Annotated in this window: 53 protein-coding genes (1 of these 53 cut by a window edge); 25 read left to right on the top strand and 28 right to left on the bottom strand. The window is 60.4% G+C overall.

Annotated elements, in window-relative coordinates; genetic code table 11:
* The 4 genes in view from AN476_RS06305 to AN476_RS06290 are tightly spaced (at most 11 nt apart) and all read right to left on the bottom strand, a layout consistent with a single transcriptional unit that may run on beyond the window.
* Positions 1–25, bottom strand: the 5' portion of a protein-coding gene (locus AN476_RS06305; protein ID WP_054460133.1) for a hypothetical protein. The gene continues 2,033 nt to the left of window position 1, outside the view; 25 of the gene's 2,058 nt are visible here — the first part of the coding sequence; it begins with the start codon at positions 23–25; its stop codon lies beyond the left edge, outside the window.
* An 11-nt stretch (positions 26–36) separates the two neighbouring features.
* Positions 37–2,841 (bottom strand): DUF4159 domain-containing protein, encoded by a 2,805-nt coding sequence (locus AN476_RS06300; RefSeq protein ID WP_054460132.1) that lies wholly within the window; start codon positions 2,839–2,841, stop codon positions 37–39.
* Complete coding sequence (locus AN476_RS06295; RefSeq protein ID WP_054460131.1) at positions 2,838–3,764, bottom strand: DUF58 domain-containing protein; 927 nt, start codon at positions 3,762–3,764, stop codon at positions 2,838–2,840. Before AN476_RS06295 ends, AN476_RS06300 begins: the two co-directional genes overlap by 4 nt.
* Positions 3,761–4,768, bottom strand: a complete 1,008-nt coding sequence (locus AN476_RS06290) for a MoxR family ATPase (RefSeq protein ID WP_054460130.1) — start codon at positions 4,766–4,768, stop codon at positions 3,761–3,763. The genes AN476_RS06295 and AN476_RS06290 overlap by 4 nt, the downstream gene beginning before the upstream one ends.
* A gap of 64 nt (positions 4,769–4,832) precedes the next feature.
* On the opposite strand from AN476_RS06290, the gene AN476_RS06285 reads away from it, so the two are divergent.
* The 3 genes from AN476_RS06285 (at position 4,833) to AN476_RS06275 (ending at position 6,682) form a co-directional block, all read left to right on the top strand.
* Positions 4,833–5,420: a DUF1285 domain-containing protein gene (locus tag AN476_RS06285; RefSeq protein ID WP_054460129.1), complete on the top strand. Its 588-nt coding sequence runs from the start codon at positions 4,833–4,835 to the stop codon at positions 5,418–5,420.
* Positions 5,421–5,551: 131 nt separating this feature from the next.
* Positions 5,552–6,301 carry a hydroxypyruvate isomerase family protein gene (locus AN476_RS06280; protein WP_054460128.1) on the top strand — a complete coding sequence of 250 codons (750 nt, stop codon included), beginning with the start codon at positions 5,552–5,554 and terminating at the stop codon, positions 6,299–6,301.
* 144 nt (positions 6,302–6,445) lie between these two features.
* Positions 6,446–6,682 carry a DUF2798 domain-containing protein gene (locus AN476_RS06275; protein WP_054460127.1) on the top strand — a complete coding sequence of 79 codons (237 nt, stop codon included), beginning with the start codon at positions 6,446–6,448 and terminating at the stop codon, positions 6,680–6,682.
* Between the two features lie 412 nt (positions 6,683–7,094).
* Here the strand turns inward: AN476_RS06275 and polA are convergent, their stop codons facing one another.
* From polA to AN476_RS06255, 4 genes are all read right to left on the bottom strand, one after another.
* Positions 7,095–9,902, bottom strand: coding sequence for a DNA polymerase I (gene polA, locus AN476_RS06270; protein ID WP_054460126.1), 2,808 nt, complete (start codon positions 9,900–9,902; stop codon positions 7,095–7,097).
* A gap of 125 nt (positions 9,903–10,027) precedes the next feature.
* A complete protein-coding gene (locus tag AN476_RS06265; protein ID WP_054460125.1) occupies positions 10,028–10,513 on the bottom strand; it encodes a flavodoxin family protein in 486 nt (161 codons plus the stop codon).
* 58 nt (positions 10,514–10,571) lie between these two features.
* A complete protein-coding gene (locus tag AN476_RS06260) occupies positions 10,572–11,222 on the bottom strand; it encodes a TIGR02117 family protein (RefSeq protein WP_253279839.1) in 651 nt (216 codons plus the stop codon).
* A gap of 44 nt (positions 11,223–11,266) precedes the next feature.
* Positions 11,267–11,449, bottom strand: coding sequence for a zinc-finger domain-containing protein (locus AN476_RS06255; RefSeq protein WP_054460123.1), 183 nt, complete (start codon positions 11,447–11,449; stop codon positions 11,267–11,269).
* Between the two features lie 82 nt (positions 11,450–11,531).
* Between AN476_RS06255 and AN476_RS06250 the strand changes: the two genes are divergently transcribed.
* From AN476_RS06250 to AN476_RS06220, 7 genes are all read left to right on the top strand, one after another.
* Positions 11,532–12,461 (top strand): ABC transporter ATP-binding protein, encoded by a 930-nt coding sequence (locus AN476_RS06250; RefSeq protein ID WP_054460200.1) that lies wholly within the window; start codon positions 11,532–11,534, stop codon positions 12,459–12,461.
* A gap of 345 nt (positions 12,462–12,806) precedes the next feature.
* On the top strand, positions 12,807–14,324 hold the full coding sequence (gene gpmI, locus AN476_RS06245) for a 2,3-bisphosphoglycerate-independent phosphoglycerate mutase (protein ID WP_054460122.1): 1,518 nt from the start codon (positions 12,807–12,809) through the stop codon (positions 14,322–14,324).
* Between the two features lie 27 nt (positions 14,325–14,351).
* Positions 14,352–15,500 (top strand): murein hydrolase activator EnvC, encoded by a 1,149-nt coding sequence (locus AN476_RS06240; RefSeq protein ID WP_054460121.1) that lies wholly within the window; start codon positions 14,352–14,354, stop codon positions 15,498–15,500.
* Positions 15,501–15,507: 7 nt separating this feature from the next.
* Positions 15,508–16,848, top strand: coding sequence for a S41 family peptidase (locus tag AN476_RS06235; protein WP_054460120.1), 1,341 nt, complete (start codon positions 15,508–15,510; stop codon positions 16,846–16,848).
* Between the two features lie 202 nt (positions 16,849–17,050).
* Positions 17,051–18,133: a ribosome small subunit-dependent GTPase A gene (rsgA, locus tag AN476_RS06230; RefSeq protein ID WP_054460119.1), complete on the top strand. Its 1,083-nt coding sequence runs from the start codon at positions 17,051–17,053 to the stop codon at positions 18,131–18,133.
* 90 nt (positions 18,134–18,223) lie between these two features.
* Positions 18,224–19,288 (top strand): bifunctional transcriptional activator/DNA repair enzyme AdaA, encoded by a 1,065-nt coding sequence (locus AN476_RS06225; protein ID WP_054460118.1) that lies wholly within the window; start codon positions 18,224–18,226, stop codon positions 19,286–19,288.
* The gene (locus tag AN476_RS06220) at positions 19,285–20,031 is read left to right on the top strand and encodes an isocitrate lyase/phosphoenolpyruvate mutase family protein (protein ID WP_054460117.1); all 747 of its coding nucleotides are present in this window, start codon (positions 19,285–19,287) and stop codon (positions 20,029–20,031) included. The genes AN476_RS06225 and AN476_RS06220 overlap by 4 nt, the downstream gene beginning before the upstream one ends.
* 29 nt (positions 20,032–20,060) lie before the next feature.
* On the opposite strand, the gene AN476_RS06215 is transcribed toward AN476_RS06220, so the two are convergent.
* The 3 genes from AN476_RS06215 to AN476_RS06205 form a co-directional block, all read right to left on the bottom strand.
* On the bottom strand, positions 20,061–20,441 hold the full coding sequence (locus AN476_RS06215; RefSeq protein WP_054460116.1) for a hypothetical protein: 381 nt from the start codon (positions 20,439–20,441) through the stop codon (positions 20,061–20,063).
* Between the two features lie 10 nt (positions 20,442–20,451).
* Positions 20,452–21,213 carry a DUF6478 family protein gene (locus AN476_RS06210; protein WP_054460115.1) on the bottom strand — a complete coding sequence of 254 codons (762 nt, stop codon included), beginning with the start codon at positions 21,211–21,213 and terminating at the stop codon, positions 20,452–20,454.
* A 99-nt stretch (positions 21,214–21,312) separates the two neighbouring features.
* A complete protein-coding gene (locus AN476_RS06205) occupies positions 21,313–22,137 on the bottom strand; it encodes a hypothetical protein (protein ID WP_157063688.1) in 825 nt (274 codons plus the stop codon).
* 391 nt (positions 22,138–22,528) lie between these two features.
* Here AN476_RS06205 and AN476_RS06200 point away from each other — a divergent pair, with 391 nt between their 5' ends.
* From AN476_RS06200 to AN476_RS06185, 4 genes are all read left to right on the top strand, one after another.
* On the top strand, positions 22,529–25,720 hold the full coding sequence (locus tag AN476_RS06200) for an ABC transporter transmembrane domain-containing protein (RefSeq protein ID WP_083464254.1): 3,192 nt from the start codon (positions 22,529–22,531) through the stop codon (positions 25,718–25,720).
* A 32-nt stretch (positions 25,721–25,752) separates the two neighbouring features.
* Entirely contained in the window at positions 25,753–26,643 is an 891-nt protein-coding gene (locus AN476_RS06195) for a CPBP family intramembrane glutamic endopeptidase (protein ID WP_054460113.1), read from the top strand.
* Between the two features lie 74 nt (positions 26,644–26,717).
* Positions 26,718–27,662 (top strand): acetyl-CoA carboxylase, carboxyltransferase subunit beta, encoded by a 945-nt coding sequence (gene accD / locus AN476_RS06190; protein ID WP_054460112.1) that lies wholly within the window; start codon positions 26,718–26,720, stop codon positions 27,660–27,662.
* Positions 27,663–27,753: 91 nt separating this feature from the next.
* Entirely contained in the window at positions 27,754–29,028 is a 1,275-nt protein-coding gene (locus AN476_RS06185) for a folylpolyglutamate synthase/dihydrofolate synthase family protein (RefSeq protein ID WP_054460111.1), read from the top strand.
* Between the two features lie 170 nt (positions 29,029–29,198).
* Here AN476_RS06185 and zapE read toward each other — a convergent pair whose 3' ends face one another.
* Complete coding sequence (zapE, locus tag AN476_RS06180) at positions 29,199–30,272, bottom strand: cell division protein ZapE (protein WP_054460110.1); 1,074 nt, start codon at positions 30,270–30,272, stop codon at positions 29,199–29,201.
* A 169-nt stretch (positions 30,273–30,441) separates the two neighbouring features.
* On the opposite strand from zapE, the gene AN476_RS06175 reads away from it, so the two are divergent.
* On the top strand, positions 30,442–31,335 hold the full coding sequence (locus tag AN476_RS06175) for a DUF6161 domain-containing protein (protein WP_054460109.1): 894 nt from the start codon (positions 30,442–30,444) through the stop codon (positions 31,333–31,335).
* A gap of 102 nt (positions 31,336–31,437) precedes the next feature.
* A complete protein-coding gene (locus AN476_RS06170) occupies positions 31,438–32,679 on the top strand; it encodes an MFS transporter (RefSeq protein WP_054460108.1) in 1,242 nt (413 codons plus the stop codon).
* 76 nt (positions 32,680–32,755) lie between these two features.
* Here AN476_RS06170 and AN476_RS06165 read toward each other — a convergent pair whose 3' ends face one another.
* The 7 genes from AN476_RS06165 to AN476_RS06135 form a co-directional block, all read right to left on the bottom strand.
* Complete coding sequence (locus tag AN476_RS06165; protein WP_054460107.1) at positions 32,756–33,673, bottom strand: ornithine cyclodeaminase family protein; 918 nt, start codon at positions 33,671–33,673, stop codon at positions 32,756–32,758.
* On the bottom strand, positions 33,670–34,290 hold the full coding sequence (locus AN476_RS06160) for an HAD family phosphatase (protein ID WP_054460106.1): 621 nt from the start codon (positions 34,288–34,290) through the stop codon (positions 33,670–33,672). Before AN476_RS06160 ends, AN476_RS06165 begins: the two co-directional genes overlap by 4 nt.
* A 14-nt stretch (positions 34,291–34,304) precedes the next feature.
* Complete coding sequence (locus AN476_RS06155) at positions 34,305–35,267, bottom strand: DMT family transporter (RefSeq protein WP_054460105.1); 963 nt, start codon at positions 35,265–35,267, stop codon at positions 34,305–34,307.
* A 235-nt stretch (positions 35,268–35,502) separates the two neighbouring features.
* Positions 35,503–35,961: a YaiI/YqxD family protein gene (locus AN476_RS06150; RefSeq protein ID WP_054460104.1), complete on the bottom strand. Its 459-nt coding sequence runs from the start codon at positions 35,959–35,961 to the stop codon at positions 35,503–35,505.
* A complete protein-coding gene (gene sthA, locus AN476_RS06145) occupies positions 35,958–37,472 on the bottom strand; it encodes a Si-specific NAD(P)(+) transhydrogenase (RefSeq protein WP_371257307.1) in 1,515 nt (504 codons plus the stop codon). The genes AN476_RS06150 and sthA overlap by 4 nt, the downstream gene beginning before the upstream one ends.
* Positions 37,473–37,475: 3 nt before the next feature.
* Positions 37,476–38,309, bottom strand: a complete 834-nt coding sequence (fghA, locus tag AN476_RS06140; protein WP_054460102.1) for an S-formylglutathione hydrolase — start codon at positions 38,307–38,309, stop codon at positions 37,476–37,478.
* A 134-nt stretch (positions 38,310–38,443) separates the two neighbouring features.
* Positions 38,444–39,373: an AEC family transporter gene (locus AN476_RS06135; protein WP_054460101.1), complete on the bottom strand. Its 930-nt coding sequence runs from the start codon at positions 39,371–39,373 to the stop codon at positions 38,444–38,446.
* A gap of 478 nt (positions 39,374–39,851) precedes the next feature.
* Here AN476_RS06135 and AN476_RS06130 point away from each other — a divergent pair, with 478 nt between their 5' ends.
* Positions 39,852–40,481, top strand: coding sequence for a TetR/AcrR family transcriptional regulator (locus AN476_RS06130; RefSeq protein ID WP_054460100.1), 630 nt, complete (start codon positions 39,852–39,854; stop codon positions 40,479–40,481).
* A gap of 9 nt (positions 40,482–40,490) precedes the next feature.
* Here the strand turns inward: AN476_RS06130 and AN476_RS06125 are convergent, their stop codons facing one another.
* Complete coding sequence (locus AN476_RS06125) at positions 40,491–41,027, bottom strand: cytochrome c (protein WP_054460099.1); 537 nt, start codon at positions 41,025–41,027, stop codon at positions 40,491–40,493.
* Positions 41,028–41,467: 440 nt separating this feature from the next.
* Between AN476_RS06125 and AN476_RS06120 the strand changes: the two genes are divergently transcribed.
* The 3 genes from AN476_RS06120 (at position 41,468) to AN476_RS06110 (ending at position 43,022) form a co-directional block, all read left to right on the top strand.
* Positions 41,468–42,169, top strand: a complete 702-nt coding sequence (locus AN476_RS06120; protein WP_054460098.1) for a helix-turn-helix transcriptional regulator — start codon at positions 41,468–41,470, stop codon at positions 42,167–42,169.
* Complete coding sequence (locus AN476_RS06115) at positions 42,162–42,611, top strand: hypothetical protein (RefSeq protein WP_054460097.1); 450 nt, start codon at positions 42,162–42,164, stop codon at positions 42,609–42,611. The genes AN476_RS06120 and AN476_RS06115 overlap by 8 nt, the downstream gene beginning before the upstream one ends.
* Positions 42,612–42,674: 63 nt before the next feature.
* Complete coding sequence (locus AN476_RS06110; RefSeq protein WP_083464252.1) at positions 42,675–43,022, top strand: DUF2794 domain-containing protein; 348 nt, start codon at positions 42,675–42,677, stop codon at positions 43,020–43,022.
* A gap of 26 nt (positions 43,023–43,048) precedes the next feature.
* On the opposite strand, the gene AN476_RS06105 is transcribed toward AN476_RS06110, so the two are convergent.
* The 3 genes from AN476_RS06105 to AN476_RS06095 all read right to left on the bottom strand — a co-directional run bounded on the left by AN476_RS06105 (position 43,049) and on the right by AN476_RS06095 (position 45,842).
* Positions 43,049–43,807 carry an NlpC/P60 family protein gene (locus tag AN476_RS06105; RefSeq protein WP_054460095.1) on the bottom strand — a complete coding sequence of 253 codons (759 nt, stop codon included), beginning with the start codon at positions 43,805–43,807 and terminating at the stop codon, positions 43,049–43,051.
* On the bottom strand, positions 43,804–45,210 hold the full coding sequence (locus AN476_RS06100) for a M17 family metallopeptidase (protein ID WP_054460094.1): 1,407 nt from the start codon (positions 45,208–45,210) through the stop codon (positions 43,804–43,806). The genes AN476_RS06105 and AN476_RS06100 overlap by 4 nt, the downstream gene beginning before the upstream one ends.
* Before the next feature lie 272 nt (positions 45,211–45,482).
* Positions 45,483–45,842: a hypothetical protein gene (locus AN476_RS06095; RefSeq protein WP_054460199.1), complete on the bottom strand. Its 360-nt coding sequence runs from the start codon at positions 45,840–45,842 to the stop codon at positions 45,483–45,485.
* 178 nt (positions 45,843–46,020) lie between these two features.
* On the opposite strand from AN476_RS06095, the gene AN476_RS06090 reads away from it, so the two are divergent.
* Positions 46,021–46,671: a carbonic anhydrase gene (locus tag AN476_RS06090; protein WP_054460093.1), complete on the top strand. Its 651-nt coding sequence runs from the start codon at positions 46,021–46,023 to the stop codon at positions 46,669–46,671.
* 4 nt (positions 46,672–46,675) lie between these two features.
* On the opposite strand, the gene AN476_RS06085 is transcribed toward AN476_RS06090, so the two are convergent.
* The gene (locus AN476_RS06085; protein WP_054460198.1) at positions 46,676–47,824 is read right to left on the bottom strand and encodes a DUF3095 domain-containing protein; all 1,149 of its coding nucleotides are present in this window, start codon (positions 47,822–47,824) and stop codon (positions 46,676–46,678) included.
* A gap of 162 nt (positions 47,825–47,986) precedes the next feature.
* Between AN476_RS06085 and AN476_RS06080 the strand changes: the two genes are divergently transcribed.
* The 4 genes from AN476_RS06080 (at position 47,987) to AN476_RS06065 (ending at position 52,716) form a co-directional block, all read left to right on the top strand.
* Positions 47,987–49,159: an MFS transporter gene (locus tag AN476_RS06080; protein WP_054460092.1), complete on the top strand. Its 1,173-nt coding sequence runs from the start codon at positions 47,987–47,989 to the stop codon at positions 49,157–49,159.
* A gap of 79 nt (positions 49,160–49,238) precedes the next feature.
* Entirely contained in the window at positions 49,239–50,261 is a 1,023-nt protein-coding gene (locus AN476_RS06075) for an aspartate-semialdehyde dehydrogenase (protein ID WP_054460091.1), read from the top strand.
* A gap of 127 nt (positions 50,262–50,388) precedes the next feature.
* Positions 50,389–50,754: a hypothetical protein gene (locus AN476_RS06070; protein WP_054460090.1), complete on the top strand. Its 366-nt coding sequence runs from the start codon at positions 50,389–50,391 to the stop codon at positions 50,752–50,754.
* A gap of 312 nt (positions 50,755–51,066) precedes the next feature.
* Positions 51,067–52,716 carry a DUF4139 domain-containing protein gene (locus AN476_RS06065; RefSeq protein ID WP_054460197.1) on the top strand — a complete coding sequence of 550 codons (1,650 nt, stop codon included), beginning with the start codon at positions 51,067–51,069 and terminating at the stop codon, positions 52,714–52,716.
* Between the two features lie 278 nt (positions 52,717–52,994).
* Here AN476_RS06065 and AN476_RS06060 read toward each other — a convergent pair whose 3' ends face one another.
* From AN476_RS06060 to AN476_RS06045, 4 genes are all read right to left on the bottom strand, one after another.
* Complete coding sequence (locus tag AN476_RS06060; RefSeq protein ID WP_054460089.1) at positions 52,995–54,065, bottom strand: branched-chain amino acid ABC transporter permease; 1,071 nt, start codon at positions 54,063–54,065, stop codon at positions 52,995–52,997.
* Positions 54,062–55,093, bottom strand: coding sequence for a branched-chain amino acid ABC transporter permease (locus AN476_RS06055; RefSeq protein ID WP_054460088.1), 1,032 nt, complete (start codon positions 55,091–55,093; stop codon positions 54,062–54,064). The genes AN476_RS06060 and AN476_RS06055 overlap by 4 nt, the downstream gene beginning before the upstream one ends.
* 64 nt (positions 55,094–55,157) lie before the next feature.
* Complete coding sequence (locus tag AN476_RS06050; RefSeq protein ID WP_054460087.1) at positions 55,158–55,907, bottom strand: ABC transporter ATP-binding protein; 750 nt, start codon at positions 55,905–55,907, stop codon at positions 55,158–55,160.
* Positions 55,900–56,676 (bottom strand): ABC transporter ATP-binding protein, encoded by a 777-nt coding sequence (locus AN476_RS06045; protein ID WP_054460086.1) that lies wholly within the window; start codon positions 56,674–56,676, stop codon positions 55,900–55,902. The genes AN476_RS06050 and AN476_RS06045 overlap by 8 nt, the downstream gene beginning before the upstream one ends.
* Positions 56,677–56,772 lie beyond the last annotated feature (96 nt).

Genomic DNA, 56,772 nt, shown 5'->3' with positions numbered 1-56,772 from the left:
GATCAAAGAGAATACTCTGTGTCATTGCATCCGCCCCTATTGTCCCAATCGTTCCAGCAGGGCCGGCACATGGACCTGATCGGATTTATAGTTTCCGGTGAGCACATGCATCACCAGGTTGACGCCGAAGCGATAGGAAAGCTCCCGCTGACGCTCCCCTGCATAGCCGCGCCCGACCGGCAGCATCGGCCGACCATTGGCATCCACGGCCCAGGCGGAGGCCCAGTCATTGCCGCCGATCACCACGGGTGTCACCCCGTCATTGAGGTCTCGGAAGGGGATGCCCTCCACCTGTTCGGCGTCGGCCGGGGCGGCTTCAACCCAGAGCGCGCCACGCGGGTGTCGGCCTGGAAAATCCTGCAACAGATAAAAGGAACGGGTGAGCACATGATCGCTGGGCAGGGGCTCCAGCGGCGGGATGTCCAACGGCAGCGCCAGTTGCTGCAAACGCCGGGCTGCCGGGCTGGCACTGCCGCTGGCGGCGTGCCCGGCATCGCGGGTGTCAAAGAGGATCATGCCCCCGGAGCCAAGATAGGCGTTCAGCCGTTCATAGGCCTGGGGAGAGGGCAGCTGTTGCCCTGCGGTGACTGGCCAGTAAAGCAGGGGGTAGAGCGCCAGATCATCACGTTCCAGATCAATGCTGGCCGGGGTTGAGGGCTCGACAGAGGTGCGAAAATACAGCGTATCCGACAGCCCCTGCAACCCGGCCAGGGCAATCCGGTCAGTCTTGGCGTCGCCCGTGAGAACATGCGCCAGGGTCAACTCGCCCGCCCGCAGCACATGTTCCGCACTGGCCTCTGCTGGCGCGGATGATTGCGCCTGCAGGGCCCCAGGCAATGTCGCCAGCCCAAGCGCCGATCCCAGGCCAAGGGCCAGCAGGGCCAGGCCGGGGCCGCGTCGCAGCAGGCCAGAGATCAGCAAGGTTGCCAGCACATCCAGGCTCAGCAGGACCAGCGCAACGCCGAGCAAAAGCCCGGCCAGCGCCTGTTCGGAGCTCTTGTTATAGCCGATCAGGGTAATATCCGCCCCCCAGGTGGCAGCTGTCAGCTGATCGCCCGACTTCAGCGTATTGCGCGACAGGCTGCGGTTGTCGCTTTGATAGAGGCCAGGGCGCAGCATCGGGCCGGCGGGCTGGTCAACCAGATCGGGTCCGGAGACACCTGGCAGGGCCGAGGCCTCAGTGCTGCGGCCAAAGCCGTCCAGCACCGTGATTGGCCGCCAAGTGGTGCCTTCGAGGCTTTTGGCCTGCGGTGGTTTTGTGGTGGTGGATACGGCGAGCCGCTCCAACATACGCACAAACAGCCCGGAAAGCGGCAGGCTGCTCCATTCCGCATTGGCGGTGACATGAAATAGCACAACCTGCCCCTGTCCCAATGCCTTGCGGGTGACCAAAGGCGTGCCATCTTCCAGTGCAGCAATAACACGAGAGGCCAAGCTGGGGTCGGGCTGGGCCACCACCTGCGACGAGACCGAGACCTCCTCCGGGATCGGCAGACCAAAGAAGGGCGAGCCTGCGGCAAAGGGGGCGAGGGTTTTGGGCTCTCCCCAGCTCATGGCGCCGCCGATGCTGCGGCCACCAATGCGCAGGCGGACGGGCATCAGCACTTCTTCGCTGTCCCGTGCGGTATCGCTGGCGGCCAGACGCGGCCCGGCAAAGCGCAAGAGCAGGCCCCCTTCTTCGACCCAAGCCGCAAGCGCGGTTTGCAGATCCGGGGCCAGCCTGGCGACATCGGCCAGAACAATGACATCCGGATTGGCGGGCAGAATATCGCCCAGGCTGCCTTCGATCAGTGCAGCCGTGGGTTTCAGCGCCTGGCGCAGGTAATGCAGCGGTGACAGCAGCGCCAGCCCCTCATCCGGGGCGCCTGATGAAATCAACGCCACCTCGCGCTGGCGCAGGCTGTCATCACCCAGGGCGACGGCCCCGGCCGAACGCTGATCGGGCAGTTCAAACCGCTCGATCCTGGCTCGAAGTTCGGCAGGCAGGGAGAGCTGCAGGCTGGTCTCGGTCGCGTTGGTTCCGAATTGCGCCGTGACCTGCGCCAGAGTGCGGTGGGTGCCGCCGGGGTCCCGCCCGCGGGCCAGTACCTGGACGGATCGCGGCCCCAAAGCCGCGCCCTCGGGATGGCTGCGCAACAGGGTGAGTTCCAGCGCGCCGTCCTTGTTCACCGGTGGCAGGAGCCCCAGAACCGGCAGACCAGGTGAGATGACCGTGACATCCCCCCGGGTCTGGAGCGCTTGGGTGAGGTCGTGTTGGCCGTCATAGGCCAGCCCATCGCTAAACCAGAGCGTCTCAAAACTGTCGCTGCTGGCGGCAATATGGGTCAGAGCCGTGTCTAACTGTTTGGCAGCGGGCTGCCAGGGGTGCGGCTGCAGGCCAGGCAACTGTTGTTGCCAAGTGCTGGCGGCCTGAAACTGCAGCGCTTGCGGTGCGGTGAGTTGCAGCAGCGCCACCGGACGGTTGGCCCGACCGGCTTCGTCCAGACGGCTGCCGATCTGCTGAACTGTTTCCTGCCATCCATTGGCGCCGGCCCAGCTGCCATCCAGCACCAGAACCAGCGGACCGGAGCCGCCTTCCTTTTGATTGGGGTTCAGCACCGGCCCGGCAAAGCCCAGGATAGCCGCCGCCACCGCCAAGAGCCGCAACAGCAAGAGCCACCAGGGGGTGCGGTCGGATTGGCTGTCTTTATCCGAAAGGCCCAGCAACAGGGTGACGGCGGGAAAGACCTGTTTGCGCGGCGCCGGGGGCACAGCGCGCAGCAAAATCCACAAAAGTGGCAGTACCAATAACCCCAGCAAGAGCCAGGGCGCGGTGAAACCAAGGCCACCAATGATTGTCATATCTGACCCCGATCCATCGCGTGATAGAGCCACATTAAGGCCGACAGCGCGGTCTCATCGCTGTGATGCTGACCGATGCGCCATCCCGCCGCGCGGCACAGGCGATCCAGCGCGTCCCGCCGTTCCGCCAGCCGCTCCAGATATTGGTCGCGCAGGGCTGCCGCTTTTAGCGTCTCATGCGAGAGCCCGCCACCAACGCTTTCAAAACGGGTGCGACCGGCAAAGGGAAAACGCTCCTCGGCCGGGTCCAGAACCTGCAGCAAAACACCATGGACGCCGCGATCAGCGGCTTTCGACAGGGCGCGTTCCAGCGGCGCAAAAGGGCCGAGGAAATCGGAAATGAACAGGGCGCGGGCATGGGGCGCCATGGCGCGGTCCTCTGGAGGGGCATAGTCCAGGGTGTTATCTGCGCGTAGCGCGTCGGCAAGATGCAGGATCTGCAGATTGCCCCGGCGCGGTGGCAGGCTGCCCCCCGTCAGGCCGACACGTTCGCCGCCGCGCAGCATCAGGATCGACAGGGCCAAACCTATCAGGCGGGCGCGATCAATTTTGCGCGGCAATTCGGCGGTCGAGGCAAAGCGCATGGAGGCGCCCTGATCGACCCAGAGATGCACAGTCTGGGCAATCTGCAGCTCGCGTTCGCGAACAAACTGCTGATCGCCCCGGGCCGAGCGGCGGTGATCTATCATCCGGCGGCTGTCGCCCTGTTGCAGGGGGCGGTATTGCCAGAAATCATCGCCAAGACCCGCCCGTCGCCGCCCGTGATCGCCGCTCAGCATGGAGCCGGCCAGTTGTTGCGCCTGCACCAGAAGTGGCGGCAACGCACCTGCGGCGGCTTCGGCATCGGCGCGCAGATGCACCGCTTTGCCGGAGGGAGCGACAGGCTGCTGAGCGGAAGATCTGCGCGCGGCGGGCGGGCTCATGCGGCGACCCGGGCCTGGGCCAGTTCATCGGCGGTCTGGGTGATCAGATCACTGAGGCTATCGCCGCGGGCCCGCGCGGCAAAGCTCAGTTGCATGCGGTGGCTCAGCACCGGCAGCGCCATATCCAGCACGTCTTCGGCATTGGGAGCCAGGCGGCTTTGCAACAGGGCGCGGGCGCGCACCGCCAACATCAGAGCCTGCGCTGCACGGGGACCGGGACCCCAGGCAACGGTCTGCGCCACCCGTTCAGATACACCGGGTTCGTCCGGGCGGAAGGCGCGCACCAGATCGAGGATCATCTCTACCACTGATTCGCCCACTGGCATGCGCCGCAGCAAGTCCTGCGCGGCAATAAGCTCCTCCGGCGCAAAGACCTGATGAGCCGCACCCTCTTCGATGCCGGTGGTCGTCAGCAGGATTTCACGCTCGGTCTCGCGGGTGGGATAGGGCACATCAATCTGGAACAGGAAGCGGTCTAACTGTGCTTCGGGCAGGGGGTAGGTGCCCTCTTGTTCGATGGGGTTTTGGGTCGCCAGCACGTGAAAGGGCGGACCCAATGGGCGGTTGTCACCTGCAACCGTGACCTGACGTTCCTGCATCGCTTGCAAAAGGGCGGACTGGGTGCGCGGGCTGGCGCGGTTGATCTCATCCGCCATCAAAAGCTGGCAGAACACCGGCCCGGGCACAAAGCGAAAGGCGCGGCTGCCGTCCGTCTTGGTATCCAGCACCTCAGAGCCGAGGATATCAGCCGGCATCAGATCCGGGGTGAATTGCACCCGTTTGCCGTCCAGCCCCATGACGGTCGACAGGGTTTCCACCAGGCGGGTTTTGCCCAGCCCTGGTAGCCCGACCAGAAGACCATGGCCGCCACAGAGCAGGGTGGCCAGCGTCAGGTCCACGACCCTCTCCTGGCCGATGAAACGGCGGGTGATCGAATCCCGTGCCAGTTGCAGCTTGTGTTCCAGCAGCTCAATACTGACCAGCAGATCGTCGGGTTCGGACATGACATTCCTTTCGCGGCGGATATATGGTCTTACTGTATCGCGGTTGAGGGAAATGGCAAAAGCAATGAGTGGACAAAAAGCTGTGACACCATCGGCAGATGGGCTGGCGGCCTCGATCCAGGCAGCGGCTAAGGCTGGAGCGCGGGGCGGATTGCCGCCGGTGCATCTGTGGAACCCGCCCTTTTGCGGTGACCTGGACATGCGGATTGCCCGGGACGGCACCTGGTTTTACCTCGGAACGCCGATCGGGCGCTTTGAACTGGTTAAGTTGTTTTCTTCGATCCTGAAGCGGGAAGAGGGCAAATACTTCCTGGTCACCCCGGTCGAAAAAGTTGGCATCACCGTAGACGATGCTCCCTTTGTAGCGGTGGATTTTGAAGCCAATGGCGCCGGCGAAGCACAGCAGCTGCAGTTTACCACCCATGTGGGCGATCAGATGCTGGCGGGGCCGGAGCATCCGATTCGGGTCGAACGCGACGCCGAGACCGGCGAACCTTCCCCCTATGTGCTGGTGCGCAGTGATCTGGAGGCGTTGATTGATCGCAAGAGCTTCTACCGCCTGGTGGAGCTGGGCTGTCATCATGAGGATTGGTTTGGGCTCTGGTCCGGGGGGGCGTTCTTTCCGGTGATCCCTTCTGATGAACTGCCCTAGAGGGCGCAGTTGTTTTGACGTGCGTTTGCCGGCTTTGCCTGGGGTTAGGCAAAATGCTTTGCTTTCTCTGCTTGGCGGCGTGGCCGCGATAGCGTTAGACCATTGGCGACCACGGACAGGAGATCTCTGACATGCCTCGATTTGCGGCAAATATCTCAATGCTCTTTGCCGAGCTGCCCTATCTGGACCGATTTGCGGCGGCAGCCAATGCGGGCTTCACAGCGGTGGAAATCCTGTCCCCCTATGATTTTGCGGCCAAGGAGACCCAGCGGGCCTTGCTGGCCAATGGGCTCGAGCTTTTGCTGATCAACGCGCCGCCACCGAATTATACCGGCGGAGAGCCGGGCTATGCGGCGCTACCAGGTGGGGTGGATCGGTTCCAACGCGATATCCGTCGGGTGCTGCGCTATGGCGAGATGCTCAATGTTGGGCTGATCCACGTCATGGCGGGCTATGCCAAGGGCGATGAAGCCCGCGATACCTTTATTACCAACCTGCGCTGGGCTGCGGATTTTGCGCCTCAGCAACGCTTTACCATCGAGCCGTTGAATGCCGGTGATCAGCCGGGCTATTTTCTGGATGACTACAATCTGGCGGCCGAAGTTCTGGAGGCGGTGAACCGGCCCAATGTGGGGCTGCAGTATGATGCCTATCATGCGCAGATGATCCACGGCGATGCCGCCAAGGTCTGGGAGAGTTTTGGCAAACAGGCCGTGCATGTGCAGATCGGCGCGGCACCCAGTCGCTGCGAACCCGGTACCGGGCCGGTGGATTTTGACTCGCTGTTTCGTGCTATTGATGACAGTGGGTATGAGGGCTGGGTGAGCGCCGAATATACGCCCTCTACCCTGTGCACCGAGGATAGCCTCGGCTGGATGTAGACCTCGCTGCCGGAGCTTATGGGGCAGCGGTGGGCGGATGTCGATTTGAACCCTTTACATCTTTTTACTGGAATGTATTTTGCGCAAAGACACAGGCCTGATGCCTAGCCCAACACTCCCTGCACCAGCCAAAGGGCGCCTGCCATGATCCCTGCTCGTTTTGCCCCCGCCCTTGTTGGATTGATCCTGTCGGGGCTGATGTCCTGTATCGTGACCTTGGTTGCGTCGATCAAAACGGTTGGGTTCAGTGGGCAGGTGGTTTCGACCTGGCTGAACGCCTGGTTTTTTGGTTGGCCGATTGCCTTTGTTGTCGTGTTGATTGCTGGACCGGTTGTCCGAGGTCTGGTGGCCTCTTGGGTGAAACCTCCGCATCAGGACTGAGGCAGGAGCACCGGCCAGGGCGCCCTCCTTTTATGCAGTGTTTTTTTGCGGGGGGGGCTAGCGCTCCCGCCAATTCCGGAACATCCCAAAGGATGTCCCTTCGTTGTTGGGGGTGGCGCCGCGCTGACGCGCGGCGCAAAAAGGGCTGCTGAGAAGCGCTTCAGGGGCAGGTCTGCCCTGAAGCACCAATGCGAGCGTAACAAGGGACCGATTCGCCTCAAGGGCAAGCCGCGCAGGGCGCGGCGGCTTTGCCGCCCTTGACCCGAATCGGCCCCACAGGGCCGCCCCAATAGGAAATGGGTTGCATATTGGCGCTGCCGCGTCGCGCGTCGGCGCGGCGCTAGGCCCAACGGGGGAGGATCAATCTTTGATTGTTCCGAGACGGGCGGGAGCCCCCCTCTGCAACAGGAATTTAATGCGCTTGGGCCCAGTTTTTGCCCCTGCCGGCATCAACGCTGAGCTTCACATCCAGATGCAGGGCGGGATCGGCGGCGTTTTCCATGACCCGGCGCGCGGTCTCAATGGTCTCTTCCACTGCGGCTTCCGGCACTTCAAACAGCAGTTCATCATGGACCTGCAGCAGCATTCGCGCGGGCAGATGGGCGATGGCGGGCGGCATTTGTACCATGGCGCGGCGGATCACATCGGCGGCCGTGCCCTGGATCGGCGCATTGATGGCAGCGCGTTTGGCAAAGCCCGCGCGTGGGCCTTTGGCGGCGATCTCTGGCGTGTGGATCTTGCGGCCAAATAGGGTCTGCACGTAGCCGTGTTCCTTGGCAAATTCCACGGTCCGGTCCATATAGCTGCGAATGCCGGGGAAGCGCTCAAAGTAGCGGTCGATAAACCCCTGGGCCTCGGCCCGGGGGATGCGCAGATTGCGGGCCAGACCAAAGCCAGAGATACCATAGATGACGCCAAAGTTGATCGCCTTGGCCTGGCGCCGGATATCTGCTGTCATCTCTTCCATCGGAACATCGAACATTTCCGAAGCTGTCATGGCGTGAATGTCCTGGCCGGCGGCAAAGGCGGCTTTCAGCGCGTCGATCCCGGCCACATGGGCAAGGATCCGTAGCTCGATCTGGCTGTAGTCGAGCGACAGCAGCACATTGCCCTCTTCCGCCACAAAGGCCTCACGGATACGGCGACCTTCCTCGGAGCGCACGGGAATGTTCTGCAGGTTGGGATCAGAGGAGGCCATGCGGCCGGTATTGGCCCCGGTCTGAATATAGGAGGTATGTACCCGACCGGTGTCTGGATTGATATGGTCCTGCAGCGCATCCGTGTAGGTGGATTTCAGTTTGCTCAGTTGCCGCCAGTCCAGCACCAGGGCGGGCAGGGCGTGTTCGGTGGCCAGATCCTCGAGGATATCTGCACCGGTTGCATAGGCGCCGGTCTTGCCCTTTTTGCCGCCGGGCAGCTCAAGCTTATCAAACAGGATTTCGCCAAGCTGTTTCGGCGAGCCGACATTGAAGGGCTGACCGGCCAGCTCGTGGATTTCATCCTCCAGTCCGGCCATCTTCTGGGCAAAGGCATTGGACATGCGGCTCAGGGTGTCGCGATCCACCTTGATGCCATTGCGTTCCATCTCAGCCAGCACGGGGACCAGCGGGCGCTCTAGGGTTTCATAGACCACTGTTACCTGCCGCTGATGCAGTTCGGGCTTGAAGTGTTGCCAAAGGCGCAGGGTGATATCGGCATCCTCTGCGGCATAGGGCACCGCGTCGGCAATGGGCACCCGGTCAAAGGTGATGGCGGATTTGCCGGTGCCGAGCAGAGGTTTGATTGGGATCGGTTTATGATCGAGATAGCGCTCCGACAGGATATCCATGCCGTGGTTATGCTCGCCCGCGTGCAGCGCATAAGACATCAGCATTGTGTCGTCGATCGGCGCAACGGTGATGCCGTAACGATGCAGGATCTTGGCGTCATATTTCATGTTCTGGCCGATTTTGAGCACGGCCGGATCTTCCAGCATTGGCTTCAGCATCGTCAGGGCCTGCTCCAGTGGCATCTGCCCCTCGGCGAGGCCCTCGCCACCAAAGAGATCATCACCGCCTTGCTTGTGGGTCAGCGGAATATAGCAGGCCTCGCCTGCATCAACGCAGAGCGAAACCCCAACCAGATCCACCACCATGGCATCCAGCCCGGTGGTTTCCGTATCCACGGCAACATAGCCACGGTCATAAATTCGGTCGATCCAGACCTGCAGTGCAGCCGCATCGCTGACGCATTCATATTTTTCGGCGTCAAAGGCCACAGCCGCAGCTGGTTCGGCCGATGTGGCAGAGCCCGAGGCACTGGTTTCGGGGATGGCGGGGGCGTCCAGCCCCATCTGGTCCGCCATTCGCTTGGTCAGGGTGCGGAACTCCATCTGTGACAAAAAGCCAAGCAGGGTTTCTGGATCCGGGTCCTGCACCTCGAGATCCTCGATGGTGAAATCCAACTCCATTGTGCAGTCCAGCTGCACCAATGTCTTGGACATCTCGATCTGGTCGCGTTTTTCGATCAGCGTCTGGCGACGTTTGGGCTGTTTGATCTCTTCGGCGCGATCCAACAGCTCTTCGAGGGAGCCATATTCATTGATCAGCAAAGCAGCGGTTTTGATGCCGATACCAGGCGCGCCTGGCACATTGTCGACGCTGTCGCCGGCCAGGGCCTGCACATCGACCACCCGGTCGGGGCCCACGCCGAATTTATCGTGCACCCCATCGCTGTCGATGCGCTTGTTCTTCATCGCGTCCAGCATTTCAACGCCGCCGCCAACCAGCTGCATCAGATCCTTATCGGACGAGATAATCGTGCAGCGTCCGCCGGCATCTCGGGCCTGATGGGCGAGGGTGGCGATGATGTCATCGGCCTCAAAGCCTTCGACCTCTTTGCAGGCGATGTTAAAAGCGCGGGTGGCGTCACGGGTCAGTGGGAACTGCGGCCGCAGATCTTCGGGGGCAGGGGGGCGATTGGCCTTGTAGAGGTCGTACAGATCATTGCGAAAGCTCTTGCCGGAATGGTCAAAGATCACCGCCACATGGGTCGGCGCATCGGGACCCTTGTTGTCTTCGATCTGTTTAAACAACATGTTGCAGAACCCGGCAACAGCGCCAATGGGAAGCCCGTCGGATTTCCGCGTTAGCGGTGGCAGCGCATGATAGGCGCGAAAGATGAAGGCGGAGCCATCAATCAAATGCAGGTGGCAGCCCTTACCGAATTTTGTTTCGCTCATGGCCTGTCGCGCTCCCTTAGGATTTCGTTCGTGTTCTGTTTTCCGGTTATCGGTGATCTGGCGGGCAAGGGCAATTGCCCTTTGGCCAGTTTCACAGATAGGGACTGGGGCTCTGGGTGTCCTTGTTAGAACATTCCCATGGACAGGCCTGCCTGCATGGCTTGGCCCAAATCGGTGCAAGGCTCTAGCTGCTTTGCTGAGAGATGCTTCTCTGTCAGGATGGCTTCGGGTGTCTGGGCATGAGTGCATAGGATCAATGGCGGCTGCACCTCTTTCAGGCGCCAGCCGGTGGCAATGCGGGCCAGTTGCCGGGCGGCATTTGACCCATCTGACCCCGCACAGATCATCTGCGCATAGGCGCGCCCTTCGATCTGCCCCAGAACTGGATAGTAGCAGCGGTCAAAGAACTCTTTCATCTGACCCGAGAGGGCGGCGAGATTCTCCGGCGCACAGAAGATAAAGCCGCCTGCCTCCAGCAGATCCTGTGGCTGGGCCTCTGAGGCCTGAAGCAAGCGCGTCGGGCCTTCTGGCTGTGCCGCCTGATAGGCGGCCTCGGCCATCTGGCGCGCGCCACCGGTGCGGGAATGATAGATGATCAGCAATTGGCTCATGCGGGTAGCATAGCCGGATTGGGGCAGGGGGCCAGAGTGGAGGCAAAGCAGAACAAGGTTAGTCGCTCAGATAAAGGCGCTGCGCCAGGCGCACAGAATAGGGCAGCGGCGTCCAGGCGCCAAACCGACGCCCCGAGGCCCGGACCATCTGCGCGACCCAGGTGTTGCAGGTGCGAAACAGGTGAAAGCGCCCTTTGGCAGCAAAGAAAGCATCGCTGTGGGTAAAACCGCTGTGCGGCAGCCGTTGGACCTGTTGCGCCGGGCCTGCTTCGAAACTACTGGCTATGGCGCTCAGCAGGGCGTCAAACTCGGTATCCGTAAACCCTACCCTTGGCATATCTGGCAGCGGCGGCAGTGCCCCCAGCACATCGACGCGCAGCACGGAACGATCACCGAGCGCACCTTTGACGATGGCTGACAGCTCAATGTCCCTGTAGTCGCCAATCGTGGTATAGAACTCGCGCGCACCCCAGCCGATCACCAGCCATTCAGAACCTGGATCTGTGATTGCCAGCCCCGAAGCGGCAAGAAAGCCAAACTGCCTGCGCACTTGCGGATCCAGGGGGATCAGAAAATCATAGTGGATCGGGCCGGCGACCAAGAGCACCTGATGGCTGCGCGGGCCCGTGGCAGACTTGGCAGCGCCCGAAGGGGTCATCGCGCCCAGCAGGGCAGCAAGGCCATAGGCCAGAAGCAGAAAAGCTGGCACAGACTGGATCTGTGCCAGGCTGCGGGTCCAGATCTATCGGCGCGTCAGGCGGCGGCCTCTACGTGATCTTTGTGGATGTATTTGCAGTCGCAATAGGGGCATTCGACAAAGCCGTCTGCTTCGGGGATCTGCAGGTAAACCCGGGGGTGACCCAGCGCGCCTTCGCCGCCGTCGCAGGCAACACGGTAGGTTTCAACGATCTTGGTTTCGGGCGCTTCAATGGTCATCGCTGGCGGTCCTTATGAATTTCGGCTAGGCGCATGGGTGAACCATGTATGTCTGATGCAAAAACCGGGGGCAAGTACTGCTGTGAGAGATGATGCAATCCGTATCGAAAGCTTGCGCAAAACCTACAAAGGCGCCAAGGGGCAGCCCGAAAAACACGCGCTGAAGGGCATTGACCTCACCATCCCGCGGGGCTCGGTATTTGGGCTTCTGGGGCCAAATGGCGCTGGCAAATCCACCATGATCAACATCATGGCGGGTTTGGTGCGCAAGACATCTGGTCGGGTAACGATCTGGGGCTTTGATCAGGACGCCAACCCGCGCCAAAGCCGCGCCGCCATCGGCGTGATGCCGCAGGAGCTGAATCTGGATCCGTTTTTTACTCCGCGCGGCGCGCTGGAGGTGCAGGCGGGCCTATATGGTGTGCCAAAGGCAGATCGTCGCAGTGATGAGATCCTGGGAATGGTCGGGCTAACGGATAAGGCCCATGCCTATGCTCGTACCCTGTCGGGGGGCATGCGGCGACGGCTCTTGCTGGGCAAGGCGCTGGTGCATCACCCTCATATTCTGGTGCTGGACGAACCCACCGCCGGGGTCGATATCGAGCTGCGGCAGATGCTCTGGGCCAATATTCGCAAGCTGAACCGGCAGGGCATGACCATCATCCTGACCACTCATTATCTGGAAGAGGCCGAGGAGATGTGTGATGAGATCGCCATCATCGACCAGGGAGAGGTGGTGGCGCGCGACAGCACTGCCAATCTGCTGGGACGGCTGGATGCCAAATCCATGGTGGTCCATCCCGCCAGCCCGGTTGCGAGGCTGCCACAGGGGGCTGGCATCTCAGCCGAGATGCGCGACGATGGCGCGGTCTTATTGCGGTATCACGGCAATAAGACCAGTGCCGAAGAGGTGCTGGCCGCTGTACATAGTGCTGGGATTTCCATCCGCGATGTTAAAACCGCCGAGGCTGATCTGGAGGATGTCTTTTTATCGCTGACAAAATCAGGGTGAGGTCTTTTGGGGAGGCATGCCCTTTGTAGGGGCTGCGCACCTGGGGTTCCTGGCCCGCAGCTTGCTCCGGCTGCGAGCTTGCTCAGAGGGGAAGTTTCGCGCTCGCTGCGCCCCCTGACAGGGGGGCGACATTTGCTGACGTCGCAGAACCCAGAGGGTGAAGCGCGGGGCCTGTCCAAGCTGCTGGGATCAGATCCGGCGCGTCGCGCGCCGCTGTTGCCGCGTCAGGCAGGGCGGCAACAACTGATAACGCCATCTGTGACAGGTTGCCGGTTCACCCCGGCGGGGCAAGCGGCTAAAAGGCAGAGAAATCTTTTTCATCCGCCCTTGCCTTGGAGCTTTGACATGTCCACGCCGAAACCCGTCGTACTTTGCATTCTTGATGGTTGGGGCAGTGCGGCACCCGGGGCGGCCAATGCGCCCTATTTGGCGCAGACCCCGACTTTTGATGCGCTGATGGCGGCGGGTCCGCAGGCGCGGTTGATCACCCATGGGCCGGATGTCGGGCTGCCCAGCGGTCAGATGGGCAATTCCGAAGTGGGTCATACCAATATTGGTGCCGGCCGTGTGGTGGCAATGGATCTGGGCCAGATTGATCTGGCGATCGAGGAAGGCTCTTTCGCCCAGAATGCTGCGCTTCTGGATTTTATTGCCAAACTGAAAGCGACCGGCGGTGCGGCGCATCTGATGGGGCTGGTGTCGGATGGGGGCGTGCATGGCCATGTTAACCATATCCTGGCCGCGATCCGGGCCATCACCGAGGCCGGCGTGCCGGTCTGGCTGCATGCCATCACCGATGGGCGCGATGTGGCACCAAAATCCGCCTATGGCTATTTTGAACAGCTGAAAGAAGGCCTGCCCCGAGGCGCCAGGATCGCAACCGTCACCGGGCGTTATTTTGCCATGGACCGCGACAATCGCTGGGAGCGGGTTGGCGAGGCCTACGGCGCGATGATCAAGGGCGAGGGGCGCTCGGTTGCGGATGCCCATGATGCTGTCACACATGCCTACAACCAGTCGGAAACGGATGAGTTCATCGGGGCGAGTGTGCTGCGCGGCTATGAGGGTGTCAAAGAGGGGGACGGATTCTTTTGTTTGAACTTCCGGGCAGATCGTGCCCGCGAAATCCTGCGCGCCATAGGCGAGCCGGGCTTTGCCGAGTTTGACACTGGCGCGCGCCCCAAACTGGCAGCACTCTTGGGGATGGTGGATTATTCCAAGGCCCATAATGAATATATGACAACCGCCTATCCCAAGGCCGAACTGGTCAATACCCTAGGCGAATGGGTTGCCAAACAGGGCAAACGCCAGTTCCGCTTGGCGGAGACCGAGAAATATCCCCATGTGACCTTCTTTCTGAATGGTGGCAAGGAAGAGCCGGAACAGGGCGAAGACCGTGCCATGCCCAAATCGCCTAAAGTGGCGACCTATGATCTGCAGCCTGAGATGAGCGCGCCGGAAGTGACCGAAAGGTTTGTTGCGGCGATTGAGGCAGGCTATGATCTGATTGTGACCAATTACGCCAATCCCGATATGGTGGGCCATACCGGTGATATTCAGGCGGCGATCAAGGCCTGCGAGGCAGTGGATCAGGGGCTGGCCCAGGTTGTTGCGGCGCTTGAAAAGGCCGGCGGCGCCATGCTGGTGACAGCGGATCACGGCAATTGCGAAGTCATGCTGGATCCCGAAACCGGCGGGGCGCATACCGCCCATACCACCAACCTGGTGCCATTGGCACTGGTGGGCGGACCCAAAGGCGCTGGGCTACGCAATGGCCGTCTTGCCGATCTTGCCCCCACCCTGTTAGAGCTTATGGATCTGCCCAAGCCGGATGAGATGACCGGTGAGAGCCTTTTGACCTGAGACCCAGACCAAAAAGACCTGAACCATATGATAAAACGCGCCGCCGGGCTGCTTCTTTTTCTGACGATCAGCTTTGCCGCGCCGCTGCAGGGGCAGCAGGCGCCTGCCGAGGCAGCGCAGGCGGCAGCGGATCAGTTGGAGGCGGCAACTGTGGCTTTGGAAGCGGCCGAAAGCGCGCGGGACCGCGTCAAGGCGCTGACCGGCACGGTGCGCGCCTATGAGGCCGGGCTGGGCGCGATGCGTGAAGGCCTGCGGCGAGTGGCGCGACGCGAATCGCAGCTGCTGGCTCAGTTGCAATCTCGCGAAGACGAAGTGGCCGAGCTTCTGGGCATTCTGCAAACCATTGAAACATCAGCGCCGCCAGTTCTGATGCTGCATCCTTCGGGGCCCCTGGGGGCGGCGCGTTCGGCTATGATGGTGGCAGAGGTGACGCCGGGGCTCTACGCCCGCGCGGAGGCCCTGCGCCGGGATCTGGACGAGGTGCAGACCCTGCGCCTGTTGCAGCAAAGCGCCGCGGACACGCTGGAAAAGGGACTGACTGGCGTACAGCAGGCGCGCACTGCGCTGTCGACGGCGATTTCGGACCGAACCGATCTGCCGCGGCGTTTCACCGAAAACCCGGTGCGCACCGCGATCCTGATTTCGTCCACGGAAACACTGTCAGGATTTGCCAGCGGTCTGGCAGAAATCGCTGGTGGGCCAGAAGAAATCGTGCCGCTCACGGTGGATGTCAGCGCCCAGCGAGGCGAGATCGACCTCCCAGTGGAGGGCCTGCTGCTGCGGGCCTTCAACAAGCGCGATGCCGCAGGCATTACCCGCCCCGGCCTGCTGATTGCTGCGCGTCCACGCGCCTTGGTGATCTCACCCACGGCGGCGACAATCCGCTACCGGGGCCCGCTTTTGGATCTTGGCAATGTGGTGATCCTTGAACCGCAGCCCGATACGCTTTTTATTCTGTCAGGACTTGCAGAGGTTTACGGCTCTGCCGGTCAGGTCATCCCCGCAGGCACGCCGGTGGGCCTGATGGGCGGCAGTGCCCCACAGGCTGGTGCCATTTTGTCACTAAGCGGTGAAGGGGGTGGAACTGACCGGACAGAAACGCTCTATATAGAAGTCAGAATGGACAACAGCCCGGTGGATCCTGAAACATGGTTCCGCATCGGAAAAGGTGGATGAAGGTTTCATGAGAAAATTTGCCATGGCGGCGATCGGCGGCACGCTGGCCGGAATCGTTGCAACGACCTATGTGGCCGGCCCTCTGCTGGCACAGGAAACGGACCGCGAAGCCACGGTCTATGAACAGCTGGACCTGTTTGGTGACATTTTTGAGCGCATCCGCGCGCAATATGTCGAAGAGGTCGACGAAAAAGAGCTGATCGAGGCGGCCATTGGCGGCATGCTGTCCTCGCTTGATCCGCATTCCAGCTATCTGAAGCCCGATGATGCGGCCAGCATGCAGGTGCAGACGCGCGGTGAATTCGGCGGACTGGGCATCGAAGTGACCCAGGAAGAGGGCTTTGTCAAAGTTGTCTCCCCCATTGATGGCACCCCGGCGGATGAGGCCGGCATGGAAGCGGGCGATTTCATCACCCATGTGGATGGCGAAAGCGTGTTGGGCCTTGGTCTCGACGAAGCGGTTGATCTGATGCGCGGTCCGGTGGGATCGGAAATTGTGATCACCGTGGTGCGCGAAGGCGAGGGAGAGCCCTTTGACGTCTCAATCATCCGCGACACCATCAAGCTGACCGCCGTGCGCGCCCGGACCGAGGGCGAAACCGTGGTGCTGCGGATCACCACCTTCAACCGTCAAACTACCCCCAATCTGGAAGCGGGTCTGAAAGAGCAGATCGAAGCGGCCGGTGGTATCGACAAGGTGACGGGCATCGTGCTGGATCTGCGCAACAACCCTGGTGGCTTGCTGACCGAAGCGATCAGCGTGGCCGACAGTTTCCTTGATAGCGGCGAGATTGTCTCGACCCGGGGCCGCAACCCTGAAGACGGTGAGCGCTTTAACGCGGTGCCTGGTGATTTGTCCCAGGGCAAGCCCATCGTGGTGCTGATCAATGGCGGCTCGGCCTCGGCTTCTGAAATTGTGGCCGGTGCGCTGCAGGATCACCGCCGTGCCATCGTCGTTGGCACCAAAAGCTTTGGTAAAGGTTCGGTTCAGACCGTGATGCCACTGCGCGGCAATGGTGCGATGCGCCTGACCACGGCGCGCTATTACACACCATCGGGTCGCTCAATCCAGGCGCTGGGCGTCTCGCCTGACATTGTGGTGGAACAGCCCCGCCGCACCCCCGAGACCGAAGAGGCCGCAGAGGAAAGCGCAGCCCGCCGCACCCGCACCGAGGCGGATCTGCGGGGGAGCCTCAATAATGACAGCCTGACCGAGGATGAAATCCGCCAGATCAAAGAGGATCGAGAACGGGCGGAAAAAGCAGCTGAACTGCGTGCGCAGGACTATCAGCTGGCCTATGCCATCGACATCCTCAAAGGTCTCGTTGCTCTGGGGCCAAAGCAATAATCTATGGGGGAGCATCGGGGGCGGACTCCCTGATTTTTCCAGCCATGAGCTATCGGGACCGCGCCTTCGGGGGCGGTCCCTTTTTGTCGCGCGGCTGTGTAGCTGTCCTGAACATGTGCAAGGGGGCTTTAGCTGTCGGGCAAAATGTGATCCTTAGCCTGCAACCAGGGCCGTTTGGGCGCCGCAAGAAAGCAGATCTTTTATGATACGACGGGATGACCCCCAAGCGCAGCCGAGCAAGACCGATCAGGGCGGATCTGACCTGACAGCGCTGGAAAAGCTCGGCTGGCAGGATTTCTTTGCTGATCAGGTGGTTGGGGTCGATTTGGAAGAAACCCCACCGGCGCGGGTTGTTGAGGCGCATCGCAGCGGGTTGCGGGTGCAGGGCGATGGCATCGACGAACTGGTGCCGCCAAAGCTGGCCGCCACGGTGGGCGACTGGATACTGTTGAACCGGGTGCTGCCCACCTCCAGTCGGGTGCTGGAGCGCAAGAGCCTGTTCAAACGCCGCGCACCTGGACATGACCGCAGCCTGCAACTGATCGCGGCCAATACCGACACCAGCTTTATCGTCAGCTCCTGCAACCCAGACTTTAATCTGGCCCGGTTGGAGCGCTATCTTGCCTTGGCCTTTGAAGCTGGTGTTGCGCCGGTTGTCCTGTTGACCAAACTGGATCTCTGCGAGGACCCGACTCCCTATGTGGAGCAGGCCGAAGCCATCTCGGACCGGGTGCCGGTGGTTTTGCTCAATGCCAAAAGTGACAGCGCCAAGGCGCAGCTCGCACCCTGGTGCAAACCCGGCGAGACGCTGGTGTTTCTGGGGTCTTCCGGGGTCGGGAAATCAACGCTGGTCAATGCGCTCTTTGGTAAAGATACGGCAGAAACGGCAGAAATTCGCGAAGACGATGCCCGCGGCCGACATACCACTCGTCATCGGCATATGCGGTTTTTGCCCAATGGCTGCGCGGTGATGGATACGCCGGGGATGCGTGAATTGCAGATGGCCGAGGCCGAAAGCGGTATTGCGGATCTGTTTGACGATCTGACGGAGCTCGCCACCCAGTGCAAATTCCGCAATTGCAAACATGAAAGCGAACCAGGCTGTGCGTTGACCGCGGCCCTGGCGCGCGGCGAGATCACCCAGGCGCGGTTTGAGCGCTGGAACAAGTTGACCGAGGAAGAGCGGTACAACACGGCTTCGCTGTCAGAGCGCAAGGGCAGTGACAAGGTGCAGCACAAGACCAGCCGCCCCGCGCAAAAACGCTACCGCAAGACCCGGCGGTAGCTTTGGGACACAGAAGCGTGATCGGTGATTTTTCACATTAACGCCCGGAAACCGGCGACGCGGCGGTCTGGGAATGGGTAATGTTGGGTCATGATGTTTGACCTGCCTGATTCCCAGACGCTCTATGCCGCCCTTTGTGCTCGTGATGCCAGCTATGAGGGACGCGCCTATGTTGGCGTCTCTTCCACCGGTATATTTTGCCGCCTCAGCTGCCCGGCGCGTAATCCCAAGTTCGAAAACTGTCAGTTCTTTGCCACGCCCGGAGAATGTATCGAAGCGGGATTTCGTGCCTGCAAACGCTGCAAGCCTCTCAAGGCCGCCGCTGGCGATGACCCGATGGTTCAGCCGCTGATTGACGCGCTCGAGGCACGCCCGACCCATCGCTGGCGCGAGGGCGATCTGGTGGCGCTGGGCTATGACCCTTCCACGGTGCGCCGCGCCTTCAAGAGGCATTTTGGCATGACCTTCCTCGAGATGGCGCGGCAACGCCGCCTTCGCGAAGGCTTTACCGCCCTCTCTGCCGGGGAGCCGGTGATTGCGGCGCAGATTGATGCGGGCTTTGACAGCCCCTCGGCCTTTCGGGCCGCCTTTGCCCGGCTGGTCGGCGTGGCGCCGGGAAGCTTTCGCAGGGATGCACTGCTCTTGGCGGATTGGATCGATACGCCACTGGGGGCAATGATTGCCATCAGCTGTCAGCACCAATTGCATTTGTTGGAGTTTGCCGATCGCAAGGCCCTGCCCCGCGAGATGCAGCGGCTGCAAAAGGCGCAGCCTGGCGGCATCGGCTTTGGTCGGCCAGAACCAACGCAGCAGATCGCGACCGAGCTTGCGGCCTATTTCAACGGCACACAGGCACACTTTGATACCGCCCTGGCGCTGCATGGCACGGATTTTGAACGCGAAGTCTGGCGCTACCTGCTGCAGATCCCGGCGGGCGAGACCCGCAGCTATTCGCAGATCGCGCGGGAGCTGGGACGCCCCTCGGCCACCCGCGCCGTGGCCCGGGCCAATGGCAGCAATCAACTTGCCGTGGTGGTGCCCTGCCATAGGGTGCTGTCGGCGGATGGCAGCCTCACCGGATATGGTGGCGGGCTGTGGCGCAAGCAACGCCTGATCGAGATTGAAACCAGCTACACAGAAAGGCTGACTGCATGACCTATTCCGAGCGCGCTCGCGCTTTTGCCGCGCTGCATAACCCCGGCACCCCCTTGGTGCTCTATAATATCTGGGATGCCGGCAGCGCCACGGCGATAGCCAAGGCCGGTGCTCAGGCTTTGGCCACAGGCAGCTGGTCCGTTGCGGCGGCACAGGGCTATGGCGACGGAGAGGATATTCCGCTGGATCTGTTGTTGCAGATCGTCACCCGGATCACCGCGACATGCGACCTGCCGCTGACAGTGGATTTTGAAGGCGGCTTTGCCCAGGCAGCCGAGAGTTTGACCCAGAACGCCCGCAAACTGGTGGATACCGGGGCTGTGGGAGTGAATTTTGAGGATCAGATCATTGGCGGCACGGGGCTTTATTCGGTTGCAGAGCAGGCTGGGCGGATCGCCGCTATGCGCGCGGCCAATGCCGACTACTTTATCAATGCCCGCACGGATCTGTTCCTGAAGGAGACCGATACAGAGAAACACGCAGGTTTGGTTGATCAAGCGCTGGAGCGGGCAGAGGCCTATGCCAAGGCCGGGGCCAGTGGGTTTTTTGTGCCGGGTCTGACAGATGCAACGCTGATCGCCGGGATCACAGCGGCGGCGGCGCTGCCGGTCAATGTGATGATGCTAGGTGGCATGTCGCTATCTGCCATGGCCCAAGCCGGGGTGGCGCGGGCCAGCTATGGACCGGGGCCCTATGCCAAGGCGATGAAACAGCTGGGTGAGGCTTTTGCCGCCCTGGCGTGATCAGGGTCCGAAAACAGGGGAGGCCTGGGTCAGCTGGTTTCCAGGCAGTGACGGCGAAAGGCCCGTTTCAGCATGTCCAGCTCGGCGCGCAGCAGCTCGATCTCGGCGCGCATATCATCAACGGCGGCCTCCCCGGCAATCAGCGAAAAGCTTTCCAGCTTTTGCCCCGCACTGCTGCCTTCGGTGATGACAAAGGTCTGCACCCCGTCGCAAATCGCCTCTGTGGGGATGGTGATATGCAGGTTCCACTCGTTTGCGGCATTGCCTTCGGTGATTGAAATTTCGCCCAGGGGCTGATCTTGATAGAGCACCTTGATTTCCGGCGGCAGCCCATTGTCTTTGGCGTTCTGAATCACCCCTTCCCAGGTGCCATTGCGAAAACGGATCTTGGTGACGGTCAGGTCGCTCATTGTTTTGGCCTCAGATATTGGCGCGGCGGTGACGCGCAAAGGTCAGATCGCGCAGAACCACCTGATTCATGTCAGGCGCCTCAAAGATGAGGTCGAGCCAGATACGCTCAATGCGCTTTTCGTTCAGATCGGAATAGGCGAGATCGAATTCGACGGTGACGTTCTTTTCCCCCAGGGGCAATTCCCGCACCAGCTGTTCGGTATTTGGTCCGTGGCGGATGTTGAGACGGGCAAAGATTTCGATCGGCTTTTCGGTCTCGATAATGCTGTCGATGCGCATCAAATGATGACGAGACAACCCAGTGCAGGCATCGGTTGGCAGATCCACCACCAGCGACAGGAAAGAGCCGTCAAAATTGAACACATCCATGCGCAGCCCAAAGGGCGCGAGATCTTCTTCGCGGCTGTTGCGCAGTTGGCGCAGGGTTAGTTCCGAGATGCTGCAATCGTGAAACAGGCTGATTTCTTCGCCAAGTTTGGATTTTGAAGGCACCGAAGAGAGGCCAGGCGTTGGCATCGGGCCGCGCCACAGTTCTGGGCGCCAGGACCAATCGGTGCCATGGGGGCGTGGGAAGAAGGAGGATCCAATTTGCGGCAAAGCCAGCCGCCCCTCGGCGATATGGATCATCCGGTCTAACTGACCGCGCAGCGCCTGAGCCTGGTTCCGCTGTTGGCGCAGCTGTGGCAGCGGCACTTTTGCCGCCTGCGCCGCCACCTGTTTCCAACGCCGCAACGTGCGCCGATGAAACAGCTTGCTGAGAAAACCGCCCATTTTGCGTTCTGCACCTTTGTATTGCCCCCTCGGCTTCTGCCTTGGGTGTCTTGTCTTCAGCAGGTCTGGCTGCCTGGTTGGGCGAGCCTTCGGCCTTCTTTACTCTGTTGTCAATCTAGCTGGGCGATTGCTCTGAAATAAACCGCTAATCCGTTTGCCCAGCGAGAGTTTTTGCGCCGGTGTATCTGAGGAACCTCCCGGATCGGCATTTGACTGTCGGGGCTCTGTGCCAGGACGGGCTTTGGGGCGGAGGCGCGCGGGGGCAGAGCTGGGAACCATTTCAGGCGTCGTTTCCTCCCGCGCCGATAGAACCTCGGGGCCTGGTGCGGCCCTCTGGCTGGCCTTTTGACTGCGGCGCGTCATGTCGGTCAACAGCCGCGCGCCGGCAGGGCCCAGCAGATCGCTGCCTTCGGGGGCATATAGCGCCAGAACAACCAGATGGCCATTGACCACAAAGGCCCCGCGCCACTGTTCGTCGCTGGCGCCTGACCCGCCCATGGCGCTATGGCCAGGCCAATGCAGCCGGACCAGAGGCAGCGGACCCTTGTCGTCATAATAAAGCAGTTTGGCGCCTGCGGCAGTGCGGGCCAGATCCGTTGTCGAAGGCGTCTCAGAGCCCCGCGCCGGGCCGATGGTTGCGGTGATCACCGCAGCGCGGTTGCGGCCAAACAGTTGGGCGCCATTCAACAGGTTGCAACGCGGCAGCAGGGCAAAGCCCCCCTCCGTCTCCTGACGCAGCATGGTGGTGTCGATACAATGCCCCGAAGGGGCAACCAGCGTGACCCTGCCCTGGGCAAAGCTGGCCTGCGTTCGGGTCTTGGCCGGAGCTGTCAGGCGGGGGCTACCCCCGATCTGTTCGCCGCGGGTCGGAAAGGAAAACCCGGTCTCCGACAGGGGTGAGCAGGCGGTAAGCGTACATGCCAAGGCGAGCAGGGCGGCTCTTTTGCCGAGACGCCCGGCGGCCTTTGCGCCCGGCTTCTGGCGATCACGGCATCCATTGGCAGTGGAAACGTTGGCTTGGTCCCGCCTTTGGGGCCGACTCGCAGTGCTGGAATTCATCTCTGTTGGCATTCTGACCAGGCCTGGTCAGCCTCTTTTGCCCCGTAGGCGGGGTCTGTTGGTTTGGGCGCGCAATAAATTCACGACTTTGTGAGGACAACCCTAAAGTAGCGTGACCTAGATCACCTTTGATTTTCTGGATTTGGGGCATAGGGTTGCCAAGTTTTGACATAGTGACCCAATTTCCGCCCTGGGCGGCAAGCCGGTGTCATGCGCAAGACTCTGCCATGCAGCTTTTTTGCAACAAGGACCGGATATGCCGCAGACGCTGTTTTCGTTTATCTGGCGCTACTCAAAGCGCCAGCAGCTGGGCCTATTGGCACTGACCTTGCTCATTTTTCCTTTCCTCTATGCCTCGTTGGAACTGCCCAAGCAGATCATCAACGATGCCATTGGGGCGCCCGAATCTGTAGTACAGGTCTGGGGTCAGGAGATGAGCCAGGTGGCCTATCTGCTGCTGCTGTGTTGCGGGTTTCTGGCTTCGGTGGTCATCGCCGGGGTGCTGAAGATGCGGCTCAATACCGCCAAGGGGGTGACGGCAGAGCGGCTGTTGCGGCGGCTGCGCTACAGCCTGATCCGCCGAATGATCCGCTTTCCTAAACCCTATTTTCGCACCACCAGCCAGGGGGAGCTGGTTTCGATGATCACCTCGGAAAGCGAGCCGATGGGCGGCTTGATGGGGGATGCCCTGGCGCAGCCGGTGTTTCAGGCGGGCCAGATGCTGACCATCGTTGCTTTCTTGTTCATGCAGAGTGTCTGGTTTGGTCTGGTCGCCATCGCGCTAATCCCTTTGCAGGCCTGGCTGATCCCGCTGCTGCAACGCCAGATCAACCTCTTGAACAAGGACCGTATCCAGGAAGTGCGCGCCCTGGCCGCCGAAATTGGCGAGACCGCTGCCGGGATTTCAGATCTGCGGGGCAATGGTGGCTGGCGATTTCGGCTGGCGCAGATCTCGGACCGGCTGGGGCGCCTGTTCGAAATTCGCCGTCGGATCTACAACAAAAAATACTTCATGAAATTCCTCAACAACCTGATCGGCCATTTGACGCCCTTTGTGTTCTATTCCGCAGGCGGGGTCTTGGCGATCCGTGGCGAGATCACCGTGGGGGCTCTGGTCGCTGGGTTGGCGGCGCACAAGGACCTGTCCGCGCCCTGGAAGGAGCTTCTGACCTATTACAATCAGGTGCAGGATATGGGGCTGCGCTGGGTGATCATGACAGAGCGTTTCGCGCCTAAGGACATGATCGACGCGGCCTTGATCGAAGGCACCCCCGAGCGCCTGCCGCACCTGCGGGGCGATGTGATCTTTCGCAACGTCTCTCTGCGCGACGGCGAGGGCAATATGGTGCTGGAAAACCTGTCCCTGACAATCCCCAAGGGCGCACGGGTGGCGGTCAAAAGCAACAGTGACGCGGAACGGGCAGCCTTTGCCCAGCTTCTGACCCGTGAAGTTCTGCCGACGCGGGGGTCGATTACCCTGGCCGGGCATCGGCTGGAGGCGCTGCATCAGGGGGTGCTTGCCGCGCGGATTGGCTATGCGCATTCGCACCCCTATCTGTTTTCGGGCTCCCTGGGCGACAATGTGTTGATGCCCCTGCGCAGCACTCCCAGCCTGCCGCGCCCCTCTGCCGAGACCGAGCGCCAAATGGCCGAGTCGATCCGTGCCGGCAATAGCCCCGACCCGCTGGAGGCCGATTGGGTCAATCCGGAGCTGGCCGGGCTGGGGTCCGAGGATGACATGCGGGATTGGTGGTTTCAGCTGATCGAGGCCATGGGGGTGGACCAGCAGCTGTTCCGCCGAACCCTGCAGGCCCAATTGCCACAGGGCAGCTATCCGTTGTTGGAGCGACAGATCGTGCAACTGCGGCCGCTGATCAGGCAGCGCCTGACGGAGGCTGGCTTGGACGGGGTGGTTCACCATTTTGACCCCGAAGCCTTTAATCCCGCTGTGCCCCTCGCGGGCAATATGCTCTTTGCCGCGCCGACGCGAAACATTGCCCCCGAAGAGCTGCTGGCACCGGGGACGCTGTTTTATCAGGTGATCCGTGATCAGAAGCTGGCCGAGGAGACGCTGGGCATCGGCTTGGGGGTGGCCAAGACCCTGATCCAGACCTTTGGCCGTGAGGATCTGGATCATCCGTTGTTTCAACGTCTGGGCCTGGATGAAGAGCTATATTGGCGCCTGTGCAGCGCCGCCGAAGAATTTACGGCTTTGGAAAACGGGATGGAGGCTGCGGCTCAGGGGCGGTCTGGTTCGACCGAGCCAGGCCAGGGGTTGAGCGAGAGATCGCGGGCGGCCTTGATGACCATTCCGTTTCTGCTGTCGGCCGAGCAAATCGGTCCTGGTTTTCCCAGCCCTTTTAAGGCGCGCATTCTGAAGATCCGCGCCAGTAGCGGCGCAGCGCTGAGGGAGCGGTCAGGGGGGCTGTTTACCGCCTTGCAGCCTAGCGCCTATGTGGCCCGTCTTTCGGTGATGGAGAACCTGCTGTTTGGCAAGGTGTCGCGCCATGCCGGGGACAAGGCGCGTCAGGTCGAAGACCTGGTGAGCGAGATCGTGATTGCCCATGGCCTGCAAAAGCGTCTGGCGTTGATCCTGTATGATCTGCCCACGGGGCTGGGGGGATCGCTGCTGGATCCGGTGTTTCAGGAACGTGCGGCCTTTACCCGTGCGGCGATCAAACGCCCTGATATTCTGATTTTGGACCGGGCCCTGGCCAGCCACGATTCCGACAGCCGGTTGCGCACCCGCGACCGGCTTCGCAGCTTGATGCCGGCAACCACGATGATTTTTTTGGAGGATGAGTTTCGCCACCCGGAACGCTATGATCTCTTTGTTGAAATTCGTGATGGCCAGATCAACGGGCGATTTGACGGGGTTGAACGCCGTCAAACGCCGCGATCCGAGGGTCTGGTTGCCACAGATTTCCAGCAGAAACTGGATGTCATTGGCCAGGCTAGCCTGTTTGCGCAGCTGGATGGGCGCAATCAGCGTCTTCTGGCTTTTTCCGCGCAATGGCATCGGGTCGACCAAGGGGATTTGGTCTTTGCCCACGGTGAAAGCGGCGACGCGGTCTACCTGTGTTTGGAGGGACGGGCTGATTTGCTCTGGCCGGATACGCCCGCCGGAACGGTTCCGGTGGCGGTTATCGAGCCTGGCCGCCTGATCGGCGATCTGGCAGTGATTCTGCGCCAGCCGCGCGAAATGGATCTACGGGCCGCTGAACCCTGCCTGTTCCTGCGCATCGGCGCCGAAGAATACCGCGCGGTGATTGAAAGCGATGCCGGTGTGGCGACGCAGCTGCTGGAAACCGTTTCAGGGCATTTGGTGGCCCTGGCAACCAAGGTTCGACAAGAGGGCTTGCCAGTCATGGGGTTCTCGGGCGAGGTGGAAGCCTCCGCTGAGGAGGCCAGGGGCAGTTCACCTCCGCAACTGCCTGCCGGAGAATGACACCGCGGAACAGTCTCAAGAGGACGCCCCAGATGAGCCAAGACCCCGTTTACCCAGCGCATGAGGCCCTGGTTGCACCTGGCCGATCCAGACCAGAGGTTTGGCGCTTGTTGCTGGGGCTCGGGGTGATTGTCTTGGTCAGCTATGGGCTCAACCTGGTGACCTTTTTGGGGCTCTTGCGCATTACTTCTCTGGAGTGGCTGATTGCGCTGGAACAGGGGCGCACGCCGCTTGCCTTGCTGATTCTGCTGGCGACATTTGGTTTTCTCACCCTTGGGGTGGCGCTGGCCGCGCGTCTGCTACAGAACAGAAGCCTGCTCAGCCTGATTGGCCGACCGGGGCTGATGCTGCAGCAGTTCATTCTGTGTGGCCTGGCGGGACTTGCGGTTTTTGCGACCCTGTTCCTTTTGCCGCCCTATGATTTTGGCGTTCCGCTGGTTGCAAATCTGAGCTGGCCTGTCTGGCTTGGCCTACTGCCGCTGTCACTGCTGGCTGTGCTGGTGCAAGTCAGCGCCGAAGAACTGGTGTTTCGCGGCTACCTGCAGCAGGGTCTGGCGGCGCGATTCCAAAGCCCATTGATCTGGCTTGGGCTGCCGGCGGCCCTGTTTGGCGCGGCTCATTACATGCCACAGGTCGCCGGAGACAATGCCCTGCTGATCTGCCTCTGGGCTATGGGTTTTGGCCTCTTGATGGCAGATCTTACGGCGCGAGCAGGCACGATGGGACCAGCCATAGCAGTGCATTTTGCCAATAACTTCGTGGCCTTACTAATCTTCGGCTCCCCCAGCAGCCTACATGGTTTGGCGCTTTACCTGCTGCCCTATGAGATGTCGGATGTCGCTGCAATGCGCCCCTGGCTGATAGTGGATTGTGCGACCATGCTGGTTCTGTGGCTGGCGGCACGGCTGGCGATACGCCGCTGATTGCAATTCGATGCAAGGCAGCTTATCTGGTGTCCAAACTGGCCGCCGCCAAACGGCTCTGACAGAGGCATGTTATGAACTGGATCACCAACTACGTCCGCCCAACGATCAATTCGCTGTTTTCGCGCCGCGAAGTGCCCGAGAACCTCTGGCAGAAGTGTAGCGAATGCGGCACCATGCTGTTTCACCGCGAGTTGAGCGACAATCAGAATGTCTGCACCAATTGTGGCCATCACATGCATATCACGCCGCGTGACCGGTTTGCGGCGCTGTTTGATGGCGGTGTCTTCACCGAAGTCACTGTGCCCGAGCCCATTGCCGATCCGCTGAAGTTCCGGGACCAGAAAAAATACCCTGACCGCATGAAGGCGGCGCAGAAAAAGACCGACGAAAAAGAAGCCATGCTGGTGGCGGCCGGCGAGATCGGCCGCACTCCAATTGTGGCCGCAGCGCAGGATTTCTCCTTTATGGGCGGCTCCATGGGGATGTATGTCGGCAATGCGATTGTTGCTGCCGCCGAAGAGGCTGTAAAACTGGGCCGCCCGTTGGTGCTGTTCTCGGCAGCTGGTGGCGCCCGCATGCAAGAAGGCATCCTGTCGCTGATGCAGATGCCCCGGACCACCGTGGCGGTGCAGATGCTGAAAGAGGCCAACCTGCCCTATATCGTCGTGCTGACCCATCCCACCACCGGTGGTGTGACGGCCTCTTACGCGATGCTGGGGGATGTGCATATTTCCGAACCCAATGCGCTGATCTGCTTTGCCGGCCCCCGGGTGATCGAACAGACCATCCGCGAAAAGCTCCCCGAAGGTTTCCAGCGCGCCGAATACCTGCTGGATCACGGCATGCTGGATCGAGTGATCCCGCGCACAGAAATGCGCAATGAGCTGATCACCATCATCCGCATGCTGATGGGGCTGTCCCCGCAGGTGGTGGGCGAGCTGCCAGCGCCGGTTGCGGGTGCAGAGGCCGCGAATAAAACTGTGGATGCCGCAGAAACCACTGCCTCCGAGAGCTGAAACTGATAAAGTCTAGCCAAGCGGCCCGCCTGATCAGGGTGGGCCGTTTGTCGTTTGCCCCTTCCTCCTGTTGCGCCAGAGAGAGCCTGCCATGACTGCCCAGACGTCCGACGCCATCCTCGCCCGTATGCTGGCGCTGCACCCCAAGATCATTGATCTGACCCTCGACCGGGTCTGGCACCTGCTGAAACGGCTGGACGACCCACAGGACAAGCTGCCTCCGGTGATCCATATCGCGGGCACCAATGGCAAGGGTTCGACCCAGGCAATGATCCGCGCCGGTCTTGAAGGCTGGGGTAAATCCGTACATGCCTATACCTCGCCCCATCTGGCCCGATTCCACGAGCGTATCCGGCTGGGCGGAGAGCTGATCTCAGAGGCGCATCTCACCGAGATCCTCGATGAATGCTACGCCACCAATGGCGGCGAGAGCATCACCTATTTTGAAATCACCACCGTGGCCGGTCTCTTGGCCTTTGCCCGCACTGCGGCGGATTTCACTCTGTTGGAAGTGGGCCTGGGCGGGCGGCTGGATGCCACCAATGTGATTGCCAAGCCCGAGGTGACGGTGATCACCCCGATCTCCATCGATCATGAGCAATTCCTCGGCGACACCCTGAGTAAGATCGCGACTGAAAAGGCCGGGATCATCAAACGGGGCGTGCCGGTCGTCGTCGGTCCCCAGCCGGAAGAGGCACTGGAGGTCATCGAGGCCACCGCCGCCCGCCTGGGAGCGCCCGTGATTGCCTATGGCCAACACTGGCATGTCAGCCTGGAGCGGGGCCGCTTGGTCTATCAGGATGAGCGCGGATTGCTGGATCTGCCCCTGCCCGCGCTCCTGGGGGCACATCAGGTGCAAAACGCCGGCGCGGCCCTGGCCGTGCTGCGCCATCTTGGCGCAGATGAGGCGGCCTTTGAGGCGGCCATGACCCAGGCGGAATGGCCCGCCCGGATGCAACGGCTGAAGCGGGGCCCACTGGTCGGTCTGGCGGGGCAGGCCGAGCTTTGGTTGGACGGTGGCCACAATGCGGCGGCGGGGCTTGCGTTGGAGGAGGTCCTGGCCGGCCTGCCCAAACGACCTACGCATCTGATCTGCGGTATGCTCAATACCAAGGATGTGACCGGCTATTTGGCGCCTTTGGCTCGACAGGCTGCAAGCCTCACGGCAATCTCGATTCCGGATGAGGTCAACACCCTGCCTGCCGCCGCAACCCAGGCCGCAGCTCAATCTGTTGGGCTTGCAGCAGGAACCGCCGACAACACTGCAGAGGCGCTACAGGATATCGTGAAAAAAGATCCCGACGCGCGTGTGTTGATTTGTGGCTCACTTTACCTTGCTGGCCATATCCTGCGCGAAAACGGCTGATCTGATCTGATCTGATCTGGCAGGCTAGAGCTCCCGCCTGTCTTGAACCATTCTTGCAGAATGATCCTCGCCCCTTGGGCCCGGCGCCGCTGACGCGGCGCGGTCTCGCTTTCATTTGGCCGCAAATATCCTGGGGGTGAGCGCCCTTGGCGCGAGGGGGCAAAGCCCCCTTACTCCGCCTGCCCCCAGTCCTGATCCTGCATCTCTCGCAGGCGGCTGGCGGTGCGTTCAAACTCAAACGCCCCATCGCCCTCGACATAAAGCAACTCAGGCTCTGCGGCCGCCGTACAGATCAGCCGGACCCTTGCTTCATAGAGCGCATCAATCAGAGTAACAAAGCGCTTGGCCTCGTTGAAGTTGTTGCGGCTAAGCCGGGGAATTCCCTCCAGCACCAGGACCTTCACCTCCTCAGCAATCGCCAGGTAATCGCCAGGCCCCAGCATCTTGCCGCAGAGATCAAAAAACGTTGCGCGAGCGACACCATTGCGAAAGGCTGGCAGAACCACTTCGCGCCCCTTCACCTCCAGCGTTAGGGGCTGGGCATCGCCGCCGGACAGATCCTGCCAGATCGATTGCAGCGCCTGCCGCGCCGCCGCATCCGCAGGGCTGAAATAGACTTCGCTGCCTTTCAGGCGGTCCTGACGATAGTCCACCGGGCTGACCATCTCCCAGACCTCCATCTTGTTCTTGATGAGAGCGATAAAGGGCAAAAAGAGCTGCCGGTTCAGCCCGTTTTTATAAAGCTCATCCGGCAGCCGGTTGGAGGTGGTGACAACACAGACATCTGCCTCAAAAAGGGCCTCAAACAAACGGCCAACAATCATCGCATCGGTGATGTCAGAGATCTGCATCTCGTCAAAGGCCAGGACCCGGACGGAAGCCGCCACTTCCTGCGCCACTGGCGCCAAGGCATCCTGCACCCCCTCTTGGCGGGCGGCATGCATCTTGGCGTGGATTTCCTGCATGAAGGCATGGAAATGCACACGCCGAGACGGGATATCACCAAGGCTATCGACAAAGAGATCCATCAACATAGATTTGCCGCGACCAACTCCGCCCCAAAGATACAGACCCTTTGGTGCCGGGGCTGGGCTGGCGCGGCGAAACAGCCCGCGTTTCACCGGCTCGGCCCGCAGCCCTTCGGAGATACGGTCAAACTGCGGCAGGACCGCCTCTTGTGCAGGGTCGGGGCGCAGATCGCCATTGGCAATCTTTTGGGCATAAAGCGTGCTGAGATCGGTCATGGGCTAGGCTTACCGCGAAGGCCTGGCGATGGGAAGTCCGAGTGTTTAGAGTGGTTTTATCGGAGTTGAAACAATTTTGGGCTGTTGATACCGCTTTAGGGATCAGTAGGCGCATCGCAAGTCAGATTGGGCTTCGCCCAACGCGAGTTTCTCAATAGGAAGATTTTTGATGGCCAAAATTCCAAAATTGAAGAGCGAATTGCGAAGAAAGCTCGAAATTCTTTCTGAAAGCAGCGGAACCAAAGAAGATACCCTGCGGTTTCTTGTGGAAGAGATCCTACCGGAAGTGGCCGAATTGGAGCTCTCCGTGTCGGAGGCGAAGGCAGAGACACAGAAAGCTCAAGAGATATATGTGCGAATCTCCGAAGGAGTTGAGAAGAGGGAGTTTCTACAGGGCGAGATCAAAGTCGCCCAAGGGAATTTGGAAGAGACACTCCTGCAACATCAAAAGAGTCTGGTACAGTCAAAATCCGAAATTCTAGAGGAATTTGACAAAGGGCTAGATGCCGCACAAGCAGCGTTTTTTGAAAAACAAGCCATAACCAAACCAGTTGAGCTTTGGACGCAAAAACAATCCGAGCATACAGTCTCTAAATGGATAAATTTTGCCCTGTTCATGTTTGGAGTTCTTTTGACAACTGCCTTGGTTGCAGCGCTGGTCTATTTCCTTGCTACTGAAATTGTTCTTGTTGAGCAGTTGCTCGCTCCTTTTGGATGCGATCCAGAAAATCAGGTAAATTGCGACGGCATTAGCCTTAGAGGGGCTCTTATTGCCACCGGTACTTTGACCATTCTGACGCTATTGTTGTGGTTTGCGCGTCTGCAAATGAAGCTGTTCCTAGCAGAGAGACACTTGGCGCTTGATGCACGTGAAAGAAAAGCCTTCGCCGAGTCTTATCTCGGGCTCGTGCGCGAGGGGGATGTTTCTGAAGAAGCCAGAGAACAACGGGCTTTGGTGTATGCGGCATTGTTTCGCCCTTCCAGTGACGGAACTGTACGTGAAGAAGGAGGCCTGGATCCTTCTGTCGCGGCGGCTTTGTCAAAATTCCTCATGCGAGGCTAGATGCCCTCTCACATCAATTTTCCTTAACTGAGCAAGCAGTATCTTTGATTTGACGCTTGGCTGGATTTCTCTAGCTTTGCCGGGCTGAACTGGAGAAGCCTCATGCCACGTACTCATACGCCCCTTTTTACGCCGGTCTTGATTGTCGGCTGCGTCATCATCATGGCTAGCTTTGCGGTGCGGGCCTCCTTTGGGGTGTTTCAGATCCCCATCGCCGAGGAATTTGGCTGGCTGCGGGCCGAGTTTTCGCTGGCCATCGCCATCCAGAATCTGGCCTGGGGGATTGGCCAGCCGATCTTTGGCGCGCTGGCGGAAAAGCTAGGCGACCGCAAGGCGATCATCCTTGGTGCCATCACCTATGCCGCCGGCCTGGTGCTCAGCGCTGGGGCAACCACGCCATTTGAGATGCAGGCCTATGAGTGGCTGGTGGGCTTTGGCATTGCCGGTACCGGCTTTGGCGTGGTGCTCGCGGTCGTGGGGCGGGCCAGTTCCGATGCGAACCGCTCAATGTCTTTGGCAATCGTGACCGCCGCTGGATCTGCGGGCCAGATCATTGGCGCGCCAACGGCGGAGTTCCTGCTGTCAATGATGTCCTGGCAAACGGTCTTCATGGTCTTTGCCGGTGTGGTACTGGCCTTGGTCCTGACATTACCCCTGATGCGTGCCCCACAGGCGGCCAGCAAAGCTGAGCTTGAGGCCAGCATCGGCACGGTCCTGAAACAGGCCTTTAAGGATCCGTCTTTTACGCTGATCTTCCTCGGCTTCTTTTCTTGTGGCTATCAGCTGGCCTTTATCACTGCGCATTTCCCCGCCTTTGTCACCGAGATGTGTGGGCCGATCCTGCCGGGCGGGGCGCTGCACAGCATCGGGATCACTACCACCTCGGCGCTGGGGGCGGTGTCGATTGCCCTGATTGGTGCCGCCAATGTGGGCGGCACGCTCTTTGCCGGGTGGTTGGGCAATCGCTACAGCAAGAAATACTTGCTGGCAGGGATCTACACGGCGCGCACGGTGGTGGCGGCGGTGTTTATCCTGCTGCCGATCACCCCGATGAGCGTGATTATCTTCTCGGTGGTCATGGGCTCGCTTTGGCTGGCTACGGTGCCGCTCACCTCTGGCCTGATCGCGCATCTTTACGGGCTGCGCTACATGGGCACGCTCTATGGGATTGTCTTCTTCAGCCACCAGCTGGGCGGATTCCTGGGCGTCTGGCTTGGTGGTCGGATGTATGATGTCTACGGCGACTACACCTTTGTTTGGTGGATCGGCGTCGCGGTCGGGGCCTTTAGCGCCGTGGTGCATCTGCCGGTGCGCGAGAAAGCCGCACAAGCCGTGGTCGCCTGATTGCAGGCAATGCTTTGGGGTCGCCTGAGACAAGGCGACCCGACCAAGAACGGCACAGCCGCGCGATGCCGTCAGGTTATTGCGCGGCTTTCCATTTTTCCAGGATATGGTGGCTGGTCATCAGATCCAGATGCGCTCCGCCACCGTTTTTGAACAGGGTGATCGCCTCAGGGTCAAAGGCCGGGAACTGGTCGATGCTGTAGAAATCCGCCAGCACATCGCTGCGCTGGATCACGCCCTCGGCCAGCGGAATTTTGAACTCGCCGATATGGTCCAGCGTGGTGTCAAAGCTGTTGCAAAAGATCTGCGCGCGGGTGAGGGCCGTGTCGTCGGTCTCTCGCATGTCTGGGCGATAGGCGCCGATCATGTTCAGATGCTGGCCGGGACGCAGCCAGTCGCCCTTGATCACCGGGGTTGAGGACATGGTCGAAGTGACGACGATATCCGCTGCTTTGACCGCTGCTTCCAGATCGGCGGCCACAGCGGTTCCCGGATAGCGCGCCACCAGGTCTTCGGCCTTGGATTGGGTGCGATTGCAGATACGAATCTGCGCCTGCGGGTAGGCGGTGCCAAAGGCCTCAACCAGTGATCCGGCAACGGTGCCTGCCCCCACGATCAAGATCTCGCGGCTGTCCGGATTGGCGAGACGCAGCGCGCCCAGAAGACTGTCGCCGGCGGTCTTCCATTTAGTCACCAGGTGGAAATCCACCAGGGCTTCCAGCGTGCCATCCAGATCCGAATACAGACAAACCGAGCCATTGATCATCGGCTTGCCTGCATCGGGGTTGCGCGGGAAGATATTGGCGGTTTTGACCGCCAGCCCCATGCCATCTATCCAGGCCGAGCGGCTGAGCAGCGTATCCGGGTCGCGGTACAGGAAAGTATCGCCGATCTCTGCTTTGGGAAGGTCATGGCCGCGGACCAGGGCTTGGGTGAAGTCGATCCAGTCCAGCAGGGCTTCGCCGGCGTCAAAGGTGATCATAGGAATGCTCATTGGGCGTCCTGTTCTGAGAGTAGTCCGGCCTCGATCAGGCGCGCGGCCCAGTCCTCGGGGGTGGTGAAAAGATGCCCCTGCCAACCGCGCGCCGTGGCGGCGTCGATGTTTTCCGGGCGGTCATCAACAAAGAGAAGGCGGTCCACTGGCAGACCCGCGCCCTGTTCCAGACGCGCGTAGATTTCGGGCTCAGGTTTGATGCAGCCCAGATGCCCTGAGATATAGGCCTGGTCAAATTCGCTCAGGAAGGGATAGGCCTCAACCGCCAGTTCAAAGGTTCCGATGCCAAAATTGCTGAGGGCCAGCACTGGCACACCCTTCTGGCGCAGGGCGCGCAGCAGGCGGACGGACTGGGGAATATCCCTATGGGCAAACTCCAGCCAGCTGTCGTGCCAATGGCGGATTTCTTCGGCCCATTCGGGGTGTTGCGCTGCCAGGTCATAGACCGCAGAGCGGAAGGGATCGCCACGATCCAATCCTAGGTTCATGTCGTGCAGGGGCACCTCGGCAAACAGGCGTTGGCGGGCGGCAACCCCGAGTCGGGCGTCATAGAACCGCTCGGGGTCCCATTCAATCAGCACATTGCCAATATCAAAAACGACGGCTTCGATGGTCATTGTCCTGGCTCTTTCTATCCTGTGGACCGCGGACGGGGGCGGCTGGTGGGGCGGTTGTTGCGGGTTTCGCGCCAGAGGGAAACAAGACCAGCGCCAATGATCAAGCCACTTCCGAGCCAAACCGCCAGATCGGGCCATTCCTGAAACACCAAAATACCCCAGAGCACGGCCATGGGCATGGCGATGTATTCAAAAGGCGCCACCAGCCCGGCTTCGCATTGGCGATAGGCAAAGCTGATCAGGTAGCCACCAATAGAGGCGGTAAGCCCCAGTGCGACAAAGGCCCACCAATCGCCAGATGCAGGCCAGATCCAGGCCCGCAGGATGAAATCTAACGCGGCGCTGTCGCCACTGGCAAAGCGACCATCCCCGGTGCTGAGCCCGACAACGGCGCTGACGATCATAAAGGCCAAAGAGGGATAGAAGGTCAGCGCTGCGGGGCTGTCGGCACCACCGGCGCGGCGTGTGAGCACATGCAGCGTGGCATAGCCACAGGCGCCAAAAAACGGCAGCAGCGCCGCCGCCTGAAAGGTGCCGGGGCCAGGACGCATGATGATCAACACGCCGAGAAACCCTACGGCCACCGCGCTCCAGCGCCAGATGCCGGGACGCTCCCCCAGCAGCACCACGGAGAGCAGAGTGACGATTAAAGGGGTAGCAAAGGCAATCGCCACCGCATCGGCCATGGGCATGGTCGCCAGACCCGTGTAAAAACAGATATTGGCAAAGAGCACCGCGCCGCAGCGGATCAGGTGCAGTTTTGGTTGACGCGTGCGCAAGACGTGGAAACCGCCCTCCAGCGGTACCATGATCAGCAAAAGGATCGGCATCGCCACTAAGGAGCGCAGCAACACCACTTGGTAGAGCGGGTAGTCTCCGGACAGGAATTTGACCAAGACATCAATGATCGAGAAACAGATGGCCGACCCGGCAGCGGCCATGAGCCCCAGAAGGCTGACTTTTACTGTGTCGTTCATTTCAGCCTCCGTTGCCCTATAGGATGATGCATTGCGTAAAAATACATCCGTAGCAATGGGGCGCGCCAAAATCGGAGGGAAAAGATGGCACGGGCTGGCCAAAGACCTAGGGAGTGATCCTCTGCAGAGGTGATGTGCGGGAGAATACTGCCCGCCCGACAGCCCCATTAAGTTAACGCCCACTGATCTCGCCGCAGTGAAGGCCTGGAGGAGGCGGACGCGAAGCCCGGCGCGGTTATCCGGCGGATTTAGCCGCTCGGATTTCCCGTTCCAATGCGTCCAGAAACCGGGAACGGTCGGCCTTGGTAAACCCTTTTCCAGAACCGCCCGCGCCGAGCGGGTTGGCGGCGCGAAGGTCGGCCATCAGATCGCGCATCGCCAGTTGCTGGCCGATATTGGCCTGGGTAAAGCGCTCGCCATTGTGGCGCAGCACCTGGGCACCGGCCTCGATACATTTTGCGGCCAGCGGGATGTCTCCGGTGACCACTACGTCCCCAGGGCCACAGCGGTCTGCGATCCACATGTCGGCTACATCGGCCCCCTGATCGACGATCACGTTTTCCACCAGCGGATTGCGCGAGGGGCGCAAACCGCCATTAGAGACCACATACATTTTTAGTTTGTGGCGGGTGGCCACCCGCTCGGCCTCTTCTTTGACCGGGCAGGCATCCGCATCGATGTAGAGCGCGCTCACTTAGCCGCCTTTTTATCGGTACTCGGGGCAGTTTTTGCCTTGGGTTTTGCCGCTGGTTTTGTAGGTTTCTTCACCTTGAACTCTTCCGGGATGGGCATTCGGTTAAAGGCGTCGAGACCTGCGATTTTGTAGGCTTCGGCTAGGGTCGGGTAGTTGAAGGTGTTCTGGACAAAGTAGTCCACCGTGCCCTGCAGGTTCATCACCGCCTGGCCAATATGGATCAGCTCTGTGGCGCCTTCACCGACGATCTGCACCCCCAACAGGCGGCGGGTTTTGAGGCTGATCAGCATTTTCAGCATGCCGTGTTCCAGCCCCATGATATGCCCGCGTGAGGTCTCGCGGAAGCGGGCGACACCGATTTCGTAGTGGATACCGCGCTCTTGCAGCTCTTCCTCGGACATGCCGCAGGTGGACATCTCGGGCACCGAATAGATGCCATAGGGATACCAGGGGCTTTCCGGCAGGGTGGGCGTTTCCAGCGCGTGACAGGCGGCAACCCGGCCCTGCTGCAACGAGGTGGAGGCCAGCGAGGGGTGGCCGATGACATCGCCAGTAGCATAGATATGCGGCACTGCGGTCTGATAGGTCTTGCGCTCAACGCTGAGACGCCCGCGATGATCGGTTTCTAGCCCAACGGATTTGAGGTTCAGCCCATCGGTATTGCCCATGCGTCCGGCGGCAAAGAGCAGCATCTCGCTGCGCACGTGACGACCATTGTCCAGCGTGACCTCAATATGGTCGCCTTCGTCTTCGATGCTCTCAATCGCAGAGCCAAGACGAAGATCAACGCCGTTTTCGCGGATCTGATGGGTGAAGTCCTGAATAAGGGTGCTGTCGATAAAATCCAAGAAGGTATCGCGGGGTTCAATCAGGGTGACCCGCACATCCAGGGTCGAGAACATGGTGGCATACTCCACACCGATAACACCGGCGCCAACCACAATCAGGGAGCGGGGGATCGAGGACATCTCCAGGAACTCATCCCCGTCGACAACGGTTTTTCCGTTGAAGGGCACATCATCTGGTCGGTAGGTGCGAGTGCCGGTGGCGATGAGGAACTTTTCGCCGGTGATCCGGGTGGTGTCTCCGGCCTCTGTGGCGACCTCAACCTCATTGGGGCCAATGAATTTGGCGAGGCCTGCCAGCCATTCCACGTGGTTGCGGTTGAATTGGTGCTCCAGCACGTCGACCTCATGATCCAAGGTCATATGCAGGCGAGCCTTCAGGTCCTCGGCGGCGATCTGATCCTTCACCCGGTAGGAGCGGCCATAAAAGCTGCGTTCGCGCCAACCAGAGAGGTTGAGCACCGTTTCCCGCAGGGTTTTGGACGGAACGGTTCCGGTATGCACCGAAACCCCACCCAGCCGATCGGCCCGGTCAATGACCAGCACCCGGCGTTTCAGCTTACCGGCCTGGATCGCAGCGGTCCGCCCCGAAGGACCGGAGCCGATGATCACCAGATCATAGTCGTAGTCGAAATCAGTCATGGAGGGGGTTGCGGATGTGGTCATGGTTTAATCCCGGTACAGGGCTTCGGCGTGGAAGGTGACGTGATCTTCCATGAAGCTGGAAACAAAGAAATAGCTATGGTCATAGCCTGGTTGCAGGCGCAAAATTGCCTCTTGGCGCTTTTCGGCAACGGCGGCGGCAAGGGCTTCGGGGCGCAGCAGGTCAATGAACTGATCTGTCGTGCCGGTATCAATCAGAACTGGACCATCAAATCCGGTTTCGCGCATCATCAACGAGGCATCATGCTTGACCCAGGCAGCTTCATCCTCGCCCAGATAGGCAGAGAGCTGCTTGCGGCCCCAGTCGGCACCGGTAGGATTGCAGATCGGCGCAAAGGCAGAGACCGATTTGAACCGACCGGGCAGGTTCATTGCCAGGGTCAGCGCGCCATGGCCCCCCATGGAATGGCCGGTGATAGCCTGACGGTCGAGATCAATGGCGAAGTTTTCGGCCAGCAGGGCGGGCAGTTCTTCGGCGATATAGTCCCACATTTGATAGTGCGCGGCCCAGGGCTCCTGGGTGGCATTGACGTAGAACCCGGCGCCCTGGCCTAGGTCGTAGGCCTCATCGTCCGCAACCCCTTCGCCGCGCGGGCTGGTGTCTGGAAAGACGATGGCGATGCCCTGCTCGGCACACCATGCCTGGGCTCCGGCCTTGGTCATGGCGTTTTCATGGGTGCAGGTCAGGCCCGAGAGATACCACAGAATCGGAACTGGGCCGTCTTTGGCCTCCTCGGGCAGGAAGAGACCAAAGGTCATATCGCAGTTGGTTGCGGTGCTCTTATGACGATAGACACCCTGCAGTCCGCCAAAGGCTTTGTTTTCCGATACGGTTTCCATGGTGAGGCTCCTATAAATGGTTGCCTTATCGCTACCTGTCGGCGGCGCGCAGGTCCAGTGGTGGCTGCGGCAGCTCTCCCTGTTTTTGCGGCAATCGTGTTACAATAGTCTGAAGAGCTTGACCCACGGCAAGCTCAGAGCGCGGAAACCCAGGCGATCACCATCGGAACAGTCAAAATGGAGACTATGGTGGAGATCAAAATGGCCGCCGAGGCCCGGTGCGGTGCCACGCCGTAATGCTGTGCCAGCATATAGACATTGCCGGCCACCGGCAGTGATGCGGCGGCAATGGCGACCATGGCCGAAAAGCTGGTGACAGGCAGCAGATAGAGAACGCAGAAGGCAACGCAAAGCGGATGTAGTACCAGCTTGGCAAAGCTGAGCCAGACGGCGATCTGCATGCGCTCAGCCGATTTGGACGCCAGCGAGGCGCCAATGGCAAAAAGCGCGCCAGGGGTGGCGGCGCCGCCCAGGATCGACAGGAAATCATTCATCGGCACCGGGATCGGCACTTCGGCGGCGGACCAGGCAAGGCCTGCACAGATGGCCAGGATCATCGGGTTGCGCAACAGGCCCAAAAACACCAGCCGCAGCGTGCCCAGGCCCGAACCGGTGCCGCGGCCGAGGTTGATCAGGATCACGATCAGCGAGGAAAAAACCACCAGATCAACACTTAGAACCACCATCATTGGCGCGATGGAGGCCTCGCCAAAGAGCATGGCCATCATCGGCAGGCCAAGGAAGCCGACATTGCCGATGGCAGCGCATTGCGCCTCGACGGCGGCTGTGGGCATGTCCAGGCGGCGCAGCAGCGCCACCAGCGTGACCAAGAGATAAACAGCCATCGTCCCGCACAGATAGGCGAGGACCAGGTCAGGATCAAAGATCTCCGCAAAGGACAGATTGGCTGCAAAGCGGAAGATCATCGCCGAGAGGGGGAAGAAGAAGACGAATTTGGTCAGATAGGCGGTGGCTTCTTCGCTGAAAAAGCGGCTTCGACCAGCCCAGTATCCCAGGCCGATGATTGCAAAAAAGGGCAGCGTTCTAAAGAAAATATCAGCCATCGCCAAAGTGGTAGCGGCTGCGGGTGAAAAGGCAAGATGGAAAGATTAGAGGTGGTGGCAAAGTGGGTCGTGGTGGTCAAAAAAGGGGGGCTCCCGCCCGTCGTTTGGCATCACAGATGCCCGCCTCCCGTTGGGGGCAGCGCCGCGCTGACGCGCGGCGCGGGCTCTATTGCTCTGGCTCGCCTCACTTGGGACCGGCAAAGGGGGACTATGTTGGCAGTGTATAAACCTGTCTCGTATGACAGACCTGCCTGTTCTACGGGCAACTTCTCAAGAGGCGTTGCCGCGCCGCGTGTCAGCGCGGCGCCACCCCCAACGGCCCTGGCCTTCGTTCGAAGGCCGCAAGGGTGGGCGGGAGTGCTCCCTTTCTGTTGTGGCCTCCGCCAGGTGCAGCAGAGAAGGCAAAGAGAAAGCTGTTGCCTCTGCGCGCTCTCGGCTAGACTGACCGTTCCAGCCCGCCAAAGCCGTGAGGTCAGCCATGAACGAACACGCCAGCATTCTGCGCACCGGTCGCAAGTTCGATCAGGTCCTGCAAGGCGCGCGTGAGGTGTTTTTGGCAGATGGGTTCGAAGGCGCCAGCGTCGACGACATTGCACGTGCGGCCGGGGTCTCCAAGGCGACGCTTTACAGCTATTTCCCGGATAAACGTCTGTTGTTCATGGAGGTCGCGCGCAGCGAATGCGCCCGCCAGGCAGATGCGCCGATGGAGCTGGCGACCTGTTCCAGCTCCCCGCGTCAGATCCTGAGCGCGGCGGCGGGCCATATCCTGTCAGCCAGCCTGTCTGATTTTGGTATGCGGATGTTTCGCATCTGCGTGGCCGAAGCTGATAGGTTCCCTGATTTGGGACGGCAATTCTATGAAAGCGGCCCAATGTTGATTCGCGGCAAGATTCGCGACTATCTGCGCAGCGCGGATGCCAAGGGAGAATTGCAGATCGCGGATTTTGACCTTGCAGCGGATCAGTTCGCCGAACTCTGCCGCGCCGATCTGGTGCCGCGGTTTCTGTTCAACATTGACGCCAGTTTTTCTGAAGAAGAGCGCAGCCGGATTGTTGAGGGCGCGGTTGAGACATTCCTGGCGCGGTATGAAGCTGCGCCACCCAAATAGAGATCCAGGTTAATGCGTAATCGCCCGATTGGGCGTTGTCCGGTAGCTCTGGTGGCAACTGTGGCAGGTCTCGACCAGGGGGGGCAGGCTGCGGCGCAGCCCTTTCATCGAGCGGGCACTGATCTGTTTGGCAGCCTGGCGCGCCTTTGAGGCCCGGAATTCGAAATCCTGCCAGCGGGTCCAGATCTCGGGCCGCGCGTGGGAGTTCACCTCCATGCGCTGTCTGGCAAAGACCTTGGGGATCCTGCGGGTGTTTTCCATCAATACCCGGCGCGCCGCCCGCGCGGTCTTTGGCTCAAAGACCCGGCGTCCGGCCACCATATCACTTAAGGTAAGAAGCGCGTCTTTCTGGGCGCGCATCAAGGTCAGGCGGGCTTGGATATGTTTATCGGTAATGACAGCGCTGCCCGCCGTCAATTCCGCGCCCAGGACGCCGAAGCTGAGACAGAATATGCAGACAGCACCTTGGCGGGACAGGACTATCCGCCAACTATGTTTGAACACTGTGCGCTCGATCAGCTGTAAAATGGATCCTATCCCAAACAAAACGGTATCTCCTCTCCCAAGAGGGCTGTAGCCTTGGCGCGGGCCGGCCATAGCGGCGGGGTGTATGGCATCGTGAAGCGGAACGGATCTGGGAACATTTTGCGATGCCCCTTCTGCCAATGCGGCTGTGCTCCTGTTGAACCCGGATCTTCGGCCCTGACAGGTAGAGCGGTTTTTGCATGGCCCATTGCCGCCTCCTATCTTTTGATTTCTACGGCCTGGGGCCGAACTCATCTTGTGTAGGGCGCAGGTCGGTTTAAGCGGCCTGCAGTCCCGTGCGAGGGCAGTGTCCAACACTCAGGTTATTTCTGCGTTAAACTGCGCTGGGCTGGCGTGGTTTGGGTCGCTTTCGCTGATCCGGCAGGTCAGGGCCTGTTAGTTCGTTCCGCAGCGAAGGGATTTTTATGGGCAAGCCCGCGGCAGGGGATTAGCCTTGGGGCATGACAACACCACGTTTTGATATCATTGGCCAGGCCCTGAGCGATGCCAGCCGCACCCGAATGCTTTGTGAGCTGATGGAGGGGCGCTCCTTTACCAACAAGGAGCTGGCCTCGGCTGCAGGGATCACGGCGCAGACCGCCAGCGCGCATCTACGGATGTTGCAAAATGCCGGACTGGTGCTCGCTGAGAAACGCGGGCGCTGTGTTTTTCATCGCCTCGCCAATGGCGAAGTGGCGCAGGTGTTGGAGCAACTGGCGGCCATTGCCCCCAGTTCGCATCTGCATCTGGCCCAGCGACGCAAGGCGGGGGATATCGCCCAATTGCGCAGCTGCTACGACCATCTGGCCGGTCCAGTGGCCGTGGCCATGACCGGAGAGTTTCTGGCGCGTGGTATGCTGGTCGAGGAAAACGGCGGTTTTCGCATCTGCGGCCATGAGGTCTGGCACCGGCTGGGGGTGCAGGTGCCGCAAAAAAACCTGACCGGCGATGCGCGTCAGCCTTTTGCTCGCCCCTGCATGGACTGGACCGAGCGGCGCCTGCATGTCTCCGGGCCGCTGGGCAAACAGATCCTGACCTATTTCTTTGACCAAGGTTGGGTGACGCGCAGCAGGCACAAGCGCGGGCTGGAGATCACTGGGCTGGGGCAGCGGGCGCTGGAGCAAATTCTGGGACTGCGGTGTGAGGCCTTGATCAATGCCTGATAGCCTGACCACTCTCCGCTCCGACCGGTTTACCATCGAAGCGGGCACCAGGTTGCTGATCCAGGTGCCCCAGCAGGCCGCTGCGGGCCTGTTGCAGGCGATCCTGTCTCGGGAGACTTTGCGCTGGGGCGATTATGATCAGGTGGCCTATATCACCCGTCCCGGGGTTCAGCAGTTTCGCTCGCTTCCTGGCGGACGCAATCTGGCGACGGATCAGGCTGTCGAGGTGACCTGTGTCGAGCTGCAGATCTTTGTGCCCAAGCAGGGGCAGGACTTGGAGCCGCTGTTGCGGACCATCTATCATGCTCACCCCTATGAAGAGCCAGTGATCCAGCTGATTGCGGCGGCGCGCAGCCTGCATCGGCGTGGTCAGGACGAGGACAACCCGAACCGGTTCTGGAACCAGGAGGCCGCCGACTGGGTGCCTCAGGCGCATCGTTGAACTCTGGTGCGCCTGAAATGGCTTGATTCTTGCCGCCGTTGCAGCGAGTCTTGCAGCATGACAATGGATGCTATTCCGCCCGCGCCCTCCGCTCCCAGCGCACCTATCCCACAGCAAGTGGCTTTTGACCGGCGTGAAATGTCGGTAATCATGTCGCTCTATGGCCGTATGGTCGCCGCCGGAGAATGGCGGGACTACGGGATTTCCTGCCTGCGTGACCTCGCGGTGTTCTCGGTGTTTCGCCGCACCGCTGAACACCCGCTGTATCGGATCGAAAAACACCCCAAACTGCGCAATCGCCAGGGGCTCTATGCGGTGGTGGGCATGGACGGCCAGATCCTGAAACGCGGCAGCGATCTCAAAGCGGTGTTGCGGGTGCTGGAGCGCAAGCTGATCCGGGCGGTGAAATAGCGGTCCTTGACCGCGGCGCCGCTGACCTAGGCCAGCCGGCGGTGCGCTGTCACTGGTCCATCGCCTTGTTCCGCAATGCGGGAAATGGCGGCATCTAGTGGTTCCAGTGCCACGGCCATGGCATGCACATTGGCATGCAGCAGGGTGTCCGGATCATGCACCAGTGCCACATGGCCTTTCCAGAACAACAGATCATTGCGCTGATAGGGACTGCCCTCGGGCAGCAGCTCCCCGAGCTCACGCTCCTGCGGGCCACTGTCTCCCGGGCAGGCAATGCCACAGGCAAGACAGGCAGTCTGGACCAGCCCTGAGCAATCGATGCCAAAGCGGCTGTTGCCGCCCCATAGGTAGGGGGTGCCCAGTAACAGCAGCGCTACCGCCACCGGATCGCTCATGTGCTGCCCCAGGGGCGTGAGATGTACCTTGGGGATGTACCCCTGATCGGTTTTTGCAAACCGATCCTCATACCCTGAGACCAGAACCCGGCTGCCATGGCTCAGCGCGACGCATTCGCGGGATTTGAAATCGGCTGCGCAATAGCTATGGCTGGAGGGGGCGCTGATCCAGTGGCTATTGATCTGCGCGGAGGCCATAGCAGCGCTGGGCAAGTAGCCCTGATACCCATCCTTGGCGGCGCGAACATGATGCCAGTCCTGGGTCTGGTTCAAAACCTCTACCGTCTCACCACATAAAAGCTGCCGATCACGCGGCCCATCCGGCGCGCGCAGCAGATCGACAACCGGCAGGGCGATGCGGGCCTGCGCGGGGGAAAGAGGCTCGCTCACGATTTGAGCTCCAACATTGCTGGCAGCGCAGCAAAGAGCGCACGGGCGCCCTGCAGGGCACCGCCCTTGGGGCGGGCAGGGGCGGCGCTGGGGTTCCAGCCGTAGATGTCAAAATGCATATAGCGGCTGTCGCCCACAAAGCGGCGCAGGAACAGCGCCGCCGTGATGGAGCCGGCAAAGCCACCTGCAGGCGCATTGTCGAGATCGGCAATGGCGGGCTCGATCATACTCTCGTAGGGGGCGTGGAACGGCATCCGCCAGACAGGGTCTGCCTGCGGACCAGCGCTGGCAGTGAGCGCCGTAGCATCCGCATCGTGATCGGTATAAAACGGGGCCAGATCCGGGCCAACTGCCACCCGCGCGGCCCCCGTCAGGGTCGCCATCGAGATCACCAGGTCGGGGGCGCCCTCATCCGCCAGGGTCAGGGCATCTGCCAGCACCAGGCGGCCCTCGGCATCGGTATTGTTGATCTCAACCGTCAATCCCTTGCGTGAGGTCAGCACGTCTCCGGGGCGAAAGGCATTACCTGCAACGGCGTTTTCGACCGCCGGGATAAGAACCCGCAGCTGCACGGGCAGGCGCGCGGCCATGATCATCCGCGCCAGACCCAGCACATTGGCGGCACCGCCCATGTCTTTTTTCATTAGCCCCATGCTGGCGCCAGGTTTCAGGTTGAGCCCGCCAGTGTCAAAGCAGACGCCCTTGCCCACCAGGGTCAGTTTTGGCCCAGAATTGCCCCAGTGCATGTCAATCAGCCGGGGGGACTGTTCTGCTGCACGTCCAACCGCGTGGATCAGCGGCATATTGGCCTCCAGCAGATCTGCGCCACTGATCACCCCGACCGAGGCCTCAAATTCATCCGCTAGGGCCTCAATCGCCTCTTCCAGCTGCGCGGGCCCCATGTCGGCGGCGGGGGTGTTGATCAGATCCCGCGTCAGCCATTCGGCAGCGGCCAGCGATTCGATTGCCGCTGCATCGACAGCTACAGGGGCGATCAGGCTTGCCGCCATTGCTGTGGCGCTTTTGTAGCGGGTGAAACGGTATTGGCTGAGCAGCCAGCCGAGGCATTCGCTCGCCAAGCACTCAGGATCCAGCTGGGCAACATGCGGAGCCTCGGTCTGCAGCTGATAGCTGCCTTTGGGCAGCTTTTCTGCAGCCGCTGCGAGGGTGAAGCGTTTGCGCAGTCGTTGCGCGGCCAAGCCATAGCCCGCCAGCGCAAAAGATGCGGCGCCATCCTGCTCAGGAACCAACAGCGCCTGACCACCTCCTGCAGTAAACCCATTGGCGGCGACCCAGTCCTGTACGAAAGCGGGCTGATCGGTCAGCCAGCTTTGCAGCTGATCCTGCTCAATCAGATAAAGGGAAACAGCTGTGTCAGAGGTAGGGGCAAAGCAGGGGGCCATGAGGATACTCCATTTGGGCGCGGCTGCCGCTAGACTAGCCCTCCGCCAGCGGCCTGCAAGCCCTGCTTGCAACCTCAGGTCTTTGGGAACGCCGATTTTCAAATGGGGTGCACAAACAGGCCAAGGCCGCCGGAGACCATTTAAGTCTCAAGGGCGGCCGGGCATGTAGGCATTTTACACTACAGATCTGTGCAATCAGTCTTTCTGTTCAGTCTTGCCGTTCAGAAAGTGCGTTTGGTCGTGTCTTTGGTCTTTTCGTTTGATCTATGCGTTCAAACAGTGACGTCTTGTTGATCCCAGACGGCTGTCAGGGAGCGCTCTCCGACCCGAAGCAGGCGGAATAGGATCGCGGCCACGGCCGGCGCATCCTCGCTATCAATGGAAACGGTTACGTCGCGGGCAATTGACGCCATCGCGTTCATCCCGATCTGTTCTGAAATCGCGATCAAGGATCGCGCGTTCTTGCGCAGATCAACCATGTTGTTCTGTCGCCATAGTCGTTCGCAATGTGTCAGACGCACAGCCAGTTCTTCGATGGCGCGACAGACGACATCCTCGGCTCCGGCTTCGCCCAATTGCGCGTACAACTCTCCCAATTTATCTGGATCAAGACGTACGTTTTCTGCTTGCATGACAGTGAGTATATTAGCCACCACATTCACCCTAAATTTAATGTACCCCCACGGCACGAGGCCAATTTGCCTGTGAGTGGTTGTCAAAAGGTTTCCGCAAGACTGTGCAAATCTCTCGAATTTGCTATCAATTCAGGCTATCAGCACCGCCAACGCTCACAAAAAGGGGATGCTACATATGGAATTCGCCAAACCTCTACCGACCTATCTGGTCACCCGCTACCATGGCTGGAAGGCCACGTCCTATGCGGAAAACCAGGGCTGGTACCGCCGCCTTGCCACCGAAGGCCAGCGTCCGCGCGCCATGGTGATTTCCTGTTGTGACAGCCGGGTGCATGTGACCTCGATCTTTGGGGCGGATCAGGGTGAGTTCTTTATTCACCGCAATATCGCCAATCTGGTGCCCCCCTATGCGCCGGATGGCGACCATCATGGTACTTCTGCGGCCATTGAATATGCGGTGACGGCGCTAAAGGTGTCTCATCTGATCGTTCTGGGCCATTCGCAATGTGGCGGCGTGCAGGGCTGCATCGACATGTGCAAGGGCAATGCCCCGGCGCTGGAAGAGAAGACCAGCTTTGTTGGGCGTTGGATGGATATCTTGAAACCCAAATTCGAAGGGGTCGCGGATATCGAGGATCCCGAAGACCAGGCGCGTCAGTTCGAGCGCCAGGCGGTTGTTGCCTCTTTGGAGAACCTGATGACTTTCCCATTCATCGAGAACTCGGTGAAAGAAGGCACTCTCAGCCTGCATGGGTTGTGGACTGACATCGGTGAAGGCGGGCTGGAATGCTACGACCCTGATGCTATGCGATTCCAGAAAGTCTGAGGTATTAATCCATAGACTTTTTCATATTGCTGGCGGCGCGGGTGTACCCACCTGCGGCGCCATCCACAAAATGCACGTGATCATCGCGGCTGGCGGAGGGCACGATGCAGGTGAGTCGGGCCTCGGCCTGATCATGAAGCCCAAAGTGAATGAGGCCTTCCGCCTCTGCATTTTGCAAGATTGTGCCGATCTGCTCTCGCGCCTTGGGGTCACAGTCCAGGGTCATTTTCAGCCCATCATCAAATTTCTGATAGTCTGCATTTGCGCTCATCACCGCCATATAGTGGCTGGGGTCGAACTGACCCAGGGGCTTGCCCCGACGAAACAGCCAGCTGGCCAGAGGAGCAGCGGCGAGCAGATAGAGTTTCTTGCGCCACAGGGATCCCTTGCCACGGGTGAGGTGGGCCTCGATATCCAGCGCTTGTGGCAGGGTATCAATCCCCGGCCCCTCCAGGGGCACGGGATGGCCGCCACGGGGCAGCCCTGCTGCACAGTCCAATATCTGTGAGGCGACTTTGGAAAACTGCGCCGGAGTAGCCTTGGTGGTCGGCAGCATTACCAATGACAGAATCACCCCGTTGCGTGCCGGAATAGTGTTCCAGCGACAGGATAACCCGCTCAGGTCAGGGGGCTCATATTCGGCGAGATCCGAGATCATAGGTGCGCCCTGTTTCATCTGTCCTTCGGCCCATGTCAGGCCTCCACCTGAAAACATCGCGTAATCAGCATGCGGAGAGACCGCATGGCGGGCAACAGTCACGTCCAGCCCCTGCGCCCGCACCTCTGTGAGAGGAAACGTCGCCACCCGCAGCGAGATATCAAACTCTTGCAGCACCCAGTGGCGCAGCCGGGCCAGGGTGATGCGGGCGGTATCGCCATGTTCGGGGGGGACGGCAAAAGAGGTGCCATCGCCGCCAAAGACAAAGGGGAAGGCCGCCCCGTGAAGCGCATTCTGCATGGCGGCAATCACTGAGGCACCGATCATATTGACCATCTTGTATTTACCCGCCGCAATCAGCCCAGTGGAATCGATGATATCGCTGCAGCAGATCACCCAGCCATCCGGCAAAGGGGTAAAGGCCGCGGTACTGGTCAGACTGGCAAAATGCGGCTGACGGGGGAGAGCCTCATAAAAGCTGTCTAGATCTTTCATCCCATCCCCATCCTTGTTGAGTTCCTTACGCGGCGTTCCGTAAAAGGCTTCGCAAAACAATTGTACCCCAGCGTCAAACATGCAAGCTCGCGTCGCGGGGATGTGACTGGTGATGATCAGCCCGCAAAAAGAAAGTCCCATCCGAAAGAAGGAGCGCCGCATATGCAGGCTGGATTGATCATGTTGTGCCTGGCCTATGTGCTGAGCCAGTTTTTCCGGGCTTTCCTTGGCGTTCTGACCACCGTGCTGGGGCAGGATATCGGCGCAACACCCAGCGATTTGGCCAATGCCTCGGGCATGTGGTTTCTGTCCTTTGCGGCGATGCAATTGCCTGTGGGCTGGGCGCTGGATCATATTGGACCACGCCGGACCTCTGCCTGGCTCTTGTTCCTGGGTGGAACCGGCGGGGCAGCGATCTTTGCGCTGGCGGCGTCTCCCTTTCATGTCAGTATGGCGATGTTCTTTATCGGCATCGGCTGCTCACCCGTCCTGATGGCATCCTACTATATCTTTGCCCGGCAATACCCGGCGGCACGCTTTGCCACGCTGGCGGCCTTGATGTTGGGCATGGGATCGGTGGGCAATCTGGTGGCCTCTTACCCCACTGCCTTTGCGGTGGAGCACCTGGGATGGCGCGCAACGCTTTGGGGGCTGGCACTGGCTTCTTGGTTGGTTGCGGCCGGGATTTTCCTGACGGTTCAAGACCCGGCCAAACCTGAGGGCAATCAAAAGGGTTCGGTGCTGGAGCTGCTGAAAATGCCGGTGCTCTGGGCGATCTTCCCCTTGATGTTTGTCTGTTATGCGCCCTCCGGCGCGCTGCGGGGGCTGTGGATTGGCCCCTACCTGAGCGATGTCTATGGTCTGGATACCGGCGAGGTGGGGTTGGCAGCGCTGGTGATGGGCGTGGCCATGGTGGCCGGAACCTTTGTCTACGGGCCGCTGGATCGGATCTTTGGCAGTCGCAAATGGGTGATCTTTGGTGGCAACGCGCTGGGCGTTCTGGCCCTGTTGGCGCTGATTGCAGTCACCGGTGCTCCGATCTGGACGCCCATCGCGGTGATGGCCTTTATTGGTTTTGTCGGCGGCTCCTTTCCGGTGATCATCGCCCATGGGCGTGCCTTTGTGCCGCCACATCTGGTGGGGCGGGGTGTGACGCTGCTGAACTTCTTTGGTATTGGCGGCGTGGGAATCATGCAGTTTGTTTCCGGCAGGCTGCATGCGAACATGGCCGGAGCGGAACCATCAGCCCCCTATCTGGCGATTTTTGGCTTTTTTGCCGCAGCTCTGGCAGTGGGATCTGTGATTTATCTGTTCAGCCGTGACCGGCTGGACTGACCAGGCCCTTTATTTGCAGGGCATTTGCCTATAAGAGACCCCAGCCGGCCATAAGGCCGGGTGATACTGGAGAAACGATATGGGTTATCGCGTCGTCGTCGTTGGCGCCACAGGCAATGTGGGCCACGAAATGTTGAACATCCTGGCTGAGCGCCAGTTTCCTGCGGATGAGGTTGCCGTTCTGGCCAGCCGTAAATCGCTGGGAACCGAGGTGACGTTCGGCGAGAAGACGTTGAAGACCCAGGATCTCGACACCTTTGATTTCACCGGCTGGGATATGGCACTGTTTGCTGTCGGCTCTGATGCCACCAAGGTCTATGCCCCCAAAGCTGCCAAGGCTGGCTGCGTGGTCATCGATAACTCGTCGCTGTACCGCTACGATCCCGATGTGCCGCTGATCGTGCCTGAGGTGAATCCTGAGGCCGTGCATGGCTATGCCAAAAAGAACATCATCGCCAACCCCAACTGCTCGACTGCGCAGATGGTTGTGGCGCTGAAGCCTTTGCATGACCGGGCTAAGATAAAGCGCGTTGTGGTCTCAACCTATCAATCTGTATCCGGCTCCGGCAAGGATGCGATCGATGAGCTGTGGGAACAGACCAAGGCGATCTACAACCCCACCAAAGAGGTGCCGCCAAAAGTTTACCCCAAGCAGATCGCCTTCAATGTGATTCCCCATATTGACGTCTTCCTGGACGATGGTTCCACCAAGGAAGAGTGGAAAATGGTCGCCGAAACCAAGAAGATCATCGACACCTCGATCAAGGTGACAGCCACCTGCGTGCGAGTCCCTGTCTTTGTGGGGCACTCTGAATCGATCAATATTGAAACAGAAGACTTCCTTGATGAGGACGAGGCCCGCGACATCCTGCGCGAGGCGCCAGGTGTGATGGTGATCGATAAGCGCGAAGACGGCGGCTATGTGACCCCGGTTGAATGCGTTGGCGATTTTGCCACGTTTATCAGCCGGATACGTCAGGATTCCACCATCGACAACGGCCTGAACATGTGGTGCGTCAGCGACAACCTGCGCAAGGGTGCGGCGCTGAACGCCGTGCAAATTGCTGAATTGCTGGGCCGGGAAGTGCTCAAAAAAGGCTAAAGCTTTTTACACTTTGGGTTAGGGGGCTGCTTCGCAAGAGGCGGCCCTCATTCTTTTGCAGGACTGCCCAAATCTGGCCATAAACCGCAATATTCTAGGAGAGGGATATGAAAAGGGGACGTGAGCCATGTACTCGAAGGACTTTGAACGCGAAACAGTGACAACCGGGGATGCAGCCCTGCAGCAGACCGCCTGGTCCAGCGCCAGCGATCAGGATCGTATGGATACCGAGATGGCCATCCAGCTGCGCATTCTGCTGACACCGCAGTTTAAAAAGGCCAAGACCTGGTCGGAGCTGCGCAGCGGCTTGCAGGTTGCGGGCTTTTACATGAAGCGCAGCAAGGGCCATATGCACATCTATGACTCGGCCAGCCATGTGCAAATCTGTAACTGCGCTTTCCTGGGCTTCCCTTCCAAGGATCTGGAGGAGCGGTTCAAGCGGGTGCTGCCCGTACGCAAGCCCGTGCGCCAGCTGGGTGGGGTGCAGCACTGATCTGAGCCTCGCCCGAGGGTCTGCCCGGCTGGAAGCCCCTACGCAGATCACAACATTACCAGCGGCAGCGCCCTATGATGGCGGCGGCCCCTGCGGAACAAAACGGTGCCAGAACGGCGCCGTTTTTGTTTTGTCTGCGACGGCCAGGTCGGGCTTCGGCAAATTTGCGCCAGATCACAAGCCACTGGCAACTGTTGCTTTAATCTGCGCAGAGACACTCTACTATCAGAGCAATTGAGTAGGCTGACTGTGGGTCCAATGGGGCCGGCTAGAGACATAGCCTGCGCCCCAAAACCCGATTGTGAGATGCAGATGCGTTTTTCCCTTTCCCTACTGTCGCTGCTGGCCAGTTCGGTCGCAACATCCGCCTGGGCTGACGACATTGCCGTCAACAGCCGGGTGGCTGCGGTCACCGTGTTTCCGAATATGGCAGAAATCACTCGCCGAGCGGATTTTGACCTGCCAGCAGGGCTGCATCGGCTGGTTCTGCGCAATATCCCGCAGAGCGCTTATCTGGAGACGTTGCAAATCGGGCTGAGCGGTGCCACGCAGAAGGCGCTACTGTATCGCGAGGAGGGGGTGCCGCCCCGGAGCGCTGATGATCCCAAGGTGCTGGCCGCCGAGGCGCTGATTCGCGAGGTGGAAGGGCGCATTGACAAGGTCGAGGATGACGTCCGCCGTGCCCGTACCGAAGCAACGGCTGCCCGCACCGCCATTGGCTTTTTGGAACAGCTCGGCAGCAACGAGGGGTTGGCTGAAGCGGGGGCAGAGGCTCTGCGCGACATCACCCGCATGATCGCCAGCGAGGCCGATGCAGCAGGCAAACAGGCATTGGAGGCGCAGATCCGCGCCCGTGCCATCGAAGACCAGCTCGAGGATCTGGAAGAAGAGCTGGCACGGGCGGAGCAGGCGCTGGAGGCGATCGACCGTGAAGATGAGGATCGCCATTATCTGGTGATTGAGGTCGATGTGGCCGAAACCGGGCCCGGGGCGCTGGAGTTGCGCTATCTGTCCGGCGGTGAGGTTTTTTCCATGCCAAGTTATGAATGGCATCTGATCACGGGCGAGACATCTGAGGTGACGCTGAAACGCGGCTTTGGTCTGCAGCAGGGAACGGGAGAAAACTGGGAGAACGTCGCCCTCACCATTTCGACCCTACAGCCGGAAGAACAGGGATCGCCATCCGACCTCTATGCCCAGCGTCGCTGGATCTCAGATCAGCGCCCGGAACCCAAGATGCGCAGCCAGGCGGCGGATTATATGGCGGCCGCGGCGCCTGAGCCGATGATGGAGCCGGTAGTAATAGAGGAAGCGGCTGCGCCAACCTGGGGGGCGGATACCAGCGGACCCGGGGTGACCTATCGCTTTGGCTATCCCGTGTCTCTGGCCTCGGGGGCGGATATTGTTAAGCTCGATATGGATGCCCTGAGCACAGAGGCGGAGGTGTTGGCAGTTGCGGTGCCAATGAGCGATGAGACCGCTTACCGCGTGGCAAAAGTCACCAATACCTTTGGCGAGGACTTGCTGCCGGGTGAGGAGGTGCCTATGTTTGTTGATGGCAAGCTGGTGACGCTGACCTACTTTGTCGGAGCTGTCGCCGGGCAGGCGTTCGACCTCGGCTTTGGGGCGATCCCCGGCTTGCAGCTGACGCGCCGCACCTTGCAAAGAAGCGAAGGTGAGCGCGGGGTGATTTCGCGCAGCAATCAGCAAGAGGAAGTGGTCGAGATCACCGTGGAGAACCTGACCGAGGAAAGCTGGCCGCTGCGCCTGTTGGATCGGGTGCCCTATAGCGAGCAGGAAGAGTTGGAGATCACCTGGACAGCCCAGCCCAGTGTCAGTGAGGCAAATGTCGAAAAAGAGCGTGGCATTCTGGCCTGGGAGTTCGATCTGGCTCCGGGAGAGGACAAGCTGATCCGTCTGGAAACCACCTTGAGCTGGCCCGAGGGAAAGCTGCTGCGCTGAGCCATCGTGCGGCGTGGGTTCTCTCCCCTAATAAAGGGGGGGCTCCCGCCCGGAGCAGGGATGGATCATAGAACCATCCGCTCCCGTTGGGCTCGGCACCGCTGGCGCGGTGCCAAAGGCAGAAGATTTGCTGAGACGGTCCTCAGGGGCAGGCCTGCCCCTGAGAAGCCTTTTTTGATTTTGTAAGAACAGCTGCGCGTCAAGGGTGAACCGCGCTGGCGCGCGGCCGCCCATGGCGGCCCTTGACACGCGGGACGTTGGGGCACTGCCCCGCCGGGCTAGGCCTTTTCGCGCAGACGGCCCACGATTCCAGTTGGGAAGAAATAGACACTGAGGACAAACAACACACCAAGCCACAAGAGCCAACGGTCCGCGCTGAGCAGCTCGGGTAAGAGTGGCAGGTCTTCGACCAGATGTGATGCTGCGCCCATCAGGTTTTGCAGGTAGTTCTGCGCCAGCACAAAGAGGGTCGCTCCGATCATGGCGCCATAGAGCGTGCCCATACCGCCAATCACCACCATCAGCAGGATATCAATCATGATCTCCATCGACAGCACGGTGTCCGGCCCGACATAGCGCAGCCAGACCGCATAGAGGGAGCCCGCCAGGGCCGCAATGGCGGCTGAGAGGCAGGTGGCGGCAACGCGGTAATAGACCACGCGGTAGCCGATGGATTCGCTGCGAAAATCATTCTCGCGGATGGCCTGCAACACCCGCCCAAAGGGGGAGTTCACCACCCGCAACATGGCCAGGAACAAGAGGGCAGCCCCGGTGAAGACAAAGTAATAGGCCAGCAGTTTGCCGTTCAGTTTGACGCCAAAGAGCCTGCCATCAAAGGCCTCCTTGCCGAATTTGAAAGCCGGTCCCAGCTCGCGCGGCGTTTTAAAGGTGAGCCCATCCTCGCCGCCGGTGAGGCCGGAGAGCTGGCTGACCAATACGGCCACGGCGGAGGCTACGGCCAGTGTGATCATAGCAAAGAAAATGGCCCGCACCCGCAGGGAAAACAGCCCGATCAGCAGCGCCAGAGCGGCCGCCAACCCGGCCCCGGCGAGTGCGCCGATGGCGATGGCGTCAAAGCCGCGTCCCATATGGGTCGAGGTCAGAGCCACGCCATAGGCGCCGATGCCAAAGAACATGGTATGAGCAAAGCTGACGATACCTCCATACCCCAGAAGCAGATCGTAGCTGGCCACCAGTACAATGAAGATGCAGATCCGGGCGGCGGTATCGACGGTGCGCACGCCGGGGAACAGGAAGGGGGCCAACGCCAGGCAGAGGAGGATGCCACCAAGGATCAGCGCGAGGGGCAGCGAGCGTGGGGTGTCGCCGGAGAGGAGAGAACGGATCATTTTGCTTTTACCACCGGAATCATACCCATGGGACGCCACATCAGGATGGTGACCATGAGGGCAATATTGGAGATCAGAGCCGCTTTGGGCTCAAGGAAGGCGATGTAGTTCTGCATCAAGCCCACCAGGAGGGCACCAATGAAACAGCCCTCGACCGAGCCAAGCCCGCCAATGATCACCACGATAAAGATCAGGATCATCGCATGGTTGCCCATATGGGCGGTGATCACCTCTTGATAGAGCGCCCACATCACACCGCCGAGTCCCGCGAGGGCAGAACCTGCGATGAAGACGCCGACAAAGATCAGTTTCAGCCGATAGCCAAGCGCCTGTACCATTTCGCCGTTTTCAACACCCGCGCGTACGATCAAGCCGATTTTGGTGCCGCGCAGCACCCAGCGCATGGCGGCAAAGACTGCAAGACCCACGGCAACGGCCACCAGACGGTATTTCTCGATTGCGGCGCCGGCAAAGGTGATCGCTCCCTTCAGGGCTTCGGGGCGGTTGAAATAGATTTCTTCCGGTCCCCAGAGCACGATGATCAGCTGCTCTACCACGATGAGCCCGCCCATGGTCACAAGGATCTGTTTCAGGTGGTGGCCATAGACCGGTGCGACGATGATCTTTTCAAAGGCCCAGCCCATGGCACCGGTCGCCAGCATGGCGCCGATGACGGCCAGTAGCACCGCTGCAAGGTTCAGGATCAGCGAGGGCGCGGAGGTCATATGGCCCAGCAGCATCAGCACGGAGATGCCAACAAAGGCCCCGACCGAAACAAAGGCGCCATGGCCAAAGTTGATGACATCCATCAGCCCAAAGACCAGGGTCAGGCCGGAGGCCATGATAAAAATCATCATCCCCATGGCGAGCCCCGAGACCGTGAGGGTGAGCCAGCTGGCCGGATTCATGATGGCGACAAAGCCCGCCAGCGCCAGCAGGGGCACCAGAAGCACCGGCATATGGGGGGCAAGACGATCGCTGAGCGAGAGCCGTGCCATGGTGGGGGCATGTTCCGGTGCGGCACTCATGTCTGAGCCTCCAAACCTGAGGGGGGGAATTTCTGCGGCGGCGTTTTTGTGGTTCGTGTCATTCTCAATGTGCCTCCAGACTGAGGCCCATGAGCCGTTCTTGCAGGGTGGCGTCATGGGCCAGCTCTGCCATGTCGCCGGACCAGATCATGCGACCGTCATCCATCACATTGGCACTGTCGCCCAGGGCCTTGGCCACCGCAAAATTTTGCTCGACCAAGAGCACGGAAGATCCCTGATCCTTAAGGTCTTTCAGGGCCTTGGCCATGGTGGAGATGATCGCGGGGGCCAGGCCCTTAGTGGGTTCGTCAATCAGGTAGAGCTTGCGTTCCTCGACCATGGCGCGGGCAATCGACAGCATCTGTTTCTGCCCGCCCGACAGGGTGCCGGCGTCGGACTTCCAAAAGGTCTTGAGCGGTGGAAAGGCGGTAAAAATCCAGTCCAGCCGGGCGGAATTGATCGGGCCGGACACCGCAGCGAGGATCATGTTTTCCTCGACCGTCAGGTCGGCAAAGATCCCCATGTCTTCGGGGACAAAGCCAATGCCAAGCCGGGCAATGGCAGGGGTGGGCAGTTTGGTGATATCTTCCCCGTCAAACAGGATCCGCCCCTGATGGGCGCGCCAATGACCGATCACGGTGCGCAATGTGGTGGTTTTGCCCACTCCGTTGCGGCCCAACAACATGGTGACACCGCCGCGCGGCACCACCAGATCGACCCCCTGCAGGATGTGGTACTGGGCGATATTGGTATAGACGCCTTCGATCCGGAGGATCGGTTCAGAGGAGCTTGGCGTCAGCATGGCATCAGACATCTGCGAGAATTCCTTCGAGACCACGGCCCATATAGGCTTCCTGGACAACATCTGAGGCCATGACCTCAGCCGGGGCGCCATCTGCGGCAAGGGCGCCATTGTGCAAAACAATGATGCGATCGGCGAGGCTGCGGATCACGTCCATCTTGTGCTCGACCAGCAGGATGCTGCGGTCTTTCTTCTCTTTCAGCTCGGCAATCAGATCCAGCACCACCGGGGCCTCGTCGACACTCATGCCCGCGGTGGGCTCGTCGAACATGTAAACATCCGGGTCTTGAGCGATCAGCAGGGCAACCTCGAGCTTGCGCTGATTGCCGTGGGACAGTTCCGAGACCACCTGATCGCGCTGATCCAGCAGACGTACGCGGGCCAGAATGGCTTCGGCCTCATCTATCAGGTCCTGATGGCGCGATACCATCGACCACAGATTGAACCCCCGTCCCTTTTTGGCCTGTACCACCAGGCGCAGGTTCTCCAGCACCGAAAGTCCGGGGAACAGGTTGGTGAGCTGAAAGGCGCGGCCAATGCCGGCCTTGGTACGGGCCGACACTGACGCACGGGTGATGTCCTGACCGCGCAGGGAGACCGAGCCACCAGAGGCGGGGATCTGGCCGGAGATCAGGTTGAAATAGGTGGTTTTGCCTGCGCCATTGGGCCCGACAATCGCGGTGAGCTCTCCGGAATGAAAGGCGCAGGTGACGGCATCAACGGCCACATGGCCACCAAATCGGACGGTCAGGTCACGGGTCTTCAGAATGGGATCTGTCATTTTGGTCTCGGAGTGTTCTCTGATGGGCCTGCCACTGGGACAGTTGTGCACCTAGCTTGAGAGAAAAGGCAGGCAAGGGCGCGGCGGCGCTCTGCG

This window comes from Phaeobacter sp. 11ANDIMAR09 (genome assembly GCF_001294455.1).
GTDB lineage: Bacteria > Pseudomonadota > Alphaproteobacteria > Rhodobacterales > Rhodobacteraceae > Pseudophaeobacter.
This window is presented reverse-complemented; position numbering and strand designations above follow the sequence as displayed.

Bases quoted from the DNA above. Each gene is read 5' to 3' on its own strand.
- AN476_RS06300 (WP_054460132.1), bottom strand. From the start codon at position 2,841: ATGACAATCATTGGTGGCCTTGGTTTCACCGCGCCCTGGCTCTTGCTG.
- AN476_RS06295 (WP_054460131.1), bottom strand. From the start codon at position 3,764: ATGAGCCCGCCCGCCGCGCGCAGATCTTCCGCTCAGCAGCCTGTCGCT.
- AN476_RS06290 (WP_054460130.1), bottom strand. From the start codon at position 4,768: ATGTCCGAACCCGACGATCTGCTGGTCAGTATTGAGCTGCTGGAACAC.
- AN476_RS06285 (WP_054460129.1), top strand. From the start codon at position 4,833: ATGAGTGGACAAAAAGCTGTGACACCATCGGCAGATGGGCTGGCGGCC.
- AN476_RS06280 (WP_054460128.1), top strand. From the start codon at position 5,552: ATGCCTCGATTTGCGGCAAATATCTCAATGCTCTTTGCCGAGCTGCCC.
- AN476_RS06275 (WP_054460127.1), top strand. From the start codon at position 6,446: ATGATCCCTGCTCGTTTTGCCCCCGCCCTTGTTGGATTGATCCTGTCG.
- polA (WP_054460126.1), bottom strand. From the start codon at position 9,902: ATGAGCGAAACAAAATTCGGTAAGGGCTGCCACCTGCATTTGATTGAT.
- AN476_RS06265 (WP_054460125.1), bottom strand. From the start codon at position 10,513: ATGAGCCAATTGCTGATCATCTATCATTCCCGCACCGGTGGCGCGCGC.
- AN476_RS06255 (WP_054460123.1), bottom strand. From the start codon at position 11,449: ATGACCATTGAAGCGCCCGAAACCAAGATCGTTGAAACCTACCGTGTT.
- gpmI (WP_054460122.1), top strand. From the start codon at position 12,807: ATGTCCACGCCGAAACCCGTCGTACTTTGCATTCTTGATGGTTGGGGC.
- AN476_RS06240 (WP_054460121.1), top strand. From the start codon at position 14,352: ATGATAAAACGCGCCGCCGGGCTGCTTCTTTTTCTGACGATCAGCTTT.
- AN476_RS06235 (WP_054460120.1), top strand. From the start codon at position 15,508: ATGAGAAAATTTGCCATGGCGGCGATCGGCGGCACGCTGGCCGGAATC.
- rsgA (WP_054460119.1), top strand. From the start codon at position 17,051: ATGATACGACGGGATGACCCCCAAGCGCAGCCGAGCAAGACCGATCAG.
- AN476_RS06225 (WP_054460118.1), top strand. From the start codon at position 18,224: ATGATGTTTGACCTGCCTGATTCCCAGACGCTCTATGCCGCCCTTTGT.
- AN476_RS06220 (WP_054460117.1), top strand. From the start codon at position 19,285: ATGACCTATTCCGAGCGCGCTCGCGCTTTTGCCGCGCTGCATAACCCC.
- AN476_RS06215 (WP_054460116.1), bottom strand. From the start codon at position 20,441: ATGAGCGACCTGACCGTCACCAAGATCCGTTTTCGCAATGGCACCTGG.
- AN476_RS06210 (WP_054460115.1), bottom strand. From the start codon at position 21,213: ATGGGCGGTTTTCTCAGCAAGCTGTTTCATCGGCGCACGTTGCGGCGT.
- AN476_RS06200 (WP_083464254.1), top strand. From the start codon at position 22,529: ATGCCGCAGACGCTGTTTTCGTTTATCTGGCGCTACTCAAAGCGCCAG.
- AN476_RS06195 (WP_054460113.1), top strand. From the start codon at position 25,753: ATGAGCCAAGACCCCGTTTACCCAGCGCATGAGGCCCTGGTTGCACCT.
- accD (WP_054460112.1), top strand. From the start codon at position 26,718: ATGAACTGGATCACCAACTACGTCCGCCCAACGATCAATTCGCTGTTT.
- AN476_RS06185 (WP_054460111.1), top strand. From the start codon at position 27,754: ATGACTGCCCAGACGTCCGACGCCATCCTCGCCCGTATGCTGGCGCTG.
- zapE (WP_054460110.1), bottom strand. From the start codon at position 30,272: ATGACCGATCTCAGCACGCTTTATGCCCAAAAGATTGCCAATGGCGAT.
- AN476_RS06175 (WP_054460109.1), top strand. From the start codon at position 30,442: ATGGCCAAAATTCCAAAATTGAAGAGCGAATTGCGAAGAAAGCTCGAA.
- AN476_RS06170 (WP_054460108.1), top strand. From the start codon at position 31,438: ATGCCACGTACTCATACGCCCCTTTTTACGCCGGTCTTGATTGTCGGC.
- AN476_RS06165 (WP_054460107.1), bottom strand. From the start codon at position 33,673: ATGAGCATTCCTATGATCACCTTTGACGCCGGCGAAGCCCTGCTGGAC.
- AN476_RS06160 (WP_054460106.1), bottom strand. From the start codon at position 34,290: ATGACCATCGAAGCCGTCGTTTTTGATATTGGCAATGTGCTGATTGAA.
- AN476_RS06155 (WP_054460105.1), bottom strand. From the start codon at position 35,267: ATGAACGACACAGTAAAAGTCAGCCTTCTGGGGCTCATGGCCGCTGCC.
- sthA (WP_371257307.1), bottom strand. From the start codon at position 37,472: ATGACCACATCCGCAACCCCCTCCATGACTGATTTCGACTACGACTAT.
- fghA (WP_054460102.1), bottom strand. From the start codon at position 38,309: ATGGAAACCGTATCGGAAAACAAAGCCTTTGGCGGACTGCAGGGTGTC.
- AN476_RS06135 (WP_054460101.1), bottom strand. From the start codon at position 39,373: ATGGCTGATATTTTCTTTAGAACGCTGCCCTTTTTTGCAATCATCGGC.
- AN476_RS06130 (WP_054460100.1), top strand. From the start codon at position 39,852: ATGAACGAACACGCCAGCATTCTGCGCACCGGTCGCAAGTTCGATCAG.
- AN476_RS06120 (WP_054460098.1), top strand. From the start codon at position 41,468: ATGACAACACCACGTTTTGATATCATTGGCCAGGCCCTGAGCGATGCC.
- AN476_RS06115 (WP_054460097.1), top strand. From the start codon at position 42,162: ATGCCTGATAGCCTGACCACTCTCCGCTCCGACCGGTTTACCATCGAA.
- AN476_RS06110 (WP_083464252.1), top strand. From the start codon at position 42,675: ATGGATGCTATTCCGCCCGCGCCCTCCGCTCCCAGCGCACCTATCCCA.
- AN476_RS06100 (WP_054460094.1), bottom strand. From the start codon at position 45,210: ATGGCCCCCTGCTTTGCCCCTACCTCTGACACAGCTGTTTCCCTTTAT.
- AN476_RS06095 (WP_054460199.1), bottom strand. From the start codon at position 45,842: ATGCAAGCAGAAAACGTACGTCTTGATCCAGATAAATTGGGAGAGTTG.
- AN476_RS06090 (WP_054460093.1), top strand. From the start codon at position 46,021: ATGGAATTCGCCAAACCTCTACCGACCTATCTGGTCACCCGCTACCAT.
- AN476_RS06085 (WP_054460198.1), bottom strand. From the start codon at position 47,824: ATGAAAGATCTAGACAGCTTTTATGAGGCTCTCCCCCGTCAGCCGCAT.
- AN476_RS06080 (WP_054460092.1), top strand. From the start codon at position 47,987: ATGCAGGCTGGATTGATCATGTTGTGCCTGGCCTATGTGCTGAGCCAG.
- AN476_RS06075 (WP_054460091.1), top strand. From the start codon at position 49,239: ATGGGTTATCGCGTCGTCGTCGTTGGCGCCACAGGCAATGTGGGCCAC.
- AN476_RS06070 (WP_054460090.1), top strand. From the start codon at position 50,389: ATGTACTCGAAGGACTTTGAACGCGAAACAGTGACAACCGGGGATGCA.
- AN476_RS06065 (WP_054460197.1), top strand. From the start codon at position 51,067: ATGCGTTTTTCCCTTTCCCTACTGTCGCTGCTGGCCAGTTCGGTCGCA.
- AN476_RS06060 (WP_054460089.1), bottom strand. From the start codon at position 54,065: ATGATCCGTTCTCTCCTCTCCGGCGACACCCCACGCTCGCTGCCCCTC.
- AN476_RS06055 (WP_054460088.1), bottom strand. From the start codon at position 55,093: ATGAGTGCCGCACCGGAACATGCCCCCACCATGGCACGGCTCTCGCTC.
- AN476_RS06050 (WP_054460087.1), bottom strand. From the start codon at position 55,907: ATGTCTGATGCCATGCTGACGCCAAGCTCCTCTGAACCGATCCTCCGG.
- AN476_RS06045 (WP_054460086.1), bottom strand. From the start codon at position 56,676: ATGACAGATCCCATTCTGAAGACCCGTGACCTGACCGTCCGATTTGGT.